The sequence below is a fragment of the Oceanospirillum sediminis genome, from assembly GCF_014164585.1.
GTDB lineage: Bacteria > Pseudomonadota > Gammaproteobacteria > Pseudomonadales > Halomonadaceae > Oceanospirillum > Oceanospirillum sediminis.
This window is the reverse complement of sequence record NZ_JACJFM010000028.1, coordinates 1-57,671: the sequence shown is the minus strand read 5'-3', so window position 1 is coordinate 57,671 and position 57,671 is coordinate 1. Positions and strand designations below refer to the sequence as shown.

General features: G+C 47.9%; 57 protein-coding genes and 4 tRNA genes (1 of these 61 running past the window's edge). 23 read left to right on the top strand and 38 right to left on the bottom strand.

The features are described from left to right. The 7 genes from dusB to H4O21_RS17750 all read right to left on the bottom strand — a co-directional run. On the bottom strand, positions 1-587 hold the 5' portion of the coding sequence (gene dusB, locus H4O21_RS17780) for a tRNA dihydrouridine synthase DusB (RefSeq protein ID WP_182810226.1). 418 nt of this gene lie to the left of the window's left edge; the window shows 587 of its 1,005 coding nt (coding positions 1-587); it begins with the start codon at positions 585-587; the stop codon falls past the left edge of the window. Between the two features lie 177 nt (positions 588-764). Continuing rightward, the gene (locus H4O21_RS17775) at positions 765-1,568 is read right to left on the bottom strand and encodes a zinc-ribbon and DUF3426 domain-containing protein (RefSeq protein WP_182810225.1); all 804 of its coding nucleotides are present in this window, start codon (positions 1,566-1,568) and stop codon (positions 765-767) included. Between the two features lie 109 nt (positions 1,569-1,677). Beyond that, positions 1,678-2,580, bottom strand: a complete 903-nt coding sequence (gene prmA / locus H4O21_RS17770; RefSeq protein WP_182810224.1) for a 50S ribosomal protein L11 methyltransferase — start codon at positions 2,578-2,580, stop codon at positions 1,678-1,680. A gap of 287 nt (positions 2,581-2,867) precedes the next feature. Beyond that, positions 2,868-4,208 carry an acetyl-CoA carboxylase biotin carboxylase subunit gene (gene accC / locus H4O21_RS17765; protein ID WP_182810223.1) on the bottom strand — a complete coding sequence of 447 codons (1,341 nt, stop codon included), beginning with the start codon at positions 4,206-4,208 and terminating at the stop codon, positions 2,868-2,870. Positions 4,209-4,323: 115 nt separating this feature from the next. After that, complete coding sequence (gene accB / locus H4O21_RS17760; RefSeq protein WP_182810222.1) at positions 4,324-4,782, bottom strand: acetyl-CoA carboxylase biotin carboxyl carrier protein; 459 nt, start codon at positions 4,780-4,782, stop codon at positions 4,324-4,326. Between the two features lie 148 nt (positions 4,783-4,930). After that, complete coding sequence (gene aroQ / locus H4O21_RS17755; protein ID WP_182810221.1) at positions 4,931-5,380, bottom strand: type II 3-dehydroquinate dehydratase; 450 nt, start codon at positions 5,378-5,380, stop codon at positions 4,931-4,933. Positions 5,381-5,654: 274 nt separating this feature from the next. Beyond that, positions 5,655-6,125 carry a protein-disulfide reductase DsbD domain-containing protein gene (locus tag H4O21_RS17750; RefSeq protein ID WP_182810220.1) on the bottom strand — a complete coding sequence of 157 codons (471 nt, stop codon included), beginning with the start codon at positions 6,123-6,125 and terminating at the stop codon, positions 5,655-5,657. Between the two features lie 475 nt (positions 6,126-6,600). Here H4O21_RS17750 and H4O21_RS17745 point away from each other — a divergent pair, with 475 nt between their 5' ends. Then, a complete protein-coding gene (locus tag H4O21_RS17745) occupies positions 6,601-6,981 on the top strand; it encodes a Gfo/Idh/MocA family oxidoreductase (protein WP_182810219.1) in 381 nt (126 codons plus the stop codon). 75 nt (positions 6,982-7,056) lie between these two features. On the opposite strand, the gene H4O21_RS17740 is transcribed toward H4O21_RS17745, so the two are convergent. From H4O21_RS17740 to H4O21_RS17715, 6 genes are all read right to left on the bottom strand, one after another. Continuing rightward, the gene (locus H4O21_RS17740; protein ID WP_182810218.1) at positions 7,057-7,875 is read right to left on the bottom strand and encodes a symmetrical bis(5'-nucleosyl)-tetraphosphatase; all 819 of its coding nucleotides are present in this window, start codon (positions 7,873-7,875) and stop codon (positions 7,057-7,059) included. A 47-nt stretch (positions 7,876-7,922) separates the two neighbouring features. Continuing rightward, entirely contained in the window at positions 7,923-8,321 is a 399-nt protein-coding gene (gene apaG, locus H4O21_RS17735) for a Co2+/Mg2+ efflux facilitator ApaG/CorD (RefSeq protein ID WP_255487358.1), read from the bottom strand. After that, a complete protein-coding gene (rsmA, locus tag H4O21_RS17730) occupies positions 8,314-9,126 on the bottom strand; it encodes a 16S rRNA (adenine(1518)-N(6)/adenine(1519)-N(6))-dimethyltransferase RsmA (protein ID WP_182810217.1) in 813 nt (270 codons plus the stop codon). Before rsmA ends, apaG begins: the two co-directional genes overlap by 8 nt. A gap of 9 nt (positions 9,127-9,135) precedes the next feature. Continuing rightward, positions 9,136-10,176, bottom strand: a complete 1,041-nt coding sequence (gene pdxA / locus H4O21_RS17725) for a 4-hydroxythreonine-4-phosphate dehydrogenase PdxA (RefSeq protein WP_182810216.1) — start codon at positions 10,174-10,176, stop codon at positions 9,136-9,138. 1 nt (position 10,177) lies between these two features. After that, complete coding sequence (locus H4O21_RS17720) at positions 10,178-11,458, bottom strand: peptidylprolyl isomerase (protein ID WP_182810215.1); 1,281 nt, start codon at positions 11,456-11,458, stop codon at positions 10,178-10,180. A 136-nt stretch (positions 11,459-11,594) separates the two neighbouring features. Beyond that, positions 11,595-14,114, bottom strand: a complete 2,520-nt coding sequence (locus H4O21_RS17715; RefSeq protein ID WP_182810214.1) for an LPS-assembly protein LptD — start codon at positions 14,112-14,114, stop codon at positions 11,595-11,597. A 193-nt stretch (positions 14,115-14,307) separates the two neighbouring features. Between H4O21_RS17715 and H4O21_RS17710 the strand changes: the two genes are divergently transcribed. Both H4O21_RS17710 and murU read left to right on the top strand, forming a co-directional pair. Beyond that, the gene (locus H4O21_RS17710) at positions 14,308-15,360 is read left to right on the top strand and encodes an aminoglycoside phosphotransferase family protein (protein WP_182810213.1); all 1,053 of its coding nucleotides are present in this window, start codon (positions 14,308-14,310) and stop codon (positions 15,358-15,360) included. Next, positions 15,360-16,088: an N-acetylmuramate alpha-1-phosphate uridylyltransferase MurU gene (gene murU, locus H4O21_RS17705; RefSeq protein WP_182810212.1), complete on the top strand. Its 729-nt coding sequence runs from the start codon at positions 15,360-15,362 to the stop codon at positions 16,086-16,088. The genes H4O21_RS17710 and murU overlap by 1 nt, the downstream gene beginning before the upstream one ends. 169 nt (positions 16,089-16,257) lie before the next feature. Here the strand turns inward: murU and nadA are convergent, their stop codons facing one another. From nadA to H4O21_RS17655, 10 genes are all read right to left on the bottom strand, one after another. Beyond that, a complete protein-coding gene (nadA, locus tag H4O21_RS17700) occupies positions 16,258-17,298 on the bottom strand; it encodes a quinolinate synthase NadA (protein WP_182810211.1) in 1,041 nt (346 codons plus the stop codon). Positions 17,299-17,771: 473 nt separating this feature from the next. Further along, a tRNA-Lys gene (locus tag H4O21_RS17695) sits at positions 17,772-17,847 on the bottom strand. A gap of 42 nt (positions 17,848-17,889) precedes the next feature. Next, positions 17,890-17,965: transfer RNA gene (locus H4O21_RS17690), tRNA-Lys, on the bottom strand. A 66-nt stretch (positions 17,966-18,031) separates the two neighbouring features. After that, positions 18,032-18,107: transfer RNA gene (locus tag H4O21_RS17685), tRNA-Lys, on the bottom strand. Between the two features lie 140 nt (positions 18,108-18,247). After that, the gene (gene rluB, locus H4O21_RS17680) at positions 18,248-19,042 is read right to left on the bottom strand and encodes a 23S rRNA pseudouridine(2605) synthase RluB (protein WP_182810240.1); all 795 of its coding nucleotides are present in this window, start codon (positions 19,040-19,042) and stop codon (positions 18,248-18,250) included. 63 nt (positions 19,043-19,105) lie between these two features. Then, positions 19,106-20,122: an SMC-Scp complex subunit ScpB gene (scpB, locus tag H4O21_RS17675; RefSeq protein WP_220495717.1), complete on the bottom strand. Its 1,017-nt coding sequence runs from the start codon at positions 20,120-20,122 to the stop codon at positions 19,106-19,108. After that, positions 20,112-20,978 (bottom strand): segregation and condensation protein A, encoded by an 867-nt coding sequence (locus H4O21_RS17670; protein ID WP_182810209.1) that lies wholly within the window; start codon positions 20,976-20,978, stop codon positions 20,112-20,114. The genes scpB and H4O21_RS17670 overlap by 11 nt, the downstream gene beginning before the upstream one ends. Further along, a complete protein-coding gene (locus tag H4O21_RS17665) occupies positions 20,975-21,298 on the bottom strand; it encodes a hypothetical protein (RefSeq protein WP_182810208.1) in 324 nt (107 codons plus the stop codon). The genes H4O21_RS17670 and H4O21_RS17665 overlap by 4 nt, the downstream gene beginning before the upstream one ends. A 94-nt stretch (positions 21,299-21,392) precedes the next feature. Further along, positions 21,393-22,013 (bottom strand): L-threonylcarbamoyladenylate synthase, encoded by a 621-nt coding sequence (locus H4O21_RS17660; protein ID WP_182810207.1) that lies wholly within the window; start codon positions 22,011-22,013, stop codon positions 21,393-21,395. Positions 22,014-22,075: 62 nt separating this feature from the next. After that, positions 22,076-22,924: a PHP domain-containing protein gene (locus tag H4O21_RS17655; RefSeq protein ID WP_182810206.1), complete on the bottom strand. Its 849-nt coding sequence runs from the start codon at positions 22,922-22,924 to the stop codon at positions 22,076-22,078. Between the two features lie 227 nt (positions 22,925-23,151). Here H4O21_RS17655 and H4O21_RS17650 point away from each other — a divergent pair, with 227 nt between their 5' ends. The 5 genes from H4O21_RS17650 to H4O21_RS17630 all read left to right on the top strand — a co-directional run bounded on the left by H4O21_RS17650 (position 23,152) and on the right by H4O21_RS17630 (position 28,138). After that, entirely contained in the window at positions 23,152-23,700 is a 549-nt protein-coding gene (locus H4O21_RS17650; RefSeq protein WP_182810205.1) for a septation protein A, read from the top strand. Between the two features lie 71 nt (positions 23,701-23,771). Further along, the gene (locus H4O21_RS17645) at positions 23,772-24,071 is read left to right on the top strand and encodes a YciI family protein (protein WP_182810204.1); all 300 of its coding nucleotides are present in this window, start codon (positions 23,772-23,774) and stop codon (positions 24,069-24,071) included. 339 nt (positions 24,072-24,410) lie between these two features. Continuing rightward, positions 24,411-26,528: an FAD-dependent 5-carboxymethylaminomethyl-2-thiouridine(34) oxidoreductase MnmC1 gene (gene mnmC1 / locus H4O21_RS17640; RefSeq protein WP_182810203.1), complete on the top strand. Its 2,118-nt coding sequence runs from the start codon at positions 24,411-24,413 to the stop codon at positions 26,526-26,528. Positions 26,529-26,570: 42 nt separating this feature from the next. Beyond that, positions 26,571-27,143: a class I SAM-dependent methyltransferase gene (locus tag H4O21_RS17635; RefSeq protein WP_182810202.1), complete on the top strand. Its 573-nt coding sequence runs from the start codon at positions 26,571-26,573 to the stop codon at positions 27,141-27,143. Between the two features lie 245 nt (positions 27,144-27,388). Beyond that, positions 27,389-28,138, top strand: coding sequence for a siderophore-interacting protein (locus H4O21_RS17630; protein WP_182810201.1), 750 nt, complete (start codon positions 27,389-27,391; stop codon positions 28,136-28,138). A gap of 663 nt (positions 28,139-28,801) precedes the next feature. Here the strand turns inward: H4O21_RS17630 and H4O21_RS17625 are convergent. After that, positions 28,802-28,878, bottom strand: a tRNA-Ile gene (locus H4O21_RS17625). A gap of 599 nt (positions 28,879-29,477) precedes the next feature. On the opposite strand from H4O21_RS17625, the gene H4O21_RS17620 reads away from it, so the two are divergent. Next, positions 29,478-29,690, top strand: coding sequence for a cold-shock protein (locus H4O21_RS17620; RefSeq protein WP_182810200.1), 213 nt, complete (start codon positions 29,478-29,480; stop codon positions 29,688-29,690). 74 nt (positions 29,691-29,764) lie between these two features. On the opposite strand, the gene tsaA is transcribed toward H4O21_RS17620, so the two are convergent. Beyond that, complete coding sequence (gene tsaA, locus H4O21_RS17615) at positions 29,765-30,511, bottom strand: tRNA (N6-threonylcarbamoyladenosine(37)-N6)-methyltransferase TrmO (RefSeq protein ID WP_182810199.1); 747 nt, start codon at positions 30,509-30,511, stop codon at positions 29,765-29,767. Positions 30,512-30,676: 165 nt separating this feature from the next. Between tsaA and H4O21_RS17610 the strand changes: the two genes are divergently transcribed. The 4 genes from H4O21_RS17610 to H4O21_RS17595 all read left to right on the top strand — a co-directional run bounded on the left by H4O21_RS17610 (position 30,677) and on the right by H4O21_RS17595 (position 33,249). Then, complete coding sequence (locus H4O21_RS17610; RefSeq protein ID WP_182810198.1) at positions 30,677-31,303, top strand: methylthioribulose 1-phosphate dehydratase; 627 nt, start codon at positions 30,677-30,679, stop codon at positions 31,301-31,303. Beyond that, positions 31,300-31,854: a 1,2-dihydroxy-3-keto-5-methylthiopentene dioxygenase gene (locus H4O21_RS17605; RefSeq protein WP_182810197.1), complete on the top strand. Its 555-nt coding sequence runs from the start codon at positions 31,300-31,302 to the stop codon at positions 31,852-31,854. Before H4O21_RS17610 ends, H4O21_RS17605 begins: the two co-directional genes overlap by 4 nt. Next, positions 31,851-32,537 carry an acireductone synthase gene (gene mtnC, locus H4O21_RS17600; RefSeq protein ID WP_182810196.1) on the top strand — a complete coding sequence of 229 codons (687 nt, stop codon included), beginning with the start codon at positions 31,851-31,853 and terminating at the stop codon, positions 32,535-32,537. The genes H4O21_RS17605 and mtnC overlap by 4 nt, the downstream gene beginning before the upstream one ends. 193 nt (positions 32,538-32,730) lie before the next feature. Then, complete coding sequence (locus tag H4O21_RS17595; protein WP_182810195.1) at positions 32,731-33,249, top strand: 2-thiouracil desulfurase family protein; 519 nt, start codon at positions 32,731-32,733, stop codon at positions 33,247-33,249. A 60-nt stretch (positions 33,250-33,309) separates the two neighbouring features. On the opposite strand, the gene nadC is transcribed toward H4O21_RS17595, so the two are convergent. Then, positions 33,310-34,155, bottom strand: a complete 846-nt coding sequence (gene nadC / locus H4O21_RS17590) for a carboxylating nicotinate-nucleotide diphosphorylase (protein WP_182810194.1) — start codon at positions 34,153-34,155, stop codon at positions 33,310-33,312. Positions 34,156-34,283: 128 nt separating this feature from the next. On the opposite strand from nadC, the gene ampD reads away from it, so the two are divergent. The 5 genes from ampD (at position 34,284) to H4O21_RS17565 (ending at position 40,188) form a co-directional block, all read left to right on the top strand. Beyond that, the gene (gene ampD, locus H4O21_RS17585) at positions 34,284-34,829 is read left to right on the top strand and encodes a 1,6-anhydro-N-acetylmuramyl-L-alanine amidase AmpD (protein WP_368737567.1); all 546 of its coding nucleotides are present in this window, start codon (positions 34,284-34,286) and stop codon (positions 34,827-34,829) included. Positions 34,830-35,005: 176 nt separating this feature from the next. Continuing rightward, a complete protein-coding gene (locus H4O21_RS17580; protein ID WP_182810193.1) occupies positions 35,006-35,590 on the top strand; it encodes an anthranilate synthase component II in 585 nt (194 codons plus the stop codon). 92 nt (positions 35,591-35,682) lie between these two features. Next, positions 35,683-36,714 (top strand): anthranilate phosphoribosyltransferase, encoded by a 1,032-nt coding sequence (gene trpD, locus H4O21_RS17575; RefSeq protein WP_182810192.1) that lies wholly within the window; start codon positions 35,683-35,685, stop codon positions 36,712-36,714. A gap of 9 nt (positions 36,715-36,723) precedes the next feature. Next, positions 36,724-37,521 (top strand): indole-3-glycerol phosphate synthase TrpC, encoded by a 798-nt coding sequence (gene trpC / locus H4O21_RS17570; protein WP_182810191.1) that lies wholly within the window; start codon positions 36,724-36,726, stop codon positions 37,519-37,521. Positions 37,522-37,776: 255 nt separating this feature from the next. Continuing rightward, complete coding sequence (locus H4O21_RS17565; RefSeq protein WP_182810190.1) at positions 37,777-40,188, top strand: putative bifunctional diguanylate cyclase/phosphodiesterase; 2,412 nt, start codon at positions 37,777-37,779, stop codon at positions 40,186-40,188. A 103-nt stretch (positions 40,189-40,291) separates the two neighbouring features. Here the strand turns inward: H4O21_RS17565 and crp are convergent, their stop codons facing one another. After that, positions 40,292-40,921 carry a cAMP-activated global transcriptional regulator CRP gene (gene crp, locus H4O21_RS17560; protein ID WP_182810189.1) on the bottom strand — a complete coding sequence of 210 codons (630 nt, stop codon included), beginning with the start codon at positions 40,919-40,921 and terminating at the stop codon, positions 40,292-40,294. Between the two features lie 172 nt (positions 40,922-41,093). Here crp and H4O21_RS17555 point away from each other — a divergent pair, with 172 nt between their 5' ends. Beyond that, positions 41,094-41,525: an OsmC family protein gene (locus tag H4O21_RS17555; RefSeq protein WP_182810188.1), complete on the top strand. Its 432-nt coding sequence runs from the start codon at positions 41,094-41,096 to the stop codon at positions 41,523-41,525. A gap of 233 nt (positions 41,526-41,758) precedes the next feature. Further along, positions 41,759-42,556 carry an adenosylmethionine decarboxylase gene (speD, locus tag H4O21_RS17550; protein ID WP_182810187.1) on the top strand — a complete coding sequence of 266 codons (798 nt, stop codon included), beginning with the start codon at positions 41,759-41,761 and terminating at the stop codon, positions 42,554-42,556. Positions 42,557-42,646: 90 nt separating this feature from the next. Here speD and H4O21_RS17545 read toward each other — a convergent pair whose 3' ends face one another. The 9 genes from H4O21_RS17545 to H4O21_RS17505 all read right to left on the bottom strand — a co-directional run bounded on the left by H4O21_RS17545 (position 42,647) and on the right by H4O21_RS17505 (position 50,715). Next, positions 42,647-43,003: a hypothetical protein gene (locus H4O21_RS17545; protein WP_220495716.1), complete on the bottom strand. Its 357-nt coding sequence runs from the start codon at positions 43,001-43,003 to the stop codon at positions 42,647-42,649. Positions 43,004-43,199: 196 nt separating this feature from the next. After that, positions 43,200-43,847 (bottom strand): 2-polyprenyl-3-methyl-6-methoxy-1,4-benzoquinone monooxygenase, encoded by a 648-nt coding sequence (gene coq7, locus H4O21_RS17540; RefSeq protein WP_182810185.1) that lies wholly within the window; start codon positions 43,845-43,847, stop codon positions 43,200-43,202. Between the two features lie 231 nt (positions 43,848-44,078). Continuing rightward, positions 44,079-45,278 (bottom strand): acetate/propionate family kinase, encoded by a 1,200-nt coding sequence (locus tag H4O21_RS17535; RefSeq protein WP_182810184.1) that lies wholly within the window; start codon positions 45,276-45,278, stop codon positions 44,079-44,081. Beyond that, positions 45,275-46,249 carry a bifunctional enoyl-CoA hydratase/phosphate acetyltransferase gene (locus H4O21_RS17530; protein ID WP_182810183.1) on the bottom strand — a complete coding sequence of 325 codons (975 nt, stop codon included), beginning with the start codon at positions 46,247-46,249 and terminating at the stop codon, positions 45,275-45,277. The genes H4O21_RS17535 and H4O21_RS17530 overlap by 4 nt, the downstream gene beginning before the upstream one ends. A gap of 223 nt (positions 46,250-46,472) precedes the next feature. After that, positions 46,473-46,814, bottom strand: a complete 342-nt coding sequence (locus tag H4O21_RS17525) for a histidine triad nucleotide-binding protein (RefSeq protein WP_182810182.1) — start codon at positions 46,812-46,814, stop codon at positions 46,473-46,475. Positions 46,815-47,057: 243 nt separating this feature from the next. After that, on the bottom strand, positions 47,058-47,930 hold the full coding sequence (locus tag H4O21_RS17520; protein WP_182810181.1) for a phosphoribulokinase: 873 nt from the start codon (positions 47,928-47,930) through the stop codon (positions 47,058-47,060). Between the two features lies 1 nt (position 47,931). Next, positions 47,932-48,390 carry an acyl-CoA thioesterase gene (locus H4O21_RS17515; protein ID WP_182810180.1) on the bottom strand — a complete coding sequence of 153 codons (459 nt, stop codon included), beginning with the start codon at positions 48,388-48,390 and terminating at the stop codon, positions 47,932-47,934. 247 nt (positions 48,391-48,637) lie between these two features. After that, entirely contained in the window at positions 48,638-49,924 is a 1,287-nt protein-coding gene (gene purD / locus H4O21_RS17510) for a phosphoribosylamine--glycine ligase (RefSeq protein WP_182810179.1), read from the bottom strand. A gap of 434 nt (positions 49,925-50,358) precedes the next feature. Continuing rightward, positions 50,359-50,715 carry a hypothetical protein gene (locus H4O21_RS17505; protein ID WP_182810178.1) on the bottom strand — a complete coding sequence of 119 codons (357 nt, stop codon included), beginning with the start codon at positions 50,713-50,715 and terminating at the stop codon, positions 50,359-50,361. A gap of 381 nt (positions 50,716-51,096) precedes the next feature. Here H4O21_RS17505 and mutS point away from each other — a divergent pair, with 381 nt between their 5' ends. Both mutS and fdxA read left to right on the top strand, forming a co-directional pair. Next, complete coding sequence (gene mutS, locus H4O21_RS17500; protein ID WP_182810238.1) at positions 51,097-53,646, top strand: DNA mismatch repair protein MutS; 2,550 nt, start codon at positions 51,097-51,099, stop codon at positions 53,644-53,646. Positions 53,647-53,742: 96 nt separating this feature from the next. Then, on the top strand, positions 53,743-54,069 hold the full coding sequence (fdxA, locus tag H4O21_RS17495; RefSeq protein ID WP_182810177.1) for a ferredoxin FdxA: 327 nt from the start codon (positions 53,743-53,745) through the stop codon (positions 54,067-54,069). A 707-nt stretch (positions 54,070-54,776) separates the two neighbouring features. On the opposite strand, the gene epmA is transcribed toward fdxA, so the two are convergent. Together epmA and efp are read right to left on the bottom strand one after the other, a co-directional pair. Continuing rightward, entirely contained in the window at positions 54,777-55,748 is a 972-nt protein-coding gene (gene epmA / locus H4O21_RS17490) for an EF-P lysine aminoacylase EpmA (RefSeq protein WP_182810176.1), read from the bottom strand. An 85-nt stretch (positions 55,749-55,833) separates the two neighbouring features. Next, the gene (gene efp, locus H4O21_RS17485) at positions 55,834-56,400 is read right to left on the bottom strand and encodes an elongation factor P (protein WP_182810175.1); all 567 of its coding nucleotides are present in this window, start codon (positions 56,398-56,400) and stop codon (positions 55,834-55,836) included. A gap of 125 nt (positions 56,401-56,525) precedes the next feature. On the opposite strand from efp, the gene epmB reads away from it, so the two are divergent. After that, positions 56,526-57,515, top strand: coding sequence for an EF-P beta-lysylation protein EpmB (epmB, locus tag H4O21_RS17480; protein ID WP_255487357.1), 990 nt, complete (start codon positions 56,526-56,528; stop codon positions 57,513-57,515). The last annotated feature ends 156 nt before the right edge of the window (positions 57,516-57,671 follow it).

The window sequence follows — 57,671 nt, the reverse complement described above, 5'->3', positions numbered from 1 at the left end:
ATCGAAACAGCCTGTCGGATAGCCGCTATAGTGTCATATTCTGCATTGCCTTTATAGGCATCAGCACGGGTTCTGCCATGCACTGCCAGAGCCTGAATCCCGGAATCCTCGGCAATTCGTGCTATCGGGACACCATTTCTGTTGTCATGATCCCAACCAGTACGAATTTTCAGGGTAACAGGAACCTCAACAGCAGCAACAACAGCCTGGAGGATATCGGCCACCAGCTTTTCATCTTTAAGTAAAGCAGACCCCGCCGCTTTATTGCAGACCTTTTTAGCCGGGCACCCCATATTAATATCGATAATCTGGGCACCCTGAGCCACATTCATACGGGCAGCCTCAGTCAGCATCCGGGGATCCCCCCCCGCAATCTGAACAGATCTTGGTGTATCTTCACCTGCATGATCAAGGCGCAACCTGGATTTTCGGGTATGCCAGAGCTTCACATCAGCGGTCACCATCTCTGAAACCACCAGTCCCGCTCCCATCTTTCGACATAATTGTCGGAATGGACGATCGGTTACTCCGGCCATAGGAGCCAGAATAGTTGGTTGTGTAATTTCATAGGGACCAATTCTGATCATACTAACCCATCACTTTAATCTGACGGCCGGATGCGACATTATATCTCCGGACTTAAAGACACAGTATGGTCTTTGTATATTCATCCGGTCCGGTAATTTGAGGGGCGCTAATAATACTATGTATGCCCTGAGAGTAAAGAGATTCGCGGCCTTGAGGCTAAAAAAACTGAGGACCGGTCAATTGAGAGAAGGAATAAAGACCAGCCGGAAGCTTTCAATCAGATTTTCATCACCCTTTACAGTCAGAGTCACGGCAACCGGTAATTCCGAAGGCAACTGATGATCTGCAAAAGGCATTTCAGCCAGATATTCTTCAGGCTGTGCAATATACTCAGTTACTACACTCCCTGTTGCATCCTTTAGCTCCACCAGAATAGCCGGAAAAGGTACCGTCATCTGTCCTTTATTTTCCAGAACAAAGTCGATCTGCAGGGTGTTATTGCCTTCAGGAATAATACCTTCCTGGCCATAACTAAGCTGATCGAAATCGGACATAACGGGATGATCGCACCCGGTAACCGCGCAGATACCGTCTACCAGAGCACTCATTGAAGGATGCTGGCTAAGCATACGGGTATTACCAACAATCACCAGAATCACCAGAACTAACAGGCTAAGTCCCATCGCCACTGGTACCCAGCTTTGCTCCATCAAAGACCTTTTCTCCTCTCCATCAGTCGAAGACAGTTCGGTATCATGATGTTCATCAGCCAAATGAAGCTCAGGCGGGCCGGCCGGAGATACAGTCTCTTCAACATCTCCAAACAGATCCTTATCTGCTCTGTGGTTATGAGAAGGTGATATTGAAGAGTTCAGGCTGGTTTCATCAACACACTCAAGCACAAACAGATGGTGGCTGGCATTGAATATTTTAAGACAGGCTCCACAGCGTGCTACGCCATAGGCGTAGCTCAGCTCAGATTCAGTAACCGAAAAACAGGCCTGACAATGAGGGCAACGAGTGAGCTGAGCATCCATCATGTATATCTTTCATCCAGAAGGCATAAACACATAATAAAAGGCTATCTGATCTCAGGCAATGGTTACATAACCTGACATTACGAAAAAAACCTTTTATCTGTGAACCCGGCTAGCCCTGACGTATTTTGACTGCACTCAGGCAGACCCATTCATCCAGGGCCTGTACCGGATCAAAATCAAACCATGGGCTATATGCCCCTATTACTTCATCGGCCTGATGCTGAAGAATACCAGATAACACCAGCTGCCCTTCATGGCGAACCAGCTCAGTAATAACCGGGGCCAGATCAATTAATGGCCCGGCCAGAATATTAGCCAACATCAGATCTGCACGGGTATCTTCCAGTTTACCAGGCATAAAAACCTCAAACTGCTCATCCGGCAGATTGTTCCTGCGGGTATTGTCCCGGGTAGCGATCAAAGCCTGAGGGTCATTATCCACACCCCATGCCTGCTTTGCGCCCAGCAGCAATGCCGCCACACCCAGAATACCGGAACCACAACCATAGTCGACAACCGTTTTACCGCTGATATCATTCTGGTCAAGCCATTTCAGACACATAAAAGTTGTCGGATGAGTTCCGGTACCAAACGCCAGTCCCGGATCCAGAGTCAGATTGACAGCATTGTGGTCAGGAGCATCTTTCCAGCTCGGACAGATCCAGAGCCGCTCACCCACCTGAATCGGATGAAAATTATCCATCCATTCTCTTTCCCAATCTTTATCTTCCAGTATTTCAACTTTCACAGGAGGGAAATCCGTTGCCGGAAAAATATCTTCCCAGCCAGCCCGTATTGCCCGGGTCATTGCCTGAGCGTCCTGATCGGCATCAAACAACCCGGTAATCCGGGTATCCTGCCAGAGCGGTGTTGTCCCCCGGATAGGCTCAAATAAAGGCTGATCCTTACAATCCTCCAGTGTAATGGCATTGGCTCCGGCAGCCATCAATAACTCTTCCAGAATCTCTGCATGAGAAGGATTGGTATCAATTTTTATCTGTAACCAGGGCATGAGGGGGAATCTCCGTCAGATAAATCGGGGCATCAGCCGGCCTTTGTACAAAAACGACACGAGCAAATGCATTATCGGGGGCGCAGTTTAACCTGCTCAGGAATAAGAATCATCCAACAAAATCTGCTGGACAACAGATAAAACAATAAACCCTGCAAGAGCAGGGTTTATTGCCGGTCATAATCTGAAGGCCTGCTTCACATTATGTGCAAACCGGACATTCACAACAATTTCATTATGTTGCTTATGCCGGGAAGGCTATCAGTTTGCAGACACTTACAAACGGATTAGTCACCCAGTTTCTTCTCCAGATAATGGATGTTGATACCACCTTCCATAAAACCATGATCACGCACCAGCTCCTGCTGCAGAGCAACATTGGACTTAATACCTTCAATCACAATTTCATCCAGTGCATTACGCATACGGGTCAGCGCAATTTCACGGGTTTCACCCCAGGTAATCAGCTTACCAATCAGGGAATCGTAGTATGGCGGTACACTGTAATTATCATACAGGTGTGAATCCATACGTACGCCCAACCCACCTGGCGCATGGAAATGAGTCACACGGCCCGGAGAAGGCAGGAAGGTTTTTGCATCTTCAGCGTTGATACGACATTCGAAAGAGTGGCCCCGAATCTCAATATCTTCCTGTTTAACCGACAAAGGCAGGCCACTGGCAATGCGCAGCTGCTCTTTAACGATATCCACACCGGTTACCATTTCTGTCACCGGATGTTCTACCTGAACACGGGTGTTCATTTCAATGAAGTAGAAACCACCGTCTTCGTACAGAAACTCAAAGGTACCCGCCCCACGATAGCCAATATCAACACAGGCTTTAACACAGCTGTCCTGAACCGCCTTGCGGATATCGTCAGGAATGCCCGGTGCAGGAGCCTCTTCCAGAACCTTCTGGTGACGACGCTGCAAAGAACAGTCACGATCCCCCAGGTGAATGGCTCCACCCTGGCCATCTGCCAGTACCTGAATTTCAACGTGACGCGGGTTCTGCAGGAATTTTTCCATATAAACCGTATCATCACCGAAAGCAGCTTTAGCCTCTGCTTTCGTGACCTGAACGGCATTCACCAGGTGCGCTTCAGTATGCACAACACGCATACCGCGACCGCCCCCACCGGCTGCCGCTTTGATAATCACCGGGAATCCGATACGACGCGCTATTTCGATGATAGTCGCACCATCTTCAGGCAGAGGTCCATCAGAACCCGGGACGGTTGGTACACCGGCTTTTTTCATTGCCTCAATCGCTGAAACCTTATCGCCCATCAGGCGAATAACGTCAGCTTTAGGGCCAATAAATTTAAAACCACAGCGTTCAACCTGCTCAGCAAAATCAGCATTTTCTGCCAGGAAGCCGTATCCCGGATGAACGCCTTCAGAATCAGTGACTTCTGCGGCACTGATAATGGCCGGGATGTTCAGATAACTATCAATTGATGGAGCCGGACCGATACATACGGATTCGTCAGCCAGACGAACATGCATCAGGTCACGATCTGCGGAGGAGTGTACAGCTACCGTTTTGATGCCCAGTTCTTTACAGGCACGCAGAATACGCAGCGCAATCTCACCCCGGTTTGCAATAAGTACTTTATCAAGCATGATCAAGCCTTTGTCTCTGGAGTATTCAGGAAAAGATACTTAGAACCAATCATGACCCCCGGAAGGACAGAGCAAACTGACCACACCGGTATCAGGATCAGAATAATTACCTGGTTCAGGCAATCGTTACCAGAGGCTGATCAAATTCAACCGGCTGACCATCTTCTACGTGAATCGCTTCAATCACGCCATCTTTATCCGCTTCAATCTGATTCATCATCTTCATCGCTTCTACGATACAGATGGTGTCACCTTTCTTAACCGTCTGCCCCGGAGTCACAAATGCCTTAGCGCCAGGTGCCGGAGCACCATAGAACGTACCCACCATAGGCGATTTCACCTGGTGTCCGGACATTGCCGGAGCCACCGCGGCTTCAGAAGCAGGTGCTGCTGCCGGAGCGACCGGTGCAGGAGCGGCAGCCATAGGAGCGACCGGTGCCGGTGCATACTGAATAGCAGCGCCCGAAATGTTACGACTGATGCGAACAGACTCTTCGCCTTCCTGGATTTCAATCTCTGCAATATTTGATTCTTCCAGCAGTTCGATCAGTTTTTTTACTTTACGGATATCCATGACAGATCTCTTAACTTAATGATGTATGGTTACAGAAAACAAACAGCTTTCTGTAAAGTTCGCTGAGTTAAAGGCCGTCTTAATATCGCCTTTAACCGGAAAGTACGCAGTCACCGCACCAGCCATGCCTGCAGAATACTCTGAGTGATTATTCTGATGATGCCGACAGCTTAGCCAATGCAGCCTGAAGTGCCAGGTCATACCCCTGAGCTCCCAGACCACAAATCACGCCAACAGCCACGTCAGACAGATAAGAGTGCTTACGGAACGGTTCACGGGCATGGACGTTGGACAGGTGAACTTCGATAAAGGGAATGGCTACTCCCAGTAAAGCATCACGCAGAGCGATACTGGTATGAGTAAAAGCAGCAGGGTTAATCAGGATAAAATCAACGGCTTCTTCTCTTGCAGCGTGAATACGTTCAATCAGAGCATGTTCGGCATTGCTCTGAAAGCACTCCAGCTGATGTCCCTGACCGGCTGCAGTAGCCGCCAGTTCCTGTGAGATATCTGCCAGTGTCTGAGCACCATATATCTCAGGTTCTCTGGTGCCCAGCAGGTTCAGATTAGGGCCGTTTAGTACCAGAATAGAAGCCATAGTCAGATAAAATCCGAATCAGAATTTTAAGAAAAAACAGCAAACGACTGTTCGAATGCCAATAATGGCTAAATTCACTGAAAATCGGATAACTGACATAAAAAATCAGAAAAATAGCTAACAACTTGAAAATCAGGGGATTCAGCGAGCTTTAGTTTGCCGAAAATGAAAGAAGTTGTCCAGTTTTTGAATGTTATCGTTTTTTAGCTGGATTTTAGCGGATTTATTGTGCTTTTTATATTTCATCAGAAAGCCATTGTCTACTGCCATATTTTTATGGCACCAGACTCAATAACTGTCGATGCGGCGGATAGCAAAGGCCAGCGTCAGCACACCCCTGAAATTGCACCTCCAGTACAACACCCTGATGCAATTCAGCCTCCGAGAGCTTCAGAGGAACAGCAATATCAACTCTGTTCCGATAAATTTCGACTTCACCTCTGAACTCATCCATCGTTTGTATGCCATCAGGGGTCAGTAACTCTCCTATGACTGTATTTTCCGGTTCCAGTATCCGCACACTGAAACGGGAACGATACAGATAATGCCCCGGTTCTATCTCCCAGGTCAGATTTACCCGTTCCCCTGTAAGGTCAGCATCCAGCCTGAAAGCCTCTTCAACCGGCATAAAGCGACTCTTCGATGCACTGACACCTGACGGCGATGAATCAAAAAAACCACTCCAGGCCTGCAAAGAGAAAAAAGTGAGTGCGGCAGTCAGGGTAAAACGGATCACATTTGTCATATTGATTGAGTCCTGTAAAGAAATAACACGCTGGCCATGATATACGCACCATACACCGCAGCAGTTTCATCATGACAGTTTACTGACCACGCCTATGCCCCTTTTGTTCACAGGTTGATCATTGCAACTCTGGAGACAGCAGGCTAATCCGAGTTGCTTTCTCATTGTTTATGGCACGGACCATAAACGAAAAACCTGTGTCACTATCAATGACTCACAGATACGGTTTGTCACACAGAATCCTGTCTGTTGTAGCGGTTTACTGATTTATAGCAAAAAACTGGTGCTTAATACCGGGATTTGCCTCCTGTCTCTTTGCAAATGATGTATTTTTTGCCAATCTGTCAGGCCAGCTTCTGATCCTGTTCCCCGATACTGCAGTTCCGGGGCATTTACCCTCAGGGTATGATGATCGTAGAAATGATGGATCAGACAGTGCTGACGCTAAAGGAAGAAAAGATAAAGGATACTGACTATGCAAACGGATCACTTCAATATTGCCGTTATCGGTGCAGGGCATGCCGGTCTGGAGCTATTAGAGCGCCTTTTTGAAGCAGAGTTCGTCAATATTATTGGTGTTGCTGATACTAACCGCCACGCTCCGGGTATACTGTTAGCCAGAGAGCACCAGGTTCATGTAACATCTGATATGTTTGACCTGCTACAAAAAAGCGATGAGATCGATATTATTATCGACGTCACCGGCGTCAAGTCTGTGCGCGATGCTCTGAGGCAACATATGCAGCAAAGTGGAAACTATCACACTATTATCATGCATGAACGCATCTCTGCTCTGTTACTGTCGCTGTTCAACGGTGAAATGGTGGCAACCAAGGCCAGTGATGACTTTTACTAGACAGTAAAGTTCTGTCAATCCCGAAAGGCAGCGTACGGACGCTGCCTGTTTAAAACGGTTATACCATCCCAAGGGTCAGAACTGCCGGTGCTGCTGACTATTTACAGAGGTCAGCTCCCCGGTTTTAAGATTCATCGCTGTCAGACGTCCACCCCATACACATCCTGTGTCCAGTGCATGAATCCCTTTCTGATCAACCTGGCCCTCCAGAGCAGCCCAGTGCCCGAAAATTACTGGAGTCGTATCCTGGCGAGTATAACTGAACCAGGGTGCAAAGCCTTCAGGGCACTGCTCCAGACCTTCTTTACTGTCAAATTCCAATTGCGAATCCGGTGTACAGAAGCGCATACGTGTCAGATAGTTAGTAATCGCTCTCAAACGATCCATACCTGAAAGCCCCCGGTGCCAGCAATCAGGATAGTTGCCATACATCGCCTCAAAGTACTCGCAACACTGGCGACTGCGGAGTGCCTGTTCCACTTCCGCAGCATGGTTCAGCGTATCATTCAGGTTCCAGACCGGTGGAATACCGGCATGAGTCATAACATACCCCAGAGATTCATCGTAATGACACAGGGGTCTGTGTCTCAGCCAGTCAAGCAGTTCATCCCTGTCAGGCGCCTTCAGTATCCCATTCAGAGTATCTTTACGCTTTACTCTGGCACCACCGAATGCAACCGCCAGCAAATGAAGATCATGATTACCCAGTACCGCTTTAACCCGATCTCCCAGAGCGCTGGCAAAACGAAGTACCTCCAGCGACTGAGGTCCCCGATTAACCAGATCACCGGCCAGCCAGAGCTGATCCTGATTAGGATCAAACCCTACCTTATCCAGTAACGCTTCCAGCTCAGAAAAACAGCCCTGAAGATCTCCTACAGCATATGCATTCACGCCAGCGATTATCCTTATTCAGACTACCAGAAACATGTAAAAGCAGATCAATGCAGAATATCATCCCGCGCCATACGAAATACCGGAATGGGCACATTAAGCGCTACATCCATTTCGATATCCTGCATTTCGTAATGCCCCTGCATAAAACCAACAGGAGTGGTAAACACACAACCCGAGGTGTAGCTGTAAGAGTCACCGGGAGCAATAACGGGTTGCTCCCCTACAACGCCTTTACCCTGAACCTCACTCACTTTACCGTTGCCATCAGTAATAACCCATGCCCGATTCAAAAGACGAATATTATTATGATTACGGTTAGTGATAGTCACCGTATAGCTGAACACGAAGTGATGCTCCTCCGGCTCAGAATCTTCCCGCACGAAAGCAGGTTTAACATGAATATCGACCAGATCACTGCTGGCAGGCATATTCTGGTCAGTCATGACGATTCCGCTTATCGGCCAGAAGGTCACTCAGCTCAACAACCTTCTGTAATGAAAGAGTTTCCGGGCGACAACCCGGATCGATATTCAGAGATTCTATCTCATCTGCTGTTAACAGTGTTTTCAGATTATTACGCAAAGTCTTACGACGTTGAGTAAATGCGGTTCTCACCAGAAGATCCAGACACTCCACAGACTTCGCCGGATGAGGCAGTTCTTTATGAGGTGTCAGACGGACAATAGCTGAATCGACCTTTGGCATAGGATCGAAAGCTTCCGGTGGCACCAGGAACAGGGCTTCAACGTCACATAAGTATTGAGTCATAATCCCCAGACGCCCCCAGTCATTGGTTCCGGGAGCAGCAGCCAGACGTTCAACGACTTCTTTTTGCAGCATAAAATGCATATCCTGGATCACACCTTTATGATCCAGCAGATGAAAAATCAGCGGAGTGGAAATATTATATGGCAGGTTGCCAACCACACGTAACGGCTGATCATCATCCATCAGTTCTGCAAAGTTAAATTTCAGCGCATCAGCCTGATGGATATTAAATCCAGGATGATTGAAGAATTTGACCTTCAGCCCTGGAATCAGATCCCGGTCCAGCTCAATGACATCCAGACGATCTGCGGATTCCAGAATAATTTCTGTCAACGCGCCCATCCCCGGACCAATTTCTACCAGATGCTGTTTTTCTCTGGGTGAAATACTACGAACAATACGACGAATAATGCCTTCATCCTGAAGGAAGTTTTGCCCGAAGCGCTTACGGGCACGGTGTTGCTGAGGCTTTTTAGCCATTGATAGTCCTCAAGAATTAGCGTTAGTCTGGCGAGCTGCAGCCATCAGCGCAGCATAGCCCAGCGCAGTCCACAGACTGCCATCATCAGCCTGCCCCGTTCCGGCCAGATCCAGAGCGGTGCCATGATCAACCGATGTACGGACAATCGGCATCCCCAGAGTAATATTCGCAGCCTTGCCAAAACCGGCATGTTTCAGCACTGGCAAACCCTGATCATGGTACATTGCCAGAGCTGCATCACAGTGCTGCAGATGATGCTGAGCAAACAACGTATCTGCTGGCAAAGGGCCTGTCATAGGCATCCCCTGCTCCGACAGCGTCTGTAACGCCGGGTTGATCACCTCGATCTCTTCCCGTCCCAGATGACCATCCTCTCCTGCATGAGGGTTCAGACCACACACCAGAATCCGGGGATGTTCAACCGCAAAATCCTGTTGCAGTGAAGAATAGAGAATACGACCAATCTGCTGAATCCGTTCACCGGTAATCGCGTCCGCAACAGCCCTTAATGGCAGATGAGTCGTAACCAGAGCAACCCTCAGGCCTTCTGTTGCCAGCATCATTACGACCTGTTCAGATGCTGTCCTATGCTGCAGAAACTCAGTGTGTCCGGAAAAAGCCACACCCGCTTCATTGATAACACCTTTATGAACCGGTGCGGTCACCATTGCCTGCCACAGCCCACTCAGACAACCGTCCGTTGCAATTTCCAGTGTTTTCAGAACATAGCCGGCATTCGCCGGGCTGAGCTGGCCGGGTGTTTCCTGCTCATACAGGCTAACCGGGTGGACATACAACTTACCGGGTCGCATCACCGGAGGACTTTCGTGATCGGCCAGAGTCACGATATCAACGGTCAGCCCCAGTTGTGAGGCACGACGCTGCATCAATGCCGGATCAGCCAGCACAGTTAATCGCATCTGCTGAATATCAGCACCAGACCAGGCCAGCTTTGCCTCGGCCTGATGCCAGTCTGATGCCAGCTGCAGAATCACATCAGGACCTATACCAGCCGGCTCACCGGCAGTTATGACCAGGGAAAGCGTCATATCATCGAATCTCTACATAAGCTGCAGAACGAATTTCTCGCAGCCAGTTTTCCAGTTCAGTATCGAATTTTCGCTTATACAATTGCTGACGAGCCTGATCCAGTAACACCTGCCGACCAATATCCTGGCTACGTCGTCCATTAACCTGAATAATATGAAAACCAAAAGGACTGCGGAAAACCGGGCTGATACCATCTACAGGAGTATTATTCATCGCAGTTTCAAATTCAGGTACAAACTTTCCAGGGCCCGCCCACCCCAGACTACCGCCATCACCAGCCGAGCCTTTATCATCAGAATAGTTACTGGCCAGTTCAGCAAAATCCTCACCGTTTTTAACACGCTCACGCAGGCTGCTAATCAGTTTACGAGCCTCAGCTTCCGTACGCAGAGCCGTTGGCGAGATCAGGATATGGCGAGCCTGAGTTTCGGTAATCAGCTTAGACAAGCCACCTCGTTTTTCCAGCAGCTTCACAATATGAAAACCAGTCGGACTGCGCAGAGGCTGAGTCAGCTCATTAATATCCAGCACCAGCGCCTGGTCAGCAATCAGTACCGGCAGTTCAGAGCCCCTGCGCCAGCCGGAATCACCACCTTCCAGAGCAAAGTCATCATCAGAGATACGGATAGCCAGCTGAGCAAAGTCCTCTCCATCAATCAGCTGCTGATACGCTTTCCGGGCTTTACTTTCTACCTCAGCAACCTGCTGAGGCGTTGCCTTGTCCGGCAGATTCAGAGTAATTTGCTGCAGATGATAATCTGTTGAGTTCAGCTCACTTTTCTGCTGACTCAGAAAAATATCAACTTCCTGATCCGAGATATGAATACGCTGCCCTACACGGCGCTGACGCAGTTCATTAATTAATAATTCACGGCCAATCTGCTCCTGAACTACACTGAAAGGCAGCCCCTGACGCTCCAGCAAACGACGGAACTGAGCTGTAGTCATTTTATTCTGCCGGGCTACGCTGGCGATAGCAGAGGCTAACTGTTGCTCATCCACTTTGATTCCCGACAGGTTAGCTTGCTGAATCTGTACCGTATCCAGAATCAGGCGGTCCAGTACCTGCTGGCGTAACTGCTCTCTGGGAGGTGGAGTAATATTTCTCTGACGCAGATTCTGATATACAGAATCCATGCGGGTATCCAGTTCAGTCTGCATCAGAGCTTCTTTATTAACGACCGCGACCACCTTATCCAGGGCTTCACGAGCCGCATGGACCGGAAACACAGATCCCAGTGTCAGCCCCATTACAAGGCATGCTTGCGCAACTCTTTTCATAATTTTCGCTTTTACTGTTTATCTTTATCTGAAATAACCGATTTGATTAACTGTCTGCCTGCAGACATCACTATGTCTGCTACTCGGACATCACTATGTCTGCCATCCTGACATGGTAATATCTGCTGTACTGACATTACCATGTCTGAGAGGTGTAACCCGGTATAAATTCCTGCGCTCTTTGATAAGCGGCACCCTGTCCTACAGCACCGAATCCTTTCAGTACCAGTTGAATCAGAAACTTTTCTTCCTGAGCATTCGGATTGTCGAAATCATCCCCTGAATAATACTCATGGTTCGCAATACGCAACATCCAACAGCAACTTTCATACTCCAGTCCTGCAATACGCTCCATGTAACGCCCGGCTTCCATATCCCGGCGTCCGATAATAAACATACGCCACTGGTCATTCAGCGGTGCTGCAAATCCCAGGTCAGCCGTTTCTTCATAACGATCATCTCCAGCACCGCAGGTTCCGCTGATATCACAGTCTGTGTAATGTTTACTGTGTCTCAGCTGGAATGATATGCCAGATGCATGCCGTATGGAAAAGCGTTCTTCACGACGTTCAGTGCGGAAATTTGATCGATCCGTATTCATCAGATAACTGGTACTCATCGTCAACCAGTCAAAGGGGGAATAACGGGCTTCAGTCACCAGAGGAGATACACTTCGGGTATGCTGATAATCCAGCACTTCGTTCGGATCACTGCTGGTGGTAACACTTCTGTCTTCCGGGTAGAACGCCTGCCCGATCATAAAGGACAGCTTTTCACGTCCGGATTCATCATCAATAAAACGGCTGGTCAGCCCCAGGCTGATCTTATGCAGATCACCCTGTCGGTCATTACCGGTAAATCGGGTATCACGGAACAACTGATGACTGTCAAAGCGGTACTCATCGGTATCAAACAGAGGAATATCGGTCTGCTCTTCTTTTGGCGACCAGGTCCAGAATAAACGAGGCTCCAGGGTCTGTGTGTAACTCTGTCCAAAGGCTGTCATTGTCCGGTCAAAAATCAGTCCGCTATCAGCGGTCACTACCGGAATAACTCGCTGTTGTGAGCTGTCAATCCCCTGAGGCTGGTTGCTCAGTTTGTAGGCAGACAAACCCGCTCGGGCATTAATAGACCAGAAACCGGATACGGATTCCTGACGGAAACCGATATATGGCTCCAGATACGTTCGCTGAGTTTCCAGTTCACTGCCCCAGATCACCGTACCATCATCGGCCACACGACCACGAGAACCACTACCATCATCAATATTACGACGGAACGTCACCGTCTGATTATTACTGCCCCAGCTCAGACCTGAACCACGTCCGGGCCGCATGCCCGCACGGTAATTTGCTTCCAGTTCAGGTAGTTTATAATACTCCCGCTGAGCATCTGTTAATGCCGGGTTCAGCTCCTGGAAACCCTGTAACGCCGCCCTGAAAGACCAGGCTCCGTGGTAATAGCGAGTTTCAAATAACTGATCCAGCTTCTCAGTATTGGCATTATCAAAACCGGATTCAAAAGAACGGAAATAGTAATCGTCCGAAGCTTTGCCATAATCCAGGTAATAGCTCCAGCCCTGAGCAATATAGCCCTGGGCCTGGGCTGCAAACAGATCACGATCTTCGTTGTTAAATTCTGAGTCTCTGTTCAGGAAACTATACTGTATATGCCCCTTATGTTTTTCAGACAACAGATAGCGAAATTCGGTATTCATCAGCACGCCCCTGTCCCGGAACCAGTGCGGGGCCAGAGTAGCATCATAGTTAGACGCCAGATTCAGATAGATCGGTTGTTTGTATTCTTCCAGACCTTTGTTATCCAGCGACAGCTCAGGCCAGAGCAATCCCGTATGCCTGCGATCATCAATCGGAAATTTTAAATAAGGCCAGTAAAATACCGGAACATCAGATAACTCAAGACGGGCGTGTTTTGCAGTACCAAAGCCACTGTCTTTATCCAGTTCAATATCACTGCTGATAATCTGCCAGCTGTTATCATTGGGCGGACAAGAAGTATAAGATCCATCCGTGACTTCAATAACGCCATCCCGGACCATGCGAATCCGGTCTGCCTTCCCTCTGAATTCATTCTGATACAACAGATACTGAGCATTACTGATTTCCATGCGCTTATCGTCGGGATAGAACTCCCCTTTATCGCCCAGTAACAAACCATTTTGCTGCAATACCCTGACCTGGCCCGTTGCCCGCATCAGAGAACGGTCTTCTGTCATACTGGCCTGATCAGCCTGCACCTGCATATCAACAGAACGGGCCGTCACATTACCATTCAGACTGACACCGCCATCGGTCTGATATTCTGCCTGGTCTGCAGTGATTTCCGTGGTGCCGGCATATACCGGAGGCTGAAACGCTTCATGCAGATAAAATCCCTGGCAGCTGGATTGACTGACCACTGTCCTGCGCTTTGTTCTATCCAGGCTCAGCTTCTGCTCTTTTGTCAGGCTGCTGAACGGCTGCCAGCCCAGCTCAGCGCCAACATGGTCAGATTCAGCCAGAACAGGTACAGACACCAGAAAACAGGACAATAACGACAGTACTGAGCCCGATAATGAAGATGGGCGATATATAGCACTGCGCACTGCCAGAGCAGACTGGTTCAGAGGAAAATCAGGCTTAACAGACGGTTTCAAGGGACATCCTTTTTTATCACTGTATTCAGTCAGAACGGTTTGACCGGCAGATTCCGGATAAGCAGCGGGCCATTATAGCGGTTCACTGCTACCACGTCTGTAAAAGCAGGTATTTATCTCAATACCTGCTCATACAACCTGGGCAGTCTCCATAGACTCTGCGATAATAGCCGCCAATGACACAGGAGTATCTATGGAACCGCGCTATCAGCAGCTTTGCCAGTGGCTGACACAGGAAACTGGCCTGCCCCATCCTGAACTAACCTCCGTCGCAGGAGATGCCAGCTTTCGTCGCTACTATCGCCTGCAAACAGAACAGGGCGCCCGTATTGTGATGGATGCTCCACCACCTCAGGAAGACTGCACGCCTTTTGTCACTATCGCCAGACAATGGTTCCACAGTGGAATACCCGTTCCTGAAGTGCTGGCAGAAGATCTGGAACAAGGTTTTCTGTTGCTGGAAGATTTTGGCGACAGGCAACTGCTGCCTCTGCTGAATAAGGGAAAGCAGGTCGCTGGCCCGCTGTACAGACAGGCCATTCATGAATTACTACAAATTCAGCAAACCGATTCCTCAACATTGCCTCAATACAATACGGCCTTATTGATGCAGGAGCTGGAACTGTTCCGGGAGTGGTTCTGCTCTCGCTGGCTGGGCATCACCCTGAGTCAGCAAGAACATACTATGCTGGATGAGGTCTTTCAGCTACTGACCCGGGAAGCCCTGCAACAACCGGCAGTCACCGTGCACCGCGACTATCACTCACGCAACCTGATGCTGCAGAAAACGTCAGGGTCTCCTGCGCTGGGTATTATTGATTTTCAGGATGCGGTCAAAGGCCCGATTACCTACGATTTATTATCCCTGCTGCGTGACGCCTATATTCAGTGGCCTCGGGAGCAGGAACACCTGTGGCGAGATGAATTCTGGCAACAGATGAACCAGAATGGTCTGTGCCCGGAAAACTATCAACAGGCGCAGTTTAACCGGGACTTTGACCTGATTGGGGCGCAGCGTCACATCAAAGTGGTGGGTATTTTTGTCCGCCTCTGGTTAAGGGATCAGAAATCAGGCTACCTGCCAGATATTCCACGAACCTTCAGCCACTTGCTGAGTGACTGTCAGGGTTATGATGAGCTGAATACTTTCCGTCTGTGGCTGGAAAACAAGATCCAGCCTCTGATGGAAGAAAAACACCGGCAACTGCCAGAGATTTTATCACCTGCCAGCGGGGCTACATTCTGATGCAGGCAATGATTCTGGCTGCAGGGCTGGGGACTCGCATGCGCCCTTTGACTGACCATACTCCGAAACCCATGCTCAACGCAGCAGGAAAACCCCTGCTGGCTCATCAGCTGGAGCGCCTGATTAAAGCCGGGGTCAACCGGATAGTGGTTAACACCAGCTACCTGGCAGAGCAGATTGAGGACTATATTGCACAAAACCACTGGCCAGTTGATATCGCACTATCTTATGAGCCTGAGCCACTGGAAACCGCCGGTGGGTTGCAGCAGGCTCTGAAGCAAGGATTGCTATCGGATCAGGAAGTGATTCTGCTGGTTAACGGTGATATCTGGTGTGATTATGACCTGGAACAGCTGAAAACAGCTGCAGCGGCTTTATCACAGGGTTTATTGCTGGCCCACCTGGTACTGACAGATAACCCTCCCCATAACCCGGATGGCGATTTCAGGTTATCCGAGCCAACCGAAGAGATTTCACAGGTACAGAATAAAATCAGCACCCGACAGGATAATCGTTGCTATACCTTCAGTGGCATCAGTCTGATTCACCCTGCTCTGATTCCTATGAATCAGCCCCCGCCGATTGCTCTGGGCCCCTTACTCCGGGCAGCAACCGATCAGGGACAGGTCTCCGGGGAGTACTATCAGGGTTACTGGCTGGACGTGGGTACACCTGAGCGTCTGCAGCAATTATCAGATTATCTGGAGCAGAACCCTGCTGCAGGCTGAAACCCGATACTTACGGCAATAACCTGCTATGAGTATTTACACTGCAATACTGATTCACAGCCATAAAAAAAGACCGTTCAAGCGGTCTTTTTTACCCTGTAAACAGGGCTATCGGAGATAGGAAACAGGACGGAGGTTAACAACCTGCCCATCGATTCAGTTCAGAGGTTTATTTTTTCATCTGCTGACCAAATTCCAGCATACGGGTCAGTGGCAGCATGGCTTTCTCGCCCAGCTCCTGGTCAACAAACACTTCCTGATCACCTGTCTCCAGCACATGAATAATGGAGTCCAGTGCATTCATCGCCATCCACGGACAGTGTGCACAGCTACGGCATGTCGCACCATTACCAGCCGTCGGGGCTTCAAGGAAACGTTTTTCCGGGCAAAGCTGCTGCATCTTGTAGAAGATGCCGCGATCAGTCGCCACAATAAAGGTATCATTATCCATATCCTGAGCCGCTTTAATCAGCTGCGAGGTTGAACCCGCCACATCGGCCAGCTCAACAACAGACGCCGGAGATTCAGGATGCACCAGAACAGCGGCATCCGGATAAATCTTTTTCAGATCCAGTATACCCTTGGCTTTAAACTCTTCATGTACGATACAGGCGCTGTCCCACATAATCATGTCGGCACCAGTCTGCTTCTCGATATACCCACCCAGGTGCTTGTCCGGAGCCCAGATCAGCTTTTCACCTTTATCTTTCAGATGCTCAACCACCTGTAGCGCAATACTGGAGGTTACAACCCAGTCAGCGCGAGCCTTAACGGCTGCAGAAGTGTTTGCGTATACCACGACAGTGCGATCAGGATGCTGATCACAAAACGCACTGAATTCGTCAACCGGGCACCCGATATCCAGGGAACAGGTTGCTTCCAGGGTGGGCATCAGGACACGCTTTTCCTGACTCAGAATTTTGGCAGTTTCTCCCATAAAGCGCACTCCGGCTACAACCAGAGTCGATGCCGGGTGACTGGCACCAAAACGAGCCATTTCCAGGGAATCAGCAACACAACCACCGGTTTCTTCTGCCAGAGCCTGGATCTCATGATCACAGTAATAATGTGCAACCAGCACAGCATTTTGCTCTTTCAGCAAGGTTTTAATTCGATGCTTTAATTCAGCCTGTTTTTCGGTATCAAGGGCAGGTGTCTCTCCCAGGTGGGACAGATGTTCACGAACCAGATCCTGATCTGCAGTACTCATGGGCGAACTTCAACTCATTCAAGCAAGAGAGCATCTGAAAGGCAGAACAACTGATCTCACAGATCGCTACGACATCACCAAAAGAAGTATATGCCGCTGCCTCAGCCTTCCTGTGCAGGGAATACTACCAGGGTCTGCGAAGACTGCCGGTCCGAAGCTCTCGATAGTGTTAGGATTGATAATCTGCTCTGACAGGAACATCCCCTCATGCTCCACAGCACTATTCAGCATGCATTATCAGAAGGCAGAAGAATTCTGACCGGCGATACTACCACATTTTTGTGGCATCCGGTTTAAAGGATTGCAATTATCAGATGACAACTGACAGGAAAGAAATAACAAACCGCCTGTGGATAATTCAACTTATCCACAACCTCAACCGAAAACCGGGTTATTAAACCAGTAAAATCCGGGGGCGCCGGTTTAGTGCAGAGAAAAAAAAACCCGCACACTGTGCGGGTTTCTTCATAATATGGTGGGTCGTATAGGATTCGAACCTATGACCAATTGGTTAAAAGCCAACTGCTCTACCAACTGAGCTAACGACCCTCAGCTAATGACTGGTTTAACTGCCTGGCAGCTCTGATTAAATGGTGGGTCGTATAGGATTCGAACCTATGACCAATTGGTTAAAAGCCAACTGCTCTACCAACTGAGCTAACGACCCATAATCAGAAACAAACCCTGCTCTGGCAAACAGCCTGAACATTCGTCATTAAATACAGGTTGAGAATGGTGGGTCGTATAGGATTCGAACCTATGACCAATTGGTTAAAAGCCAACTGCTCTACCAACTGAGCTAACGACCCGCTCAACTTGTGGGCGCAAAGTATACGGATATTTTCCCTCTTCGCAACCCTTTTTTAATTTTTTTTCTGTTGAAATACAGAATAGCAGACAAAGACCCGGCGACCATAGTTTTCAGGTCATATATCTGCTGCAATCATGACTATCTGTACTGTTTATTTACATTCCGGATAGCACGGGTCTTCTTACGCTGGCGATCAATTTTCTCGCGTTTATCCAGAGAGTCCTTAACAAAACGACGCTCCAGCCCGGCCTGTTGAGATAACTGATCAATCTCCTGCTGAGTCAGTTCAATCCATTCACCGGCACGCGCTCTTTTATCCAGGAACACAGAACCGTAGCGTACACGCTTCAGACGACTGACGGTTAACCCCTGAGACTCCCACAAACGACGCACCTCACGGTTACGGCCTTCCATAATCACCACATGGAACCAGGTATTGATACCTTCACCACCGAACTCCTGAACATCGGTAAAGTTGGCCATGCCATCTTCCAGCATAACCCCTTCGACCATCGCTTTCACATGCTCGGGTTTCACCTCACCCATCACACGCACAGCATACTCACGCTCAATCTTCTGAGAAGGATGCATCAGGCGGTTGGCCAGTTCGCCATCGGTTGTAAACAGCAGCAGACCACTGGTATTAATATCCAGACGGCCAATAGAGATCCAGCGCTCTCCTTTCAGTTTAGGCAACCGGTCAAAGACGGTACGACGCCCCTGAGGATCATGCCGGGTACACAGTTCACCTTCCGGCTTGTTATACATAATGACACGACGAGGTACATCTTCCTCGGCCACCAGCGTCACAACCCGGCCATGGACTTTGACAATATCACTGACGGAAACCCGATCACCCAGAGTCGCTTTTTCTCCGTTAATCGTTACTTCTCCGGTTTCAATCAGACGTTCCATTTCACGACGCGAGCCCATACCACTACGCGCCAGCACCTTCTGCAATTTTTCAGTTTTAACTTCTTTCACAAGCTTGCCTGTTTATTCGTCAGGATCCGGGATCGGTGGCAGGTCCTGCGCCGACACCAGAGGATTATCTTTATCATATTCACTGTCACTCAGACGCTGATCCAGTCTCTGGGCCAGTTCTGAGAATGACAAATTATGTTCCGTCTCTGTATCAGCTTCCGAGTCAACACTCTGATCACGGCTGATACCTGAATCGGCTAATGAGCTTTCAGGTCGTTCCTCAGCAGAAGAGTTCTGTTCTGCTTCGCTGCCTGCTATTTCTTCAGCGTCTGCTCGCCCGTACTCCCGCTGTAACAGATCAGCTACGGTCAGTCCAGCCGCCTCGTCATCGGACACAGAAGAGACTTCCGCTACGGCGTCATCCGTTAATACCGCTTTACCAACATCAGCCCCATCCGCCAGCGTTTCTGCCATCATCTGACGACGTTTTTCTTCCTGTTCAGCCATCAAGCGCGCTTCTTCTGCAGCAATCTCCTCCTGCTGCTTAGCCTGCATCTGATCTCCCAGATCCCGGATTTCGCTGAGCGTCGGCAACTGATCCAGTGCCTGCAGATTAAAATAGTCCAGAAAATTCCGGGTTGTGGCATACATCGCGGGGCGTCCTGGCACTTCACGATGCCCGACAACACGAACCCACTCCCGTTCCAGCAACGTTTTCATAATTGAGCTACTGACACTGACACCACGAATCTCTTCGATATCGCCACGGGTCACCGGCTGACGATATGCAATCAGTGCCAGAGTCTCCAGCAGAGCGCGGGAGTATTTCTGTGGCCGCTCCTGCCATAAACGAGAGATACGACTGGCATACTGAGGTCGGGCCTGTATACGCCAGCCACTGGCCACTTCAACCAGTTCTATTCCTCGCCCGTCATAATCCTGCTGCAGACGATTCAGCACCTCCCGGAACAGACTCCGGGCCGGACGCTCATACTCTTCAAACAACTCTGCCAGCTGCTCAATCGACAGAGGCTGATCAGCCACCATTAACAGGGCTTCAACCACAGGCTTCAGCTGATCAGCTTTCATCGTTGTTATCAACCTCTTGTTCATCGGTAAACTCATCATCCGGTGATACAGACTGAACTGATTTCAAACGGACATGTATCGGACTGAAGGGCTCCAGTTGCACCAGCTCAATCAACTTACTCTTCACCAGCTCCAGGGTTGCCAGAAATGTGACAACCACTCCACTCCGGCCCTCCTCAGGAGAAAACAGGCACTCAAACGGGTAATAATCCGGTCCTTGCAACTGCTCCAGAATCTGACTCATGCGTTCACGGGTCGACAGCGTTTCCATCTCAATGTGATGATGTGCCTGACGATCCATGCGCTGAACCACTTCTGCCATAGCAACCAGAACTTCCTGCAAATCCACATCCGGCGGCGGCCGATAAGCTTCAAATTCAGGCGTACCGGCCTGAACAGGAAACACTTCCCGATGTAGCCTGGGCAATTCATCCAGCTTTTCCGATGCTTCTTTTAACTGCTCATATTCCTGCAATCGCCGTATCAGCTGAGCCCTGGGATCTTCCTCATCCTCTTCAGCCCCTTCCTGGTTACGAGGCAGCAAACTGCGGGATTTGATTTCTGCCAGCAAAGCAGCCATCACCAGGTATTCACCCGCCAGTTCAATCTGCAATTCGCGCATCAGATCAACATATTCCATATACTGGCGTGTAATCTCAGCGACATTAATGCTCAGAATATCCAGATTCTGTCTTCGAATCAGGTATAGCAACAGATCCAGAGGGCCTTCGAACGCTTCCAGAAACACCCGAAGCGCTTCCGGTGGAATATAAAGATCCTGCGGGGGTTCAGTCAGCGTTTCTTCACCCACACGGGCCCAGAACTCTAACTGTTCAGGCGTTGCAACAGAACTCATAGGGTTTGTCCGGACAGAAAACGAGGTTCGCTACGCTCAGAACAACAGGCAACAACAACCAGACCTGTCAGATCCGGTAACAAAAAGATAATACAGCGACTCTGATAAACCCTGTGACACTTAATCAGACAGCGTACAACAGCCAGATTTAACAGAATAAAGAACCAGGTATATGGGCAGTCAACCATCACGGCCGTCTGTACTCCTGAATAACGTAGGGAATAAGAGAATTTTACCACGGGATAACCATCTGCAAAGTAAAATTTTTCTTTCGGGGAAACCTCTTTCAGATACAGACCTTTTAACCTCTTGATAATCAAAAAAACCCCTGATAAAAACCAGGGGATTCAGTCTCGGCACCAGTCAATGGTGCATAGAAATCAACTGTAATCGGAGCATTCAGGCTCCGAGGCTTTATTCGAACGGAGACAGATCGCCTTTACCAGCCCGGACCACAACAGGAGGCAGATCTCTCAGGTCCAGCACCGAGGTCGCTTCCATAGAGCAGGCTCCACCATCGATGACCAGATCCAACTGATGCTCCAGTATGTCCCGGATATCATAGGGATCGGTCTGAGGGTCGTCCTCTCCAGGCATAATCAGTGTCGTGCTCATCAAAGGTTCACCCAGTTCACGCACCAGTGCCAGCGTAATGTTATGCTCAGGAATACGCACCCCGATAGAACGACGTTTAGGATGCAGTAACAATCTTGGCACTTCGGTTGTTGCTTCAAGAATAAAAGTGTAAGCACCGGGTGTATGTGCCTTCAGCAGACGGTAAATACTGTTATCCACCTTAGCATACGTCGAGATATCAGACAGATCACTGCACACCAGAGTGAAGTTATGCTTCTGATCCAGCCGGCGGATCTGCTTGATTTTTTCTACCGCCTTTTTATCTCCCAGATGGCAACCCAGGGCGTAACCTGAGTCTGTTGGATACGCAATCACACCACCCTTGCGGATAATCTCAACCGCCTGACGAATCAGACGCTCCTGAGGGTTATCCGGGTGAATCTGAAAAAACTGACTCATAATCTTTCCTTAATAATACTTTTTTGCAGCCTGCCATCAGCTGTCAGTAGTATGGCCCGGAATCACTGATCCTGCAGCCAGCTCTGCCATACAGGCTGTATATTCTCAGGCAATCTGCTGTACCGGCCAGGCAATTGCCATTGAGTAATAAAATGAAAATCACTGCCAACACTGGCCATCAACTCATATTCCGCAGCCAGCTGTGCCATATATCGAGTCTGATCCTGTGTCTGACTGCCAGACACCACTTCCATCGCCTGCCCGCCGACCTCCTTAAAGTGTTTTAACAGGGCACGGCGTTTCATATTGGTCATTTTGTAGTGCAGGGGATGCGCCAGTACAGCAATGCCACCAGCAGAGGTGATCCAGTGCACCGCTTTGCCGATTTCAGGCCACACATTCTTCACATCGCCTTTTTTACCCGCTCCCAGATGCTTTTTGAAAGCCTCCTGCATCGAGTCCACCACACCTTCATTAACCAGTACCTGGGCAAAGTGAGGTCTGCCCAACTCGCCACCATCGGCCATCTGACGAGCTTTACCCAGAATATCATCCACACCTAACCCGGATAATTTATCTGCAATCATTTCAGCGCGGCGTCTTCGGGCTTTTTGTTGCTCCAGCAATCCCTGGCACAGCACATCATTATCTTTATCAATATTCAGGCCAACAATATGGATATTGCATTTACTCCACACCGTAGATAACTCAACACCCGAAATCAGTGTCATATCGTGCTGATTTGCCGCAAGCCTGGCTTCATCAAGCCCTTCAACCGTATCGTGATCTGTCAGAGACAGAGTATGCACGCCCTGTTCAGCGGCCAGTGCAACCAGATCAGCAGGAGATAACCTGCCATCAGAACAGGTCGAATGGCTGTGCAGATCAAAACCTGCCCAAAATGAATTCATAATGAACCTTAATACCAGAATACTGGTTATACAGATAACGCGAACAGACCCCAGCCTGTCCCGGAACAGACAGAGAGATTATACCCTGGGATAACAGAAACGAACCGGAAACATAATCCATGGTCTTAATTCAGTAATCTGCAGACAGCAAGGCTGTAAAAAAAGCGCCTGTCATGCGAAGATTGCTCCCAATATTCTGAGTATGAAAGACAAGTGTCTATAACACCATGAAATTACTTCTTGATTTTTTTCCTGTCGTTATCTTTTTTGCAGTCTATCACTACACAAAAGATATGATCCTGGCGACCGCAATCCTGATTCCGGCAACGATTATCCAGATTGCGATTGTGTGGTTTAAAACCCGCAAAATTGAAAAAATGCATGTCGTTACCCTGGTTCTTATTATTGTGATGGGGGGAGCGACGGTACTGTTACAGGATAAAACCTTTATCCAGTGGAAACCTACCGTTGTGAACTGGTTGTTTGCCGCTGCCTTCCTGGGCAGCTATCTGATTGGCAAAAAACCTCTGATTCAACGCATGATGGAAGGCCAGATCGAGCTGACTCAGCCCCTGTGGCATAAGCTCAATGCCTACTGGGCCGTTTTCTTTATTATCATGGGTGGCATCAATATCGCGGTGTTTACATTTTACAGTGAAGAGACCTGGGTTAACTTTAAACTCTTCGGCATGCTGGGCCTGACCCTGGCCTTTATTATTGCTCAGGGTGTCTGGCTGACCCGCCATATCAAATCTGATGCAGAAGAGCAGAGTTGATGCTCTGCAACTATCAGAAATCACCTGAATAACTTATAAAACTGAATAACTTATAAAAAAGGGAGCCCCCTATGCTGTACGCATTTATCTGTCAGGACAAAGAAGGAACCCTGGAGCAACGTATGCAGGCGCGTCCTGCACACCTGGAGCGCCTGACACAGCTTAAAAATGAAGGTCGTCTGATCCTGGCAGGCCCCCATCCGGCTATCGATAGTGAAGATCCGGGTGAAGCAGGCTTCACCGGTAGTCTGGTTGTCGCTGAATTTGAATCACTGGAAGCTGCTCAGAGCTGGGCCGATGCGGATCCTTATAATGCAGCAGGCGTCTACGAAAGCGTCACCGTTAAACCTTTCCGTAAAGTACTGCCTTAAAGTCTTACAGACGGTATCAGACAGCGCAGATAGAAACACGCAGCAACTTTATTGCCTGCTATCCTGACAATCTGCCTGTCTGTCGCCAGCTTGAGTATAACAATCAACGACAGTATCAGCCTGTACGATAAACCTCACTTCAAAGTGATACTATAACGAAAAAACCATAAATCATGGTCTGATAACCAACTGAATTTTTTAGTCTTTTTATTTTTTCCAACAGTTTCTGTGGATAACTTTGTGGATCTTGTCAGGACAATCTGCCCAGAGGCTTATCCCCTGTAGCAAGCCCTCAGATTGATCACTTTTTAACCATTAATTGATACCGGAATCACTCAAGTGCCATCTGCTCAGAATCGCTATCGCGTACTCGAACATGCCTCTCTGGACTGGGATGAAAACAGCCTGCCCGTTTCCAGTGAATTTGATGACGTCTATTTCTCAAAAGCCTCTGGCCTGGAGGAAACACGCTACGTCTTTCTGCAGCATAATCAACTGCCTGAGCGCTGGCAGAGTTTTCCGTTTTCCCCGGACAATGCCTTCACTATTGCAGAAACCGGATTCGGCACCGGTTTAAATTTTCTCTGTGCCTGGCAGGCTTTTTTACAACACGCCCCTTCAGATGCTCGTCTGCATTTTATCTCGGTGGAAAAATACCCGTTGCGCCAGGATGATCTGGCTCGCTCTTTAAGCCTCTGGCCCGAACTGGCACCTCTGGCAGAACTACTGATTCAGGCTTATCCACTGCCTGTACCGGGTATACACAGACGTCACTTTGATCATGGCCGGGTTCAGCTGACACTGCTCCAGGGAGATGCAACGGAACTCTTCTCCGCACTGGAAGCCCGGGTCGATGCCTGGTTCCTGGACGGATTTGCACCAGCTAAAAACCCGGAGATGTGGACACCTGAGCTGTTTCAGGCGATTCGCCGTTTAAGTGATCATCATACCAGTGTCGCAACCTTCACCGCAGCCGGTATTGTACGTCATGGTCTGAAAGCCGCCGGGTTTGAAATCAGAAAAACCAAAGGCTTTGGCCGTAAGCGCCATATGGTTTGTGGAGAGCTGATCCTTGAAAATGATCTTCCGGTACAATCTGCTCCTGCACCCGACGCACCCGAAATTACGCCTCTGCCGCTGGCCACACCATGGCAGCAGACTCCCTGGTTCTGTCCTCTGGCACAACTGAGCAATGCCTCAGGGCCAGCTAATGGTAAAAAAGCACAGCAACCACACTGCGCTGTTATCGGAGCGGGTATTGCAGGCTCGACCACAGCTCACCGCCTGGCCAGTCAGGGATACAGGGTGACACTGATAGAACAACACCAGCCCGGACAAGGAGGATCAGGTAATCGTCAGGGGGTGTTGTATATCAAACTGGGCACAGAACCGTCAGCGCACAGTCGCTTTTATCTGGCCGGTTTTGAGTTCTCCCGCCATTACCTGAATCAGTATGCCAGTGCGGATACCAGTACAACTGAAGATGGGCTGTGGAAAAACTGCGGTGTGCTGCAGCTAGCTACCAGTGAAAAAGAGCAAAAGCGCCAGCAAAGCTTCCTGCAACGTAATGAATTCCCGGAGCAATTACTGCAAGGCGTCAGCCCTGACCAGGCATCTGATATTGCCGGCACCCGACTGGAACACAGTGGCCTGTATTTCCCGGGAGCAGGCTGGGCGCGTCCGGCAGAACTGTGTCATCATTTCAGTCAGCACCCGAATATTGAGCTGAAAACCGGTACTTTTGTTGATCAACTCCGACAAACAGATCAGAGCTGGCAGCTACTGGATTCTGCAGGGAACATCATTACCGAAGCGGATCAGGTGGTGATCGCCTGTGCCGCCAGCGCCAGCCATTTTGCTCAGACCGCCTGGCTGCCCACCAAATCCATTCGCGGACAAACCACTTATCTGCAGACCAATACACAAACCCCGATCCTGAAGAGCGTTATCTGTCATGAGGGCTATATCGCACCAGCAACAGATCAGACACTCTGCCTGGGTGCCAGCTTTAATCTCCGGGATGATGACACCGGATTAAGAGAGAGCGATCAGCGACACAACCTCCAGCTTTTGCAACAGGCGATGCCGGACTTTTACCAGGATCTGCAGGACAGCCATACCGATATCACTACGCTGGACGGTAAAACTGGCTTTCGCTGTGCCAGCCCGGATTATGTACCTCTGGCAGGTCCGGTGCCTGTGTATGAGCATTACCTGGAACATTATGATCGTCTGCGCCACGATGCGACCAGAATACCTCAGGCAGAGCCCGCTTATTATCCAGGTCTCTGGCTGAATACCGGTCATGGCTCCCGAGGACTGGCCAGTGCTCCGTTATGTGCAGAAGTACTGTCAGCTTATATCGGCAACAATCCTCAACCACTGGAGCGTGACCTGCTTAATGCGCTGCAGCCCAGCCGCTTTATTATTCGAGGCTTGATGCGAGGAAGACTCTGACTCTGTTCAGAGCCTGATTCGGCTGCCAACGGAGTCAACTAAGTGGAAATAGATCTGATCAACGGGTTATCAATCATTCTGATAGCCATCAGTATATCTCTGGTTCTCAGTATTCTGTATTACACCCTGAAAACGGGCATATCCCCGATGCCCGGCTCAGCCAGAGCCAGACGCTGTGTTCTGGATCATCTGACGCGTATCAGTGAACAACACCCTGACCAATCACTGACTATCACCGAAGCAGGTTCTGGGTGGGGCCATCTGGTGATTCCTGTTGCACTGCGTTTTCCACAGCATAAGATCACTGGATACGAGCTGTCCTGGCTGCCCTTTATTATTTGCCGCTTCCTGAAACTGATACTGCAATTGGATAATCTGACCTTACACCGACAGGACTTTCTGATAGCGGATCTGTCATCCTCCGATATTATTACCTGCTTTCTGTATACCGAAGGCATGAGTAAACTCAGACAGAGCCTGGAAAAGCAGGACTGCTTGCCTCGCTGGCTGATCAGTATCTGCTTCGCCTTGCCAGGCTATCAGCCAGAACATACCCAACGATTGAATGATCTGTATAACACTCCGGTTTATTTCTATCTGATGCCCGAGAACTGAGCGACCTGAAGCAACAAATCTCAGAGCCAGAAAGAACATTTCATCCCTATCCGTTTTATTGCTCAGACACAGATTTAACCTGATAGCATTGATCTGAACCAGCAACACTGTTTACTCCTGGTAAACAGTGTATTAATCAGAGAAGAGCTTTATAAGCCAGAGTATTACCTCTATCTTATTTCCGATATAAAAAGTTGGTTATTCTCATAGACCAGCTTTCCTGAAAACGATCAACAGGATGCAAAATGGCAAAACCCAGCCCAGAAAACTTCACCGTTGTAAGCAGTTACTCACTTTCACCTAATATGCGTCGAGTGAGACTTGCAAGCCAGTCTATCCAAAATTACCCGCAGGATGCAGAAGGCGGTTATATCAAGCTTGCATTCCCGAAACACAATCAGGATAAACCGTTATTACGCACTTACACCATCAGTAATATTGACCATACAAATAGCTTTTTAGATGTGGACTTTGTCATTCATGCTGATGGTGGCCCTGCTTCACAATGGTCTGAACAGGCACAAGCAGGAGATACCATTCAGATCGCAGGGCCGGGAGCAGGCAAACCCGTTGACCTTAGCGCAGACTGGTTTCTGATCGCAGGGGATATGACAGCACTACCTGCTATCCGTGCTAACTTAAAAAGGCTACCAGCTGATGCAAAAGGCTACTTGATTTTAGAGCTGATCAGTGAAGAGGATAAACAAGCCCTGGATCTGGAACTATCTCAGTTACCACAACAGCTGGAAGTACAGTGGCTGATCAATCCAAATCCGGGGATTAATAAAGTACTAAACCAAAGGATTCGTTCACTGACGTGGTTAGAAGGAAAACCCGCAATCTGGTTGGCAGGAGAGTTGGATGAAGTCCTGGAAAGCCGCAAGCACTTAAAAGCCCAGCCTGATATTCTGCAAGGGCGAATGTATGTAAGTAGCTACTGGCAACATGGTATGACAGAGGATCGACATAAGATTGAGAAGCAGAAAAGATTGTGAACAGCGAAAGAAACTGTAAATAAAACAGTGTAACGTCCCATGCCTGAGCCAGTTAACCACCTTACTAAGAAAGGTACAGCAGAAGCTCTTATTCCAACGTCTGTCATGGCCATTCCATCAGGATGACAGTACCAGGGTGGACAGATAGAGATCCATACTCCACAGAATAATGAAGGGAATCCGTAAGTTCAGCTCAGAGCAGAGAATATTCATTCTAACAAGGTAATATTCACTAATACTAAGGGCAATAACAACAGAGCGATTCCTATTGCTGAAGCCTTGTATAATTTATCACACAACAAAAAAGACTCTTATTTAAGCCCTGTTATAGTGCATTCTGCTCTGCTGTTAAAAGATCCGGCATTGATTTACCCGACAGGCAATTAAGTCATGTATTACGGCATAACTTCGCCAGTCACTTTATGATGAACGGCGTCAACATTCTGGTGCTATAAAGAGTACTGGGCCATGCAGATATAAAGATGACGATGCGCTATGCCCACTTTTCACCAGACCACTTTGAAAATGTGATCAGGCTTCACCCGATTTCAGAGTGGACACAAAGTGAACACATTGCCTAAAGGTGGTCACAGGGACCGTATAACCCTGAAACAAAAAACCCCGGTAAGCCTTTGACTTACCGGGGGTTTTCTTTTGAATTCGTGGTGGGCCCAGCAGGACTCGAACCTGCGACCAATGGATTATGAGTCCACTGCTCTAACCAACTGAGCTATAGGCCCTGAATACGGTTGATATTCTACAAAAGCTTTTACCTGGATTCCAGCTTAAATTCACGAAAACCTGTTGATATTTAAAAGAAAACCCTGATTTCTCAATCCCCCTCTTCATTCACAGCAGACCACACATTGTCAATTACAAAGCATTTCATTGTTTTTTATCAGATGTTGTAAACAAGTCTCTGCAAGAACCATAAAAGATATCATTCCTTTTCTGGCAGTTTTTTTTGTTGCAGAGACCGGGTCAGACAAAAATTAATCCGTTAGTTAAATTTTAGAAAAATCAAACAGGAAGCCAAGCAAAAATATATAAAAACACCACGCTTTTACTAATCCAGCACTAAAAAACAGAACATTCCTGCTTCATATTACTAACATCTTACTAAGAAAGCAGAACGACTGAATCCAGCGAAACGAATTTATTTTAAAAAAAAGAGCAAAAAGTAGTTGTAAAGTCATAAAGTCCTGCTCTAATAGAAAGTGCTGCTACAGACTGAGATGCCTAACTGCAGTGTTAATGATGGAGCGTCCTTCTGGATGAGCCATGTGAGTTTTACCCCGGCAAGAACGCCGGACGCTAGAGAAAAATAAAAGAGGACGTTATGTCAGGTTTAATCACTGGTACCGTAAAATGGTTTAACGACGAAAAAGGTTTTGGCTTTATTTCTCGTGAAGGCGAAAGTGACGTATTTGTTCACTTCCGTGCCATCAATGGTACTGGACGTCGCTCCCTGCAGGAAGGCCAGCAAGTGACCTTCGAAGTAACTCAGGGTCAGAAAGGTCCACAGGCTGATAATGTAACTGTAGTAAGCTAAGCTTCACCAGTTCATAGAAGTACCCACCTTCTGGTGGGTATTTTTTTGTCTGCACGACAGACATAAGGCTTTTTTCAGAACGCCAGTGCCTGCACACAGATTTCAAGAGATGCCGTTTCATTCGGATCGCCAATCAGAGCAGTGCTGACGGTAAACCGCACATCCGCTTCTCCCAGGCGAATACCATAAACCTTCTCTTCACTTCTGTTCTTTCTGTATGCTGGTCTTGGGTCCTGTTGTAATACCTGTTCAACCAGTGCCTGATAATCCCTGTTTTCAGCATTATTAAATTGCTGTTGATAACGTTGTAGATCCTTCTGCGCCTGAACACTCCAGTATACCGGTAAGATATCCGGGCTTTCTGCCGCTAAGACGTTCTCGGCATCAGCGACCTGATCCACATAAGGAATATAGGGTTTGATATCCAGTACAGGAGTACCTTCAATCAGATCAAGACCACTCAGATGAAGAATCACTTCCTGATCGTTAGTTTCAACCTGCTCCAGCCGTACCACAGATAGACCAATTGGATTAGGACGAAATGTCGAGCGTGTGGCAAAGACTCCGATTTTTTCATTACCTCCCAATCTTGGAGGACGAACTACCGGTTTCCAGCTCTGTCGCAGGCACTGGTGAAACACAAATTGAATCCAGATGTGACTACTGGATTCCAGCCCCCTGGCAACATCCGGTAAGTTAAACGGCGCAACCAGTTTCAGCTTACCTCTGGCCGCCGGAGCCAGTCCAGGCTGCCTTGGTACACCAAACTTTTCTTTATAACAGGATTCAATAAACCCTATAGCCTGAAACTTAAACTCCATGAATCCGCCTGCACTGAGTAAAAAGCTCTATTATCAGTAAGAAAAAGCACGGAGAAAAGCGCTCCGGAGTATTTGTCTGTTCGTCGGCTTGTGGGAAAATGCGCACAATAACACCTTCTGATAAGGCCTGGTGCCTTTATCCGGGATAAATACAAGAGGTATACCGTGATTGATTTGGCAACCTATGCAGCCAGGGCTCAACAGGTGATTGCAGCCGGACAGTTTCTGTACGGCGAAGGCTGGTCCCCGGCCACCAGCAGTAACTATTCTGCCCGTATTGATGATCAGCACCTGGCCATTACAGTCTCAGGCAAACATAAAGGCCAGCTGAAAGCTGAGGATATTATGGTGGTAGACCTTTCAGGACAGCCTGCTCAGTCCTCTCTGAAGTCTTCTGCTGAGACACTGTTACACTGCGTACTCTATGAATGGCAGGCAGAGATCGGTGCTGTCCTTCATACCCATTCCAGAGCAGCAACGGTGCTGACCCGCCTGTTGAAAGACCAGGATCATCTGAGGCTGGAAGGCTATGAACTGCAGAAAGCTTTTCCTGGTATCGACAGCCACGAAAGTGAACTGATTATTCCTGTCTTTGAGAATACTCAGGATATTCCCGCTCTGGCGGAGGAATCTATGGTCTGGCTGAAACAGCACCCGGAAACGCCAGCGTATCTGATTCGGGGACACGGTTTGTATACCTGGGGTAAAACAATGGCAGACACTCTGCGTCATATTGAGGCAATGGAGTTTCTGATGGCCTGTGAACTGGACACATTAAAGGTGACACGATGAGTTTTCTGAAAGTTTATGCAGCCGGTCAGCCACAACAGGCTGAACAGACATTAACCGATGGCCTGGCCATTCAGGCTGCCCTGGCAGAACAGGGGGTTCGCTTTGAACGCTGGCAGGCCAGCCAGCCACTGTCTGCAGAAGCCGGGCAGGATGAAATTCTGGCAGCTTATAATGATGAAGTGTCCCGCCTGAAACAAGACAATGGTTTTCAGACTGCAGATGTGATCAGTCTGACACCGGATCACCCTGACAAAGCAGCATTACGCCAGAAGTTTCTGTCAGAACACATTCACAGTGAAGATGAAGTGCGCTTCTTTGTACGTGGTGCCGGTATGTTTTATATGCACCTGAACGATCAGGTGTTTATTGTGGGCTGCGAACAGGAAGACCTGATCTCTGTGCCTGCTGGAACAAAACACTGGTTTGATATGGGCGACAATCCGGATTTCACCTGCATCCGTCTGTTTACTAACCCCGAAGGCTGGGTGGCTCAGTATACCGAAGATAAGATCGCAGACAGCTTTCCGCGTTTTGAGGATCTGAGCGCATGACCATTAAAGCCATTGTGACAGATATTGAGGGGACAACAGGCTCTATCAGCTTTGTTCACGAAACCCTGTTTCCTTATGCCAGGACCCATCTGCCGGATTTTATCCGTGAACATGCCACACAGCCTGCCATTGCCGAGCAACTGGACGCCGTGCGTCAGGAGATTGGGCAGCCGGATGCCAACACAGAAACGGTTATAGAACAACTGTTGAACTGGATTGCAGAGGATAAAAAAATTACCCCTCTGAAAGCTCTGCAAGGGCTGGTGTGGGAGAACGGTTACAAAACAGAAGCGTATAAAGGCCACCTTTATCCTGATGCCTTTCAGAAGCTGAGTGACTGGCAGCAGCAGGGCATTCGCCTGTTTATCTATTCATCCGGCTCTGTCTATGCCCAGAAGCTTCTGTTTGGTTACAGCGATTTCGGTGATCTTAACCACCTGTTCGAGGGAAACTTTGATACACTGATTGGTGGTAAGAAAGATGTGGCATCTTATCAGGCTATCGCTGAACAACTGGACCTGCCAGCACAGGAGATTCTGTTCCTGTCAGATGTTATTGCGGAGCTGGATGCGGCTCAGGCCGCAGGGCTGAAAACCACTCACCTGATACGTGAGCCGGGTATGGAAACCGGAGAGCACCCACAGGTCAGTCGCTTCGATCAGATCGACCTGACTGCATTCTGATGCCATAAAACACCATACAACAGAACCTGTTACATACAGGTTCTGCTCTTTTAGCAGCCTGATACTGATTTTTTGTGACCTTTTCTATCAAACCACCTCTTTTTCTTCAATTCTGTACTTTAGTTGCCCTTTCTGCTCTGTTGTATTTAAAAAAAGCCTGATAGACTGCTTTTTTTAGTGGTTGGAAAAAATTATGAACCGACAGAAAGTACTCGTCAGCGCGTGTCTTCTTGGAGACAAAGTTCGCTATGATGGCACCTCCCGTCCGGTAAGCCACTCCGTTCTGGATCAGTGGCTAGAAGATGGCCGGGTGGTAAAAGAATGCCCGGAGACTCTGGGAGGGCTGCTGGTCCCAAGGCCTGCGGCAGAAATTGAACCCGGCTTCGATGGTCATGATATTTACCACGAAGAAGGTAAAGTGATCACCAAACAGGGTCATAATGTCAGCCAGTATTTTGTCCGTGGTGCACGACGCGTGGTCGAACGTATTCAGGCCGAAAATATTCGCATTGCAGTGATGAAGGCCAATAGCCCCTCCTGTGGCAACGAACAGATCTACAGCGGTGAATTTAACAGAATGACACGCACAGGGCAGGGGGTAACAGCCGCCGCGCTGACCGAAGCCGGCGTCAGAGTCTTTAATGAGCACCAGCTGGAAGAAGCCCACCAATATCTGGAGCAGCTGGAATCAGAAGAGACAACTCCGGCGTGAAGCATAAAAAAACAGCCTGATGGCTGTTTTTTTATGCATGCAGAAAGAGAGCTGTCCCGATCAGATTTCCACCAGCCTCATAGACAGATCAACCGCATCACAATCCTTAGTCAGCGCACCGATAGAGATATAATCCACACCGGTCAGAGCAATATCACGCAGCGTTTCGTGAGTCACTCCTCCAGATGCTTCCAGCCTGGCTTTGCCATCCGCAATACCAACGGCTTCACGCATCATATCCAGAGAAAAGTTATCGATCATGATAATGTCAGCCCCCGCATCCAGCGCTTCCCTCAGTTCATCCAGGTCCTCGACTTCCACCTCAACCGGCTTACCCGGAGCAATTTCATGAGCCCGTTCTACGGAAGCAGAGATAGAACCACATGCCGTAATATGGTTCTCTTTAATCAGGAATGCATCGTACAGGCCAATACGGTGGTTATAACACCCACCCTGCGTGACGGCATATTTCTGCGCCAGACGCAGTCCGGGCAATGTTTTACGGGTATCCAGCAGCTGCACATTAGTATCGTCAACCAGATCAGCATACTGACGACAACGCGTTGCTGTTCCGGATAAGGTCTGCACAAAGTTCAGAGCACAGCGTTCGCCGGTTAATAAAGAACGGGCCGAACCTTCCAGATAAAACAGTACCTGGTTGCGAGTCACACGATCACCGTCTTCTGCCTGCCAGATCACCTTCACTTCCGGGTCGATCTGACGAAACACTTCATCCACCCAGGCAGCACCACACAATACGGCATCATCACGAGTAATCACACGGGCGCGGGCCTGCCCCTCTGAAGGGATCAAACGGGCAGTAATATCGCCATCACCGACATCCTCAGCAATTGCACGAGCAACCTGAACGGGAATATCTTGTTCTAGCAGGGATGTCATAGACATAATCAACCTCAGACAGTAGATAGGGAAAACGCTGATAGCAAAAACAAACCAGCATTATAAAATGATGAACTCAAGACAAACAATCACCCTGCATCAGCAAGGTAACAATAACGACGAAGACCTTTATCGTGAATGACATCTGGCTTTCAGTAGCACGCTCAGTACCTTCACCTAATTTTAATGACCGCCCGGCATCCGCAGAGGTCAATCTTCTGGTGTTGCACAATATCAGCCTGCCGCCTGAACAATTTGGCAGCGATTGCGTCGAACGCTTTTTTACCAACACCCTGGATCACCGTCTGCACCCTTTTTTCGAGCAAATCAGAGGTGTCGAGGTATCCGCTCACCTGTTTATCCGACGAGATGGAGAGCTGATCCAGTTTGTGCCATTAAACAAGCGGGCCTGGCATGCGGGCTTGTCGATGTTCAGGGGGCAGGAAAACTGTAATGACTTTTCCATAGGCATAGAACTTGAGGGCTACGATACCTGTCCTTACACACCGGCCCAATACCAGTGTCTGGTTGAAACTACACATCAGATTATGGCGAAATATCCAGAGATCACCACTGAGCGCATTACCGGACACAGTGATATTGCGCCTGGCCGTAAAACTGACCCTGGTCCGGCATTTGACTGGCAGTATTATCATCAATTACTCAGCCATAACGGGTGATAGCCAGTTCCGATTAAAATATTTCTGCAAAGTGCCTGGCGTTCAGGGATAAGCGTTTTAAGTTTCATAATCTCTCCGGTATGATGCGTTACTTTGCACCATTGCCTGCAACCGGTTAAAACGTTTTGCTATCCGGGAAACAACACAGCCAGGCACGATAAAAAGGCTCAGGCTTTATGCTGTTGATGATCGACAATTACGACTCATTTACCTACAACATTGTTCACTATTTTCAAGAGCTGGGGGCCGATGTCCGGGTATTCCGGCATGACGAAATATCCCTGGAGCAAATTGAACAGCTGCAGCCTGATCACCTGGTGATTTCTCCTGGCCCCTGCACTCCGGATGAAGCCGGTATTTCACTGGCTGCCATAGAATATTTTTCTGGAAAATTACCTGTGCTGGGCGTGTGCCTGGGCCATCAGAGCCTGGCCCGGGTCTTTGGTGGCCAGGTCGTTCGCGCTCAAGAAGTGATGCATGGTAAAACCTCACCGGTTTACCATACCGGACAGGGTGTATTTTCTGGTTTACCATCACCATTTGAAGCCACACGTTACCACTCTCTGGTGGTTGATCAGGACAGCTTGCCGGACTGCCTTGAGATCACGGCATGGACTCAACGGGATGATGGCACTCTGGATGAAATCATGGGACTCAGGCATAAAACCCTGTCTGTTGAAGGTGTTCAGTTTCATCCGGAATCAATATTGACCGCACACGGTCATGATATGCTGAATAATTTTCTTAAACGCCAGCTCTGATCCGGGACCCTGCATTTAACAGATCAGAGCAGCATAAAGACGATAAAATGACATGAGCTGCCAGAGAGCAGTTTTATAGGGGAACAGAGGTTATGACAATTCAACAGGCTCTGGCAAAGGTCGTTGAGAAACAGAATCTGAGCCATGACGAGATGCGTGAGACTATGCATCAGATTATGACCGGCCAGTGTACTGACGCTCAGATTGGCGCATTTCTGACCGCTCTGCGTATGAAAGGTGAAACCATTGATGAAATTGCTGCAGCAGCTGAAGTAATGCGGGAACTCTGCACTCCGGTCAGCATTAGTCAGGACAACGCCGTTGACACCTGCGGCACCGGAGGAGATGGCGCTAAACTGTTTAATGTATCGACTGCAGGGGCGTTTGTGATTGCAGCAGCCGGTGGTCATGTTGCCAAACATGGCAACCGTTCAGTTTCATCATCCAGTGGCAGTGCAGATCTTCTGGAAGCAGCCAGTATCAACCTGAACCTGAATCCTGAGCAGATTGCACGCTGTATTCAGGAGGTCGGCGTTGGTTTTATGTTTGCACCGATGCATCACAGTGCAATGAAACATGCTATTGGCCCTCGTAAAGAGATGGGCATGCGGACGATTTTTAATATGCTCGGCCCTATGACTAACCCGGCAGGCGTTAAACACCAGGTGATCGGTGTCTTCGATCAACAGCTTTGTCGCCCAATGGCTGAGGTGCTGAAGCAACTGGGTAGTCAGCATGTACTGGTCGTGCACGCACAAGACGGACTGGACGAATTCAGTCTGGCAACACAGACTCATGTCGCAGAACTGAAAGATGGTAACATCAGCGAATACAGTATCAAACCTGAAGATGTGGGATTAGAAACCCAGGATCTGTCTGGTCTGGACATTAACAACGCGGAAGAATCTCTGGCACTGATCAAAGAGGCTCTGGGTAAACAGAGCACCGCCGAATCGGTTAAGGCAGCGGATATTATTGCCCTGAATGCCGGCGCTGCAATTTATGCAGCCGATATCGCAGATAGCCTGGCTGAAGGTGTCGCCATGGCTCAGGATGCGATTGACAGCGGCCTGGCCGGAGAAAAAATGAAAGAGCTATCCAGCTTCACTGAAATATTTGCATAGGAGCCCTTTGTGAACACCCCGACTATTCTGAAAAAAATCGTTGATCGCAAATGGGAAGAGATCAAAGAGCGAAAAGAGCATACTTCACTGGAAGCTATCCGGGATATGGCACTGAAGAATCAGGATGCTCCCCGAGGATTTGCTGACAGCCTGGCCCGCAGTCTGAAAGCAGGTCGCTCCGCTGTGATTGCAGAGATAAAAAAAGCATCCCCCAGCAAAGGTATACTGAGAGAAGATTTTCATCCGGCAGATATTGCGATCAGCTATGAAGAAGGTGGAGCCAGCTGTTTGTCCGTTCTGACCGATCAGGATTTTTTTCAGGGACACGAAGATTATCTGAAACAGGCACGGGCAGCCTGCGAACTGCCAGTCATACGCAAAGACTTTATTGTTGATCCGTACCAGGTTTATGAAGCCCGGGCAATAGGAGCTGACTGTATTCTGCTTATTGCAGCCTGCCTGGATGATGACAGCATGCTTGAGCTTAATCTGCTGGCTCATGAGCTGGATATGGATGTTCTGATCGAAGTGCATGACGAAACGGAACTGCACCGGGCAATAAAGCTGCCAAATCGAATGATAGGCATCAACAACCGGAACCTGCATACATTTGATGTGACTTTGAAAACTACTTTTGATCTGCTGGAACAGATTCCTGAAGATCGTATTGTCGTCACTGAAAGCGGCATTCTTAATCAGCGGGATGTTATTGCGATGCGACAACATCAGGTAAACAGTTTTCTGGTAGGCGAGGCTTTTATGCGCGCTGATAGCCCAGGAGAAAAACTGGCTGAACTGTTCAGCTGACAACAGCGCCTGTCGTCAGATTAACCTGAAGCAGAGCGATCTGTTTTCCAGTCTGTCAGGTAAAAGTGACAGCTGAAAACAACAAAAACGGTATGAATTTCTATTCATACCGTTTTTTTGTCTTTTTTTTCGGCCAGTATGCTTATAATCAATAAGTCGCAATAACTCGCTTGCAAGAAAGCGGCTTTAACATTTTAATGCTCAGATAAGTAATTATCCGGATCGACTGATTGGTTCGCGTTAATGGATTAAACATTGAAAAAGTCTGCACTGCAAAACCGAATTTCGTTCAAACAGGCCAAGGCGACCGTACTCGTTGCTGTAGCACTGGGTCTGTTATTCAGTGGCATCCAGATTGCTCTGGACGTCAGGCACAGTCATATCAGTATGAATGAGAAAGTAGAGCAGGTCATTCATCTGGTAGAAGAGTCTGCTGTGCAGGCTGCTTATAATATCGACAAAGATCTGGCTCAGAGAGTTGTCAGCGGTCTGATTAACCATACTTATGTTCTGTATGCTGAAATCCGACTGGATGATAACTCCATTCTGGCTTCGTCTGACCGTACCCCGGAAAGTAAAAATACTGCAATCACTTCCCTGTTGCAGAATCAGCGACAGTCTTTTGCGATTCCACTGAATACTATCTACGAACAGCAACCCGTCGGCACTCTGATTGTTGAAACTGATCCGGAAGCTGTGATCATTGATATTCTGGACAGAGCCATTGTTATTGTGGGCACAGGTTTCTTACGCAACCTGCTACTGGCCGTGTGCCTGATGTACGTGTTCCACGCCCTGATCAGTCGCCCACTGACCCTGCTATCCGGTAATCTGAATCGTCTGAAAAGCCGCCATGACGGCCAGGAATTACTGCCACAGATATCTGGCCATAAGGACGATGAACTGGGCTTTCTGGTAGAAAACTTCAATGAACTCTGGCAATCCCGGAACCTGGCGGAAAGCGCTCTGCGCAACAGTGAGCAATTTAATCGGGATGTGATGAACAGCATCAGTGACATGCTGCTGATTTTTACAGAAGACTTTAAAGTATTTAATGCGAATCATCAGACGTTTATCAGTCTGGGATATGATAAAAAAGATCTGATGGGTGTCAGTTTTCACGATCTGTTTCTGGATGAAAGTAGTGAAAACACCTTCATTAACGTTCGTAGTCAGTTGCTGCAGAATCAGGATATTTCCATCGAAGGTTCTATCCTCTGCCGCAATGCCAATCAGATTCCGGTAGAAGTCAAAGCCCGCCATATTCAGCTGGGAGACGGTAACTATATTCTTGCCGTTGCCCGCGATATCTCTTTGAGGAAACAACAGGAAGCCCGGATTCATCATCTGGCTTATTACGATGCACTGACCGGATTACCTAACCGAAGCCTGTTTATGGACAGACTGCATCAGGTACTGGCCAAAAGTGTACGCCATGATCAGCAGAGTGCTCTGCTATTTATGGATCTGGATCGCTTTAAAAATATTAATGACTCTTTAGGACACGATGTCGGCGATGACCTGCTAATTGTTATTGCCAATCGCTTGAAAGTCATGATGCGCGATGAGGATACGGTTGCCCGCCTGGGAGGTGATGAATTTGTTGTCATTCTTCCTGAGCTGGCAAGTCGCATGGAGCCTGCAGCACTGAATGCCCGTCGCATTACGAACCGGATTCTGGAAAGTCTGGCAGAACCCATTCAGGTTGGTGAACATACACTGCATATCTCTGCCAGTATCGGCATCCGTTTATTCCCGGACGGTAGTCTGGATGCCAGAAGCATTCTTAAACAAGCGGATACGGCGCTGTACAGAGCTAAATCCAGCGGACGTAACACTTTTCACTTCTATCGCCCCAGTATGCAGCTACTGGCGGATCAGCATCTGGCGATGGAAAAATCTCTGCATACCTCATTGCAGAATAATGAGCTGTACCTGCATTATCAGCCACAGGTCAATCAGGATTTTCAGATTATCGGAGCTGAAGCACTGCTGCGCTGGCAACACCCGGACCAGGGATTTGTTCCCCCTGATCAGTTTATTCCTCTGGCAGAAGAGACCGGACTGATTCTGCCTATCGGACGCTGGGTACTGGAGCAAGCCTGTTTTCAGCTCTCACGCTGGGAGAAAGAAGGCCTGTGCCCGGAAAACTTCCGTCTGGCCGTTAATATCAGCGCACGTCAATTTGAACATGGAAACTTCATTGATTCTCTGAATGAAGTGATTCAGCAAACCGGTGCCAACCCTGATTTACTGGAACTGGAATTGACTGAAAGCCTGTTGATCAGCAGCCTGGAAAGCACTATTGAAAAAATGGAAGCGATCCGGGCAATGGGTATTGCTCTGTCGATTGATGATTTTGGCACCGGGTATTCATCGCTGAAATATCTGAAGAAGATGCCGATCAGCCAATTGAAGATTGATAAGTCTTTTATTGCCGATCTGTTAACCGACACTAATGACAAAGCCATCACCGAAACCATTATTGCAATGGCTAACCATATGAAACTGCAGACGATTGCTGAAGGCGTTGAAGACGCGGATGTTATGGAGCAACTTATAAAACTCGGCTGCTATCACTTCCAGGGTTATTACTTCAGCCGTCCGGTATCTGTAGAAAACTATACGGAATTACTGAAAGTTCAAAAGCTACCTCTGGCACGTTAACCCGGATAACCCCCTCCTGCGGGAACGAATCAGAGACCAGGTCTCCGGATCATTCCCCACTACCAATACAGGCCGCATTAAACACTTTCCAGGATAAACCAGATTAACGAGTTCCGTAAACAACCATCGTTTTTCCACTGGCAGTGACCAGTCCCTGTTCTTCAAGGTCTTTAAGCACCCGTCCCACCATCTCTCTGGAGCAGCCAACAATACGGGCAATTTCCTGGCGGGTAATACGAATCTGCATACCATCCGGATGAGTCATTGCATCCGGCTCTTTACACAGATCAAGCAGAGTACGGGCAACTCGCCCTGTGACGTCCATAAACGCCAGGTCACCGACTTTAATGGTGGTCTTACGCAAGCGTTCCGATAGCTGCTTACCCAGAGCATAAAGTAAGCGACTATCCTTTTCAGTCAGCTCCTGAAAACGACTATAACTGACTTCTGCAATTTCGCAGTCAGTTTTAGCTTTAACCCAGGCACTGCGTGCACCTTCGTTAAACAGTCCCATTTCACCAAAGAACGATCCCTCGTTCAGATAAGCAATGATCATTTCATTACCTTCTTCGTCTTCAATGGAAACGGTTACCGACCCCTTTGTCAGATAATAGATCGATCGACTTTCAGCCCCGGCACTGATCACTGTTGAGCGCTTATTGAAACTCCGGCGGTGGCTCAGAGCCAGAAAGTCTTCCAGACCCGGAATCTCTTCTTTTTGTACGGCTAACATATTTTTACCCTTATCAGAAGGGTCTGAACCCGGAATCTTAATCAATCCCACCTGAATTACTCAGGTCATGGAGTCAGACACTTGCAGGTTTTATACAGATCGTCCATATTCACAGCCTGTATTGTAAACTTATTTTTATTTTTTTTTCTGCCCTTAAGGAGACAAAAAGTCGATGAAAGCTACAGTAAAGTGGACAGATGGCGTACAGTTTGTGGCTGAATCCGGTTCAGGCCATGCTATGGTGATTGACGGAGCACCGGATCACGGTGGTCGTAATACCGGTCCACGCCCAATGGAATTACTGTTAATGGGTCTGGGCTCCTGTAGTTCTTTTGATGTCATTGCTATCCTGAAAAAATCCCGTCAGGATATACTGGATTGCCGGGCAGAAATTGAAGCAGAGCGGGCAGATACTGTACCTTCCGTATTTACGAAAATACACCTGCATTTTGTTGTCACCGGACATAACCTGAAAGAAGCTCATGTTAAACGAGCAGTAGAAATGTCAGCCGAAAAATATTGTTCTGCATCTATCATGCTGGCGGCAGGTGGCGTCGAAATTACACATGATTATGAGATGATCGACCTGAGCGGCAAGAACTGACAAGAAAATAAAAAACGATTATTTCTCAATCAATTATGACCCGGATAAGGATCAGACATATCCAGACCGGGTCAGATAGAATCAACAGACTCTGTAAACGCCCGCATCAGGTCAAATCTTTAGATTTTTTTTGTGCATCAGGTAGTAAATAAAGGCATAATACGCGCCTTTCCAGCTGGGTTGACCTCAGGGTCAGCGAGTATTCAACATTTGTAGTGCGCGAGGTTTCGGGCGTGAAGGATAAAATCAGGCTTCATGGGTTTAACAACCTGACCAGCTCCCTGAGTTTTAACATTTACGATATCTGTTATGCCAAGACAGAACAGCAGCGTGAAGAGTACATCGACTATATTGATGAACTGTATAATGCAGAGCGTCTGACGCAGATACTGAAAGATGTGACGAATATCATTGGTGCACATGTACTGAATATCTCACGTCAGGATTATGACCCACATGGTGCCAGTGTCACCATTCTGATTGCAGAACATGAACTGACAGACAGTGCTGCTGAGGCAGGCAATGAAGTAGGCCCGGGGCCTCTGCCTGAAACAGTGGTTGCCCATCTGGATAAGAGCCATGTCACAGTACATACCTATCCGGAAAGTCATCCGGATAATGGTATCAGTACTTTCAGACTGGACATTGATGTGTCGACCTGCGGTATGATCTCTCCGCTGAAAGCTCTGAACTATCTGATTCACAGTTTCGACTCTGATATTGTTACGATGGACTATCGGGTACGTGGCTTCACCCGTGATGAATCAGGAAGGAAACTGTTTATTGACCACGGCATTACCTCGATTCAGGATTATCTGTCAGAAGATACCAAAGAAGCGTATCAGATGATTGATGTAAATGTTTACCAGGAAAATATGTTCCATACCAAGATGCTACTGAAAGACTTCAGCCTGGATAACTATCTGTTTGGCATTGACAAAAACAAGCTGACTTTCGAAGAAGCCTCTGATATTGAGGCGCGTCTGCGTAAAGAGATGCTGGAAATATTTTATTCACGTAATATGGGCTGATCAGACCATATACTGAAGCTATAAAAAAGCCGTATCCTGTCGCCAGAATACGGCTTTTTTATTTTGGCATTACAGCATACGGTCTGTTGATCATAAACGCCAGATCAGATCCAGCAGATAAGGTGCCATTAACAGAATCAGTACTGCCGAAAGAATTACCCCCAGCACAGCCCCTGCCGCTATCGCATTCTCTCCGGGCATAAGCACCTGCATAACCAGAGCGCAGGCACTGGCCATAATCTGAGAAAAAATAATCGCACCATACATCAGCGCAGTAATGACCATAAACAGGTTAATCGTGCTTAAGGCCTGCCACCAGATACCATCAGGCGCACTGTTAACCAACAGCAACTTTAAACTGCCCATGACAGTTAAGAGTATCAGGGAAACAACAAAGTGATGGCGAAGTGGAAGAGAGGCATAAGAGACCAGAAAACTTTTCAGCATACTTCCTGAAGCATTCATTGCGTGAACTCCAAAAACGGTTTTATTCCATTAGGAGCCAGCATCCCTGGCCCCATTGTAAACTGTATGTAGCATTAATGTTACTTAATGTAAAACCCTGCATCAAGTAGTGATATAGTATTACTGCAACTGAAAGATACAAATGTCGCAAATAGCTCCCCTTTTGCCTTTTCAGTAATCAGATCCGATATACGGACTTCGTCATCACCTTAGACATCAGCTTCATCACCATTTTTACCGGTACCGGAAAACGTATACCGCCAGCATCCAGCGCCTGCTCAGCATGTTGCTCTTCATCAGTATACATTTGTTGCAGGATAGCCCGACTCTTCTGATCGTTATAGGGCAAACGCTGCATATGATCATCCAGATGCTTGCAGACCTGCTGTTCTGTTGCAGCCACAAAGCCCAGACTGTACTTATCGCCTGCGGCGCCAGCTGCCGCACCAATGCCAAATGACAGCCCGTAAAACATCGGATTCAACAAGCTGGGACGACTACCCAGCTGGCGAATACGCTGCTCACACCAGGCCAGATGATCAATCTCTTCCTTCGCTGCATGATCCATCTGCTCTCTCACTTCAGGCAGCTTTGCCGTCAGAGCCTGCCCCTGATAAAGCGCCTGAGCACAAACTTCACCGGTATGATTAATACGCATCAGTCCAGCTGCATGTTTACGCTCCTGCGCTGTCATATCCTGTTCTGGCTCATCTCTCGCAGGAGAGGGACGATAAGGTTCAGCGGCACCAGGTACCAGGGTACGCAGTACTGTATCAGCACTGATCAGCAGTTTATCCAGAGGAGTATGTTGACGTGTACTTTTCATAATAACCTCACCAGTATTTGCAGGCATGTTAACGAAAGCCGCCCTCGGAAGCCATGACTGAAAATGTTTTTTTATTCCGCACTGAGCCAGGTCAATCACACCAACAAATAAGAACAAATCTCATTTAAAATAATAACGAAAGATCAGGTCGTGATCCAGAGAAAGGGCGTTAAGCTTTGTAAGCTGAAACAGAGTCAGAGAAACACTCTGACTCTGTTAAAAGAGAGATGCTCAGCGAAGCAGACGACTGGTATGACGGGCAATCATCAGCTCTTCATTGGTCGGAATAGCAAAGACTTTTATCTTGCTGTCATCAGCACTGATCAGATATTCATTGGCTTCATTACGAGCAGCATCCAGCTTCATACCCAGCCACTCATTCTGATGCGCCACCTGAGCACGAATCTCAGCATCATTTTCACCAACACCACCGGTGAAAACAAAAGTATCCATCCCTCCCATTGATGCCGCCAGAGATCCGGTTTCACGGGAAATACGATAAACAAACATATCTATGGCTTCACGTGCCTGAGGCGTCGCTTCCTTATGCAGCGTCAGCATATCACTGCTCAGACCGGAAACGCCCATCCAGCCACTGTTTTTGTACAGCAGACTTTCAATGGCATCGACATCCATTTTATGCTCACGCATCAGATATAAGAGCACGCCCGGATCAATCTGGCCACAGCGGCTCCCCATAGGCAGACCATCCAGTGCAGTAAAGCCCATAGTAGACGCAACACTGTTACCATTTTCTATTGCACACATACTGGCTCCGGCTCCCAGATGAGCCACAACAGCACGACTGGCAGCAATATCCTTATCCAGTTCAACCAGCTTAGTATGAATATATTGATAAGAAAGACCATGAAAACCGTAACGTCTGACACCTTCGCGGGTCAGCGCACGAGGAATCGCGAAGTTACGGGCAACATCCGGAATACTACTATGGAAAGCAGTGTCAAAGCAGGCAACCTGAGGCAGACCTGGCAACACATCTTTACATACATCAATCAGCTTAAGGTTATATGGCTGATGCAGTGGTGCCAGTGGAATCAGGGTTTCCAGCTTTTCAATCACGTCATCAGTAATAACGACAGGCTCAGAATAAAAATCACCACCATGTACCACACGGTGACCAACCTGAGTAATTCTGAACTTAGTATTTCTGTCAAGCCAGTTAAGAACGACAGACAGAGCCTGATGATGCGCCTGACTATGGGCTACATCCAGCTCTTCCGCTGACAATTCCATTTTGTCGACCAGAATACCATCTACTTTTTCACTGTGATCGTAAATTTCCAGGCGAGCAGGACCAGCCAGGTTCGCAACTTTCACACGAAAGTGCTGGCGAATATCCCCATCAAATTCATCAAATACTGAGCATTTCAGGCTGGAAGAGCCTGCATTTACAATCAGAATGGAGTTCATACGGTTAACCCCTGTTTATGAGCCACTAAGGATGCGACCGCACAAGAGCTCAAACGTTCCAATGGTTTAGCCGCCCGGCTGGTAAGAATAACAGGGACTTTAGCGCCCAGTACAATACCGGCTGATTTAGCCCCCGCCAGATACTGCAACTGTTTTGCCAGGATATTGCCAGCTTCCAGATCCGGCACCAGCAGAATATCGACATCACCGCTTACCAGTGAATCAATCCCTTTATCCCTCGCAGCCTCAGCTGAAATAGCATTATCAAATGCCAGAGGGCCATCCAGAATCCCATCCCTGATCTGTTTACGGTCAGCCATTTTGCACAGAGCAGCAGCATCCAGAGTACTTTGCATGCCAGGCTTAACTTTTTCAACGGCGGCCAGAATAGCCACTTTAGGCTGCTCAATACCCAGTGCCAGGGCACAGTTGATCGCATTTTGTGCAATATCACGCTTAGTAATCAGATCTGGCGCCACATTGATTGCAGCATCAGTCACAATCAGGGTTTTATGATAGCTGGGAACATCCATCACAAACACATGACTCAGACGAAATTCAGTACGCAAACCGGCATTTTTATCCAGAATAGCACTCAGCAGTTCAGATGAACCCAGGCTGCCTTTCATCAATGCATGCACATCACCGGCTTTGGCCATTTTCGCCGCCAGTTCCGCTGATTCATGACTATGGGCGGTAGGAACAATCGTATAACGGCCCAAATCAACGCCACATTCTTCGGCAACAGCACGAATACGTGCTTCCGGCCCCACCAGATGAGGAATAATTAGGCCTTCTTCTGCAGCTTCAATGGCTCCCAGCAGGCTATTACCATCTGCCGGATGAACAACCGCTGTTGGTATCGGCTCGTAGGTTTTAGCCTGTTCCAGAAATGCATTCAGTTGCTCATGGTGATGGTCTTCAATTCCCGGGGCATCCGGCACCAGAATTTCGCGAATAATCTGATCCATGGTAAATCGATTCCTGATTAGAATTTATATGTCATTTTTGCATCTGCGAACAAGTATCCCTGCTGATTATGACGTTTTTCTGATACTCAGGTAGCATATTTTTTACGACAGTACTGACTTTATGGTCAAATATGAACTCAGATCAAAAAAAGCACCGGTTGTCATAATCGGATACAAAAATGGACACCAGAGGTGTCCATTCGTATAACAAGTTGCTTAAAACTTAACCCGGAGGCCAACTCATAGCACGTCCGCCCAACAGATGCATATGTATGTGGTAAACCGTCTGACCTCCATTTTCATTGCAATTCATCACTACACGATAACCATCTTCAGCAAAACCCAGTTCCTGAGCCAGTTTTTGAGCTGTAAACTGCAACCTGCCAACCAGAACACAGTCTTCTTCCTGCAGGTCATTCAGTGTTGCAATGTGTCGCTTAGGAATAATCAGAATATGATTCGGTGCTTTCGGGTCGATATCACGAAACGCAAAAACATGCTCATCCTGGTAAACCACATCTGCCGGAATATCACCGGCCACAATCTTACAGAACAGACAATCCATAATTTTCTCATCCAGCTTTTATTATTTTCAGGACAGATTTACAGCAACCCGCCCTACTTATTCCAACGCCTGCTAATCCTGTTATCATCCGATCACTTATCCGCAACAGGGCCAGTAACGCCATGACCAGAAGCCAATCACCAGAACAATGATTCTGATCGAATCATCTGAGCGACGATTAGAAACTAATCATCGGAAGCGTCGATTAGAAACTAATCATCGGAAGCGTCGATTAGAAACTAATCATCGGAAGCGTCGGTTTTCCAGTAACTCATGAATTCTTGGTGTCAGCAGCAGCTCCATCGCCAGCCCCATTTTCCCTCCGGGAATCACCAGTGTATCCGGCCTGGTCATAAAAGAATCTTTTATCATAGTCACCAGGTAAGGGAAGTCTACGCTGCCCCGCTCTTTTACCCGGATTACCACCATACTTTCATCACTGGAAGGAACATCCTGGGCCACAAAAGGATTCGATGTATCCACCGTCGGTACTCTCTGGAAATTAATATCTGTCCGGTCAAACTGAGGCACAATATATTTAATATAATCTGACATCCGGGATTGGATAGAATCAATCACCGCTTCCTGTGAATACCCCCGAAGTTTGGTATCCCGGTCAATTTTCTGAATCCACTCCAGATTAATAGTCGGTGCAATTCCGATCAACAGATCAACGTACTGAGCAATATCATAGTCTTCTGTTACCAGACCACCATGAAGTCCTTCATACATCAGAAGATCTGTGCCTTCAGGTAAATCCTGCCAGGGAGTAAACGTCCCCACTCTGAAGCCTTCTTCCACCATCTCTTTATCTTCAGCGTGAATATAATGGCGGTAAACACCTGTTCCATTATCCGAATATGAAACGAACAGTCTTTCCAGCTCATCCAGCATATTCGCTTCAACAGCAAAATGACTCAGCCAGCGCTTACGCTCTGGCTCTTCTATCAGAATACGCTTCATTTCATCACGGGAATAACGATGGAAACTATCACCATGAACAAAAGCTGCACTGATCGATTCTCTGTGAAACATGCGCGCAAAGGCATCTTTGACCGTTGTAGTACCGGCTCCGGAAGAACCTGTCACCGCAACGATAGGATACTCTCTGGACATATCAGACCTCTGCAGCCACAACATCAGCCTTAGCAATCATCGCCCTGAATTCATCAGGAACCGCTACGGCCTTACGTTCGTTGTAGTCAAAGAATACGATGCCTGTTTTTGCCAGCGCAACGACTCCGCCATCTGATGCTTTTGTTACCCGGTAGACCAGATCCCCACCTTTACGGGACAGTTCATCTGCTGCAATTTCAATGGTCAGAGTATCCGGATAAAAAACTTCCGCTTTATAACAGATCGCCAGATCTGCCACGACCACCCCAACACCCTGACCATCAATATCAATCTCCTTATGTCCATGAGAGACAAACAGCTTTGCCCTGGCATCATGTAATAAAGAAATCAGAGTATCGTGGGCCAGATGATTGCCATAGTTCAGATCAGTAATTCTCAATGCCATTGTGTGGCTGAAAATCGTCTGCTCAACAGGATACTCTATGCGGATACGCGCCATATTATTATTCCTCAATCCGGGAGGTTCTGAAAAAGCGGTTACGCTTCAGATTCAGCTAACCAGCAGAACTGTTTGTAAGCACTTTTTCAGAAACTCTCTTTCAATATTCAGCGGTCCGATCAGTCATCGGATACAAAACGATAAAGCCGGAGAAAACTCCGGCTTTAGCTCACCAGTGCAGGTTATTGAACCATAGTCTGTCTGTTTACAGGCTATATCAGAAACATCACCTGTCCGGCTTCAGATATCACTCACCCTGCTCGCGAGCAATGGCTCGATAGCCAATATCAGTACGGTGGAACATGCCATCCCAGCTAATCTGCTCAGCCAGTTTATAAGCATTGGCCTGGGCTTCACTGACGCTGTTACCCAAAGCCGTTGCACACAGTACACGTCCACCATTCGTAGTAACCTGACCATCGATCAGCTGTGTACCAGCATGAAATACCTTCAGGCCAGGTTCTTCACCTGGAATACCAGAAATAATATCACCTTTGTTATAACTGCCGGGATATCCACCTGCGGCCAGTACAACACCAACGGACGGACGAACATCCCAGACGGCTTCTGCTGTATCCAGCCCACCTGCCAGAGCGGACTGGCACAGACCAACCAGATCAGACTTCAGACGCAGCATAATCGGCTGGGTCTCAGGATCACCAAAACGGCAGTTGTATTCAATCACTTTTGGAGTGCCGTCAGCCATGATCATCAGACCAGCATACAGGAAGCCTGTGTAGTCATTACCTTCAGCAGCCATACCTTCAACCGTTGGCATAATCACTTCAGCCATAATACGGTTGTGGATATCTGATGTTACTACCGGCGCCGGAGAATATGCCCCCATTCCCCCCGTATTCGGGCCTGTGTCTTTATCGCCCATACGCTTGTGGTCCTGACTGGTCGCCATTGGCAGAACATTTTTACCATCGACCATCACAATAAAACTGGCTTCTTCACCGTCCAGGAACTCTTCGATAACAACCCGGCTACCCGCATCACCAAACGCATTACCAGCCAGCATATCTTTTACAGCATCTTCTGCTTCTTCCAGCGTCATTGCAACAATAACGCCTTTTCCTGCAGCCAGACCGTCGGCCTTAATAACAATCGGCGCACCTTTTTCGCGCAGATAAGTCAGTGCCGGCTCAATTTCAGTAAAGTTCTGATATTCAGCAGTGGGAATGTTATGACGCGCCAGGAAGTCTTTCGTGAATACCTTAGAACCTTCCAGCTGAGCAGCACCTTCTGACGGGCCGAAGATATTCAGGCCTTCTGACTGAAAACGGTTTACAACGCCTTCCACCAGAGGAGCTTCAGGGCCAACGATAGTCAGTTCAATCTGATTAACCTTTGCAAAAGCAACCAGACCATCAAAGTCCAGCACATCAATAGCCACATTTTCCAGCTTCGGCTCGATTGCGGTACCGGCATTACCCGGTGCTACAAAAACTTTACTGACGTTTGAAGACTGTGCTGCTTTCCAGGCCAGAGCGTGCTCACGACCACCACTACCGATGACTAAAACATTCATCTTTGCTTCATCTCACTGTTAAAATTGATCAGCCAGACATCTGTCAGGCATCCTGAAACCGGGTAATATTATCGCAGAATCCAACGAGAATCGCACGACAGAGCTGCCGCCTATTCGTCAAAGCTCACCTGTTCATATGATTTCTGTCGAAAGCGAATATCTGCCTCGATATCATAACGAAGGGCCTCTGTCATCCGGTAACTCTGAATCACAGTCATACCACTCAACCGCATTGAGCGATCAGCCTTTATGAGGCGTTTTCAATGAAGATAAAAAAACCCCGGCTATGACCCCGGGGTTGCTTTCTGCCTGGCAGAGGGAGGGAGTTAAATCAGACAAAAAGCACAAAATCCACTGATTATTGATCAGCAGGATGTTGTCTGCTGATCAATGCGATCAGTACAGACAACTGCAAGACTTAAGAACAACAAGTCTTAGCGAGCAAAAACTTTATTGACCTGCTGATCGACCAGAGTTTTAGCTTCACCAGCCAGATCCAGTACATTCAGGTAATGACTGTTCGCTTTAACCTGCTGCTCGCAGAAAAAGCTGTAATTGGATTCAACTGCTGCAACAGGATCTGTTTTCTTAGTCAGAGCAACACAATGCTGACCCAGCTCATCAGTACAACTGGACAGATAACGGGCCTGCTGTTGTAGCATCTTTTCTGCAATTTTTGCTTTACCTGCAACCAGCTCATTAACAGCTTCTAAGGGCTGCCAATTCGTTGATTCATTCAGCGTCTTAGCCGTTTTCTGACACTCTGTTATCCACTGTTCGAAAAAGCTCATTACTGCCTCCTGCCCTTTAAGGGCATCATCCCGGACAAAAAAAATATTGCACCGCACAAAACATCGTTAAGGCAAATATAGTGCACTGCACAAAAAGCTGTCAAATACTTTTTTTCGCAGCCGCAACATGATGCATTGATAACTTCAGTAACTCTTTGATAATAAGAATATTCGAAAAAAATAACGGAGAGAAATTATTCCATTGTGTTAACAGAGCTGACGTCTGTACTGAAGAATATTGCTTTATAAAAACAGTGATACAAAAAAAATCTTATCCGGCTATAACCCTCATAGCGCATTGAGTAAAATACACGGTTCAACTTTAAATCCAGCTATTGGCCAGAAACAGGATCCCCCGTGTCCAGCGAAAAACATACACCAATGATGCAGCAGTACCTGCAAATAAAAAAACAGCATCCGAATGAACTGGTTTTTTATCGGATGGGTGATTTTTATGAGCTGTTTTTTGATGATGCAAAAAAAGCCGCCCAACTGCTGGATATCACGTTAACCGCCAGAGGGAAATCCGGGGGTAACCCTATCCCTATGGCCGGTATCCCTTTTCACTCTGCAGAAAACTATCTGGCTCGCCTGGTAAGAGGCGGGCATTCTGTCGCGATTTGTGAGCAGATCGGTGATCCCGCGACCAGCAAAGGGCCTGTAGAGCGTAAGGTTGTCAGAGTACTGACGCCAGGAACCGTCAGCGATGAAGCCTTGCTGGATGAACGCCGGGACAATCTGCTCGCAGCACTGACCTGCAAAAACAATATCTATGGCCTCGCTGTTCTTGATGTCACCAGTGGTCGTTTCACTGTTCAGGAAATCAGTGAACACAGCGCTCTGCTGGCAGAACTGCAGCGTCTTGATCCGGCAGAGCTCCTGCTGGATGAAAGCGAAGAATTTGATTCAACAGTCAGCCAGAGAAAAGGATGCCGCCTGCAGCCCCCCTGGCAGTTCGATCTGGAAAGCGCCACTACTCAGCTTTGTCGCCAGTTTGAAACCCGGGATTTAGCCGGATTTGGTTGTCAGCAACTGGAAGTAGCTCTGTCTGCAGCGGGCTGTCTGCTGGAATACGTCAGAGATACTCAACGCACAGGCCTGCCCCATGTCCGCTCCATTCAGGCAGAATCCCGTGATGAATGCATCCAGATTGATGCAGCCAGCCGTCGTAACCTGGAGATAGATATCAATCTGTCCGGTGGTACTGAGAATACTCTGGCTTCCGTACTGGATAACACAGCTACGGCTATGGGCAGTCGTCAGCTCAGACGCTGGCTGAATCGTCCGATTCGCTGCCATGATCAGCTGCATCTGCGTCAGTCCTGTGTGCAGGCAATTCAGGAAAGCTTTCAATGGCAGTATATCTACGACCATCTGAAAGCCATCGGGGATATAGAACGTATTCTGGCACGAGTTGCTTTACGCAGCGCCCGCCCCCGGGATCTGGCCAGACTAAGAGACGCTCTTCAGGAACTACCCGATCTGTCGTCAGTACTTAACAGTATTAATGAAAGCGCGCTGGATCATCTTCGTTCATCCATTGTTCCCTTCCCTGATGAAGCCGATCTGCTAAAAAGAGCCGTGATTGACAATCCTCCGGTAGTTATTCGTGATGGTGGCGTTATTGCTGACGGTTATGATGCCGAATTGGATGAATTACGCCAGCTCAGCGAACATGCCGGGGATTATCTGATCCGGCTGGAAGAGCAGGAAAGAAGCCGAACCGGTCTGTCAACGCTTAAAGTCGGTTATAACCGGGTCCACGGTTACTATATTGAAATCAGTCGGGCTCAGTCCGACAAAGCGCCTGCTGATTATATCCGTCGCCAGACACTGAAAAATGCCGAGCGTTTTATCACCCCGGAACTGAAAGAGTTTGAAGATAAAGTCCTGAGCAGTCGATCCCGCGCACTGGCACGAGAAAAAGCCTTGTATGAAGCTCTGCTGGAACAATTAAACCAGAACCTGACAGGACTGCAGAATCTGGCAATATCTTTATCAGAGCTGGATGTACTGAATAATTTTGCTGAGCGTGCCGAAAGCCTCAATTTCAACCGTCCCAGACTGGTTCGGGATAACGGGATCACCATTGAAAGTGGACGACATCCGGTTGTTGAACAGGTCAGTGATCAGCCATTTGTGCCTAATGATCTGGAATTTAATAATGATCAGCGTATGGCGATTATTACCGGCCCGAATATGGGGGGTAAATCGACCTTCATGCGTCAGATTGCTCTGATCGTATTACTGGCCCATACAGGATGTTATGTACCCGCAGAAAGCGCAACTCTAGGACCTATTGATCGGATTTTCACCCGAATCGGTTCATCCGATGATCTGGCTAGTGGCCGCTCTACCTTTATGGTTGAAATGACAGAAACAGCTAATATTCTGCATAACGCAACCCCCTGCTCTCTTGTTCTTATGGATGAAGTTGGTCGTGGCACCAGTACTTTTGACGGCTTGTCTCTGGCCTGGGCCTGTGCAGCTCACCTGGCAGGGAAACTCAGAGCCTATACCCTGTTTGCAACGCACTACTTTGAACTGACCAGCCTGCCAGAACAGATGGATGGCGTTATCAACCTGCATCTGAATGCAACAGAACATAATGACAACATTATCTTTATGCATAAGGTTCAGCCTGGGCCAGCCAGCCAGAGTTATGGTTTACAGGTGGCTAAACTGGCAGGTATCCCGATTCATGTTGTCAGCCAGGCCCAGGATAAGCTGGTGCAACTGGAACAACAGGAAAATCAGGCTGAACTGTGTCGTGAGCCTCAGGCTGCTTATACACCGGTACAGAATGATATGTTTGCTATAGCAGAACCAGAACCGGCTCTGGAAAAACTGGATGAGCTGAATCCTGATGATATGACACCACGTCAGGCTCTGGACATGCTCTATGAACTGAAAGCGATGATGAAATCGTAAAATGGGCTGCTACATGCATGCCCCCATCTATCTGAATAGCGGTTGCTCGGGCATGCAGCACCTTTTACTCCTTCAGCTTCTTTCCGGAGAAAACCAATGGCTTTTGTTGTAACGGATAATTGTATTCAGTGTAAATACACAGACTGCGTCGAAGTATGCCCGGTAGATTGTTTTTATGAAGGTGATAACTTTCTGGTCATCAACCCGGATGAATGCATTGATTGTGGACTATGTGAGCCGGTTTGCCCTGCTGAAGCGATTTACTCTGAAGATGAACTGCCAGCTGATATGGAGCACTTTTTTGATCTGAATGAAAAACTCAGTCAGAAGTGGCCAAACCTGTCAGAGCGTAAAGATCCTTTACCGGATGCGGCACAGTGGGACGGTACACCGGATAAACTGAAATATCTGATAGAAAAGTGAATACAGCAGAGAAGTTAAAGTATCTCAGCAAAAACGATAACAGCAGAAAATACAGAACATAAGGGCAGCTAATTTAATCAGCCTCTGAAAAAACAGAAGGGCGGCCTGGCCGCCCTTATTCCCTGATTGCTATCTAGTCCATGACAGCTGACCCATCCTGAGTCTTCCTTGTGGCTTCCCTGACCTGAACTCCATTAAATCCTTGTCTGCCACAACTCCAGTCCATCTCCTGTGCATCCATTCACCTGCCTTCCTGGCAAGTCATGCATCCGTTCTTAATTACATCCTGTATCAGCACTCCATGTGCCTTTCCCTGAAATCCCTGATCACACCCTGTGACTTCCATTCGCCATTTCCATTGGCTATCCTTATCCTTTCTGGCTTTCCTGCCTTACATGCAATCCTGCATGTATCCTTTACACCAGACTATCCTTAAATCCTTGTCTGGCTTACTGCCGTCCTTGACCGTGGTTTAACTTTATCAAAATCCTTCTCAGAAAAAAGACCACTATTTTCAGAAATAGTTATGGCATGTTATTTCTCAAAAAAACGTGTTCTCTTAATTATTTGAAATTAAAAGACTTTTCATTTTCACCTATAGATTCAGGTCGAATAACAACCTGATAAACTTCCTTTTTCCTAACAGCTTGTAAGATATATCCTACAAAGCTCCAGGTAATAGTCTTAGTTAATATCTTATCCATATATCAGGCTCTGTTCATATCAAAGCTGAGTATCTCGCTGATATCTGTAATACCAGCTCTGAGCATTAGTAAGCGATCAAATCCTAATGCTACGCCAGAACAATCCGGTAAGCCGGAATGCAATGCCTCCAATAAAAGAATATCCTCCTGCACAGTACTCTTACCTAATTGTCGGCGTATCTTATTATCCTGCGAGAAACGTTCTTTCTGTTCTCGGGGGTCACAGAGTTCATGGTAACCATTAGCCAGTTCAAGTCCCTGGTAGTAACACTCAAATCGGTCAGCAACCAAATCGCCTTCCTGATCGCTTTTTAACCGTGCCAGCGCAGCCTGAGCAGCTGGATATTCATAAACAAATGTAAAACCTTCTTGCCCTAATTCCGGCTCAATAACATGAGACATCAACAAATCACAGCAGCTCTCTCTGTCAAGATCAGAAGCATTAATGCCAGCATAGTCAGTAGCATGACATCTCAGTTCATCAAGAGATGTGTCAAAAGGATCTATAGCAAGATGGGTTCTGAACAAGTCTCTGTACCGGGAAAACCCCACCGCTTTCTCTCCCAGAACCACTTCCAGAAGCTCCTGAACTTCAGCCATCAGCCGCTGTAAATTAAAATCAGGACGATACCACTCCAGCATTGAGAATTCAGGATTATGCCGCTTACTGGCCTCTCCATTTCTGAAGCTGCGGGATAGCTGCCAAATAGGGCCACTACCAGCTGCCAGCAAGCGTTTCATATGAAATTCAGGCGATGTCTGCAGATAAAGTGTTACAGATTCACTCATGCCACCGCCACTGCAAACGGTTATCATAGAATCCAGATAAGGATCGGTACTGCCTCCACGCCCCAGAATCGGGGTTTCAACTTCAAGGATATGCCTGTCATAAAAAAACTGACGGACCTGATTCAGCGTCTCAGCCCTCAATCTCAGGTTCTCTATTGGTGCAGAAGGTTGCCAAAGTTTATTCATAAAAGTTCCAGCAGAGTCAGGGGAAACCATACGCAAAAAAAAACCGGCCTGTATTGAAGGCCGGTTTTTTTATACCGAAAAGTGATCATGCACGGCTTACATAGTCGCCTGTACGTGTATCAATTCTCAGCTTATCACCAATATTAACAAACAGAGGAACCCGGACAACGGCACCTGTTGTCAGAGTTGCCGGCTTAGAACCACCCTGTGCAGTATCACCTTTCAGGCCCGGATCTGTTTCAGTAACGTCAAGCTCAATAAAGTTTGGAGGGGTAACAGAGATCGGTGCGCCATTGAACAGCGTCACAGTGTACACTTCTTGCTCTTTCAACCACTTAACGGTATCCCCTAATGCTTTCTCATCAGCACCATGTTGTTCAAAAGAGCCATCTGTCAGCATAAAGTGCCAGAAGTCACCGTCGGTATACAGATACTCCATATCCAGTTCCATGACATCTGCGCCTTCCAGGCTCTCGCCTGACTTGAAAGTCCGCTCCCATACACGACCAGTATTCAGGTTACGCAGTTTCACACGATTGAATGCCTGCCCCTTACCTGGTTTTACGTATTCATTTTCCAGAATGGAACAAGGTTCTCCATCCAGCATTACTTTAAGACCGGAACGGAATTCGTTGGTAGAATAGTTAGCCATATAATGTCACCAAAAATACTTAATTCTCTGTCAGGCATTCAGCCTGTAACTGATCGATAATAATCTGGTTGCCAATGATACCTGTTTCTTCATCTTCTGTGCAGTTTCCAGCACAGAAAAGCCATATGAATCGTAGCTGGCAGCAGCTTTTTTCGGAAAGTGTGCTATCCCCTGAGCAATTAATCGAGCGACTGCAACTCCCTCCTGAAAGCCTTTCTGATCTGATATCAGGAAACCGGCTATTTCAGCTGCGTGTACCAGAACCTTATCTGAACAGAATCATTCCCGGAGATATAACAGATCCGTTACTGCTTCAGGTTATGCCTCAGATTGCAGAGACTATTGCTACTTCGGGCTATGTTACAGATCCTCTGCAAGAAAAATCCAACAACCCTGTTCCCGGACTGATTCATAAATATAAGAGCAGAATCCTTCTGATTACTTCCGGAGCCTGTGCTGTCAATTGCCGGTACTGTTTCAGAAGGCACTTCGACTATCAGGATAACGCTTTATCTAAAGAACGGATTCAGCAGGTACAGGATTACATTCAGCAGGATACACATATTAATGAGGTTATCCTGAGCGGTGGAGATCCGCTTGCAACCAGTGATTTAAGGCTTAAACAGTTACTGAACAGCCTTGAACAGGTTACACATCTGAAACGAGTCCGAATTCACACCCGTTTTCCTGTGGTTATCCCTCAACGTATTACTGACGACCTGATAGAAATCCTGACTGCAAGTCGCCTGAAAGTAGTCTGGGTATTTCATATCAACCATCCACAGGAAATTGACCCCCTGCTGACAGAAGCTACTAAGAAGCTGATTCAGGCCGGTATGCCGGTATTAAATCAAAGTGTTCTACTGAAAAAAGTCAATGATTCTGCAAATATACTGGCAGCATTAAGCGAATCGTTATTTGATGCAGGAATCCAGCCTTACTATCTGCATGCTTTTGATCTAGTACAAGGTGCCAGTCATTTCAATGTCACCGATGAGCAAGCTATCAGGATCTGGCAAGCCCTTCAGAAGGAACTTCCGGGCTTTCTCCTCCCTAGATTAGTTCGGGAAATCCCAGGCAGAAGCTCAAAAACAATATTAAATACAGATATCTGAACCACAGAATAAAGAGAAATAGGCTATACCTCTATTTCTCTTTTTAAAATTTGCTTTTCTGAACGCAACGAAAAAACCCCGGCCATAGAGACCGGGGTTCTTAATTTAAAGCTTGATGATGTCCTACTCTCACATGGGGAGGCCCCACACTACCAT

What these genes read in the sequence shown, in the direction of transcription:
- fdxA (WP_182810177.1), top strand. Translation starts at nt 53,743, where the DNA reads ATGGCTTTTGTTGTAACGGATAATTGTATTCAGTGTAAATACACAGAC.
- H4O21_RS17710 (WP_182810213.1), top strand. Translation starts at nt 14,308, where the DNA reads ATGGAACCGCGCTATCAGCAGCTTTGCCAGTGGCTGACACAGGAAACT.
- crp (WP_182810189.1), bottom strand. Translation starts at nt 40,921, where the DNA reads ATGTTAGCCGTACAAAAAGAAGAGATTCCGGGTCTGGAAGACTTTCTG.
- H4O21_RS17520 (WP_182810181.1), bottom strand. Translation starts at nt 47,930, where the DNA reads ATGTCCAGAGAGTATCCTATCGTTGCGGTGACAGGTTCTTCCGGAGCC.
- pdxA (WP_182810216.1), bottom strand. Translation starts at nt 10,176, where the DNA reads ATGACGCTTTCCCTGGTCATAACTGCCGGTGAGCCGGCTGGTATAGGT.
- rsmA (WP_182810217.1), bottom strand. Translation starts at nt 9,126, where the DNA reads ATGGCTAAAAAGCCTCAGCAACACCGTGCCCGTAAGCGCTTCGGGCAA.
- H4O21_RS17515 (WP_182810180.1), bottom strand. Translation starts at nt 48,390, where the DNA reads ATGGCGCGTATCCGCATAGAGTATCCTGTTGAGCAGACGATTTTCAGC.
- rluB (WP_182810240.1), bottom strand. Translation starts at nt 19,042, where the DNA reads ATGGGCTCGCGTCGTGAAATGGAACGTCTGATTGAAACCGGAGAAGTA.
- efp (WP_182810175.1), bottom strand. Translation starts at nt 56,400, where the DNA reads ATGGCTAACTATTCTACCAACGAATTCCGTTCCGGTCTTAAAGTAATG.
- aroQ (WP_182810221.1), bottom strand. Translation starts at nt 5,380, where the DNA reads ATGGCTTCTATTCTGGTACTAAACGGCCCTAATCTGAACCTGCTGGGC.
- H4O21_RS17525 (WP_182810182.1), bottom strand. Translation starts at nt 46,814, where the DNA reads ATGGATTGTCTGTTCTGTAAGATTGTGGCCGGTGATATTCCGGCAGAT.
- prmA (WP_182810224.1), bottom strand. Translation starts at nt 2,580, where the DNA reads ATGCCCTGGTTACAGATAAAAATTGATACCAATCCTTCTCATGCAGAG.
- H4O21_RS17530 (WP_182810183.1), bottom strand. Translation starts at nt 46,249, where the DNA reads ATGGATCAGATTATTCGCGAAATTCTGGTGCCGGATGCCCCGGGAATT.
- coq7 (WP_182810185.1), bottom strand. Translation starts at nt 43,847, where the DNA reads ATGAAAAGTACACGTCAACATACTCCTCTGGATAAACTGCTGATCAGT.
- H4O21_RS17650 (WP_182810205.1), top strand. Translation starts at nt 23,152, where the DNA reads ATGAAATTACTTCTTGATTTTTTTCCTGTCGTTATCTTTTTTGCAGTC.
- accB (WP_182810222.1), bottom strand. Translation starts at nt 4,782, where the DNA reads ATGGATATCCGTAAAGTAAAAAAACTGATCGAACTGCTGGAAGAATCA.
- H4O21_RS17670 (WP_182810209.1), bottom strand. Translation starts at nt 20,978, where the DNA reads ATGAGTTCTGTTGCAACGCCTGAACAGTTAGAGTTCTGGGCCCGTGTG.
- nadC (WP_182810194.1), bottom strand. Translation starts at nt 34,155, where the DNA reads ATGTCTATGACATCCCTGCTAGAACAAGATATTCCCGTTCAGGTTGCT.
- H4O21_RS17605 (WP_182810197.1), top strand. Translation starts at nt 31,300, where the DNA reads ATGAGTTTTCTGAAAGTTTATGCAGCCGGTCAGCCACAACAGGCTGAA.
- H4O21_RS17505 (WP_182810178.1), bottom strand. Translation starts at nt 50,715, where the DNA reads ATGAGCTTTTTCGAACAGTGGATAACAGAGTGTCAGAAAACGGCTAAG.
- H4O21_RS17580 (WP_182810193.1), top strand. Translation starts at nt 35,006, where the DNA reads ATGCTGTTGATGATCGACAATTACGACTCATTTACCTACAACATTGTT.
- H4O21_RS17545 (WP_220495716.1), bottom strand. Translation starts at nt 43,003, where the DNA reads ATGCTGAAAAGTTTTCTGGTCTCTTATGCCTCTCTTCCACTTCGCCAT.
- H4O21_RS17620 (WP_182810200.1), top strand. Translation starts at nt 29,478, where the DNA reads ATGTCAGGTTTAATCACTGGTACCGTAAAATGGTTTAACGACGAAAAA.
- murU (WP_182810212.1), top strand. Translation starts at nt 15,360, where the DNA reads ATGCAGGCAATGATTCTGGCTGCAGGGCTGGGGACTCGCATGCGCCCT.
- accC (WP_182810223.1), bottom strand. Translation starts at nt 4,208, where the DNA reads ATGCTTGATAAAGTACTTATTGCAAACCGGGGTGAGATTGCGCTGCGT.
- H4O21_RS17645 (WP_182810204.1), top strand. Translation starts at nt 23,772, where the DNA reads ATGCTGTACGCATTTATCTGTCAGGACAAAGAAGGAACCCTGGAGCAA.
- scpB (WP_220495717.1), bottom strand. Translation starts at nt 20,122, where the DNA reads ATGAAAGCTGATCAGCTGAAGCCTGTGGTTGAAGCCCTGTTAATGGTG.
- trpD (WP_182810192.1), top strand. Translation starts at nt 35,683, where the DNA reads ATGACAATTCAACAGGCTCTGGCAAAGGTCGTTGAGAAACAGAATCTG.
- mtnC (WP_182810196.1), top strand. Translation starts at nt 31,851, where the DNA reads ATGACCATTAAAGCCATTGTGACAGATATTGAGGGGACAACAGGCTCT.
- H4O21_RS17750 (WP_182810220.1), bottom strand. Translation starts at nt 6,125, where the DNA reads ATGACAAATGTGATCCGTTTTACCCTGACTGCCGCACTCACTTTTTTC.
- purD (WP_182810179.1), bottom strand. Translation starts at nt 49,924, where the DNA reads ATGAATGTTTTAGTCATCGGTAGTGGTGGTCGTGAGCACGCTCTGGCC.
- H4O21_RS17655 (WP_182810206.1), bottom strand. Translation starts at nt 22,924, where the DNA reads ATGAATTCATTTTGGGCAGGTTTTGATCTGCACAGCCATTCGACCTGT.
- H4O21_RS17775 (WP_182810225.1), bottom strand. Translation starts at nt 1,568, where the DNA reads ATGATGGATGCTCAGCTCACTCGTTGCCCTCATTGTCAGGCCTGTTTT.
- H4O21_RS17720 (WP_182810215.1), bottom strand. Translation starts at nt 11,458, where the DNA reads ATGAAAAGAGTTGCGCAAGCATGCCTTGTAATGGGGCTGACACTGGGA.
- H4O21_RS17630 (WP_182810201.1), top strand. Translation starts at nt 27,389, where the DNA reads ATGGCAAAACCCAGCCCAGAAAACTTCACCGTTGTAAGCAGTTACTCA.
- tsaA (WP_182810199.1), bottom strand. Translation starts at nt 30,511, where the DNA reads ATGGAGTTTAAGTTTCAGGCTATAGGGTTTATTGAATCCTGTTATAAA.
- H4O21_RS17660 (WP_182810207.1), bottom strand. Translation starts at nt 22,013, where the DNA reads ATGAGTCAGTTTTTTCAGATTCACCCGGATAACCCTCAGGAGCGTCTG.
- H4O21_RS17745 (WP_182810219.1), top strand. Translation starts at nt 6,601, where the DNA reads ATGCAAACGGATCACTTCAATATTGCCGTTATCGGTGCAGGGCATGCC.
- H4O21_RS17535 (WP_182810184.1), bottom strand. Translation starts at nt 45,278, where the DNA reads ATGAACTCCATTCTGATTGTAAATGCAGGCTCTTCCAGCCTGAAATGC.
- mutS (WP_182810238.1), top strand. Translation starts at nt 51,097, where the DNA reads ATGATGCAGCAGTACCTGCAAATAAAAAAACAGCATCCGAATGAACTG.
- nadA (WP_182810211.1), bottom strand. Translation starts at nt 17,298, where the DNA reads ATGAGTACTGCAGATCAGGATCTGGTTCGTGAACATCTGTCCCACCTG.
- H4O21_RS17555 (WP_182810188.1), top strand. Translation starts at nt 41,094, where the DNA reads ATGAAAGCTACAGTAAAGTGGACAGATGGCGTACAGTTTGTGGCTGAA.
- H4O21_RS17595 (WP_182810195.1), top strand. Translation starts at nt 32,731, where the DNA reads ATGAACCGACAGAAAGTACTCGTCAGCGCGTGTCTTCTTGGAGACAAA.
- epmA (WP_182810176.1), bottom strand. Translation starts at nt 55,748, where the DNA reads ATGAATAAACTTTGGCAACCTTCTGCACCAATAGAGAACCTGAGATTG.
- epmB (WP_255487357.1), top strand. Translation starts at nt 56,526, where the DNA reads ATGAATCGTAGCTGGCAGCAGCTTTTTTCGGAAAGTGTGCTATCCCCT.
- apaG (WP_255487358.1), bottom strand. Translation starts at nt 8,321, where the DNA reads ATGACTGACCAGAATATGCCTGCCAGCAGTGATCTGGTCGATATTCAT.